Annotated in this window: 55 protein-coding genes (1 of these 55 only partly in view); 17 read left to right on the top strand and 38 right to left on the bottom strand. The window is 60.7% G+C overall.

Annotated features, from left to right (window positions below; genetic code table 11):
• Window positions 1-24 precede the first annotated feature (24 nt).
• From trbI to CO666_RS25700, 3 genes are all read left to right on the top strand, one after another.
• Window positions 25-1,320: an IncP-type conjugal transfer protein TrbI gene (gene trbI / locus CO666_RS25710; protein ID WP_097614862.1), complete on the top strand. Its 1,296-nt coding sequence runs from the start codon at window positions 25-27 to the stop codon at window positions 1,318-1,320.
• Between the two features lie 183 nt (window positions 1,321-1,503).
• Window positions 1,504-2,244, top strand: coding sequence for a helix-turn-helix transcriptional regulator (locus CO666_RS25705; RefSeq protein ID WP_097614861.1), 741 nt, complete (start codon window positions 1,504-1,506; stop codon window positions 2,242-2,244).
• Between the two features lie 136 nt (window positions 2,245-2,380).
• A complete protein-coding gene (locus tag CO666_RS25700) occupies window positions 2,381-3,055 on the top strand; it encodes an autoinducer binding domain-containing protein (RefSeq protein ID WP_425352434.1) in 675 nt (224 codons plus the stop codon).
• A gap of 3 nt (window positions 3,056-3,058) precedes the next feature.
• On the opposite strand, the gene CO666_RS25695 is transcribed toward CO666_RS25700, so the two are convergent.
• Complete coding sequence (locus tag CO666_RS25695) at window positions 3,059-3,382, bottom strand: transcriptional repressor TraM (RefSeq protein WP_097614866.1); 324 nt, start codon at window positions 3,380-3,382, stop codon at window positions 3,059-3,061.
• A 191-nt stretch (window positions 3,383-3,573) separates the two neighbouring features.
• Between CO666_RS25695 and CO666_RS25690 the strand changes: the two genes are divergently transcribed.
• Window positions 3,574-3,795 carry a helix-turn-helix domain-containing protein gene (locus CO666_RS25690; RefSeq protein ID WP_097542417.1) on the top strand — a complete coding sequence of 74 codons (222 nt, stop codon included), beginning with the start codon at window positions 3,574-3,576 and terminating at the stop codon, window positions 3,793-3,795.
• Window positions 3,796-3,884: 89 nt separating this feature from the next.
• Here the strand turns inward: CO666_RS25690 and gatC are convergent, their stop codons facing one another.
• From gatC to CO666_RS25655, 6 genes are all read right to left on the bottom strand, one after another.
• Window positions 3,885-4,172: an Asp-tRNA(Asn)/Glu-tRNA(Gln) amidotransferase subunit GatC gene (gene gatC / locus CO666_RS25685; RefSeq protein WP_097542418.1), complete on the bottom strand. Its 288-nt coding sequence runs from the start codon at window positions 4,170-4,172 to the stop codon at window positions 3,885-3,887.
• Between the two features lie 105 nt (window positions 4,173-4,277).
• On the bottom strand, window positions 4,278-5,663 hold the full coding sequence (locus tag CO666_RS25680; protein WP_097614859.1) for a DegQ family serine endoprotease: 1,386 nt from the start codon (window positions 5,661-5,663) through the stop codon (window positions 4,278-4,280).
• Between the two features lie 114 nt (window positions 5,664-5,777).
• On the bottom strand, window positions 5,778-6,143 hold the full coding sequence (locus CO666_RS25675) for an SPW repeat protein (protein ID WP_097542420.1): 366 nt from the start codon (window positions 6,141-6,143) through the stop codon (window positions 5,778-5,780).
• A gap of 318 nt (window positions 6,144-6,461) precedes the next feature.
• Entirely contained in the window at window positions 6,462-7,115 is a 654-nt protein-coding gene (locus tag CO666_RS25665) for an NADH dehydrogenase ubiquinone Fe-S protein 4 (protein WP_245436863.1), read from the bottom strand.
• 171 nt (window positions 7,116-7,286) lie between these two features.
• Window positions 7,287-7,796, bottom strand: a complete 510-nt coding sequence (locus CO666_RS25660; protein ID WP_097542422.1) for an Hsp20/alpha crystallin family protein — start codon at window positions 7,794-7,796, stop codon at window positions 7,287-7,289.
• A gap of 93 nt (window positions 7,797-7,889) precedes the next feature.
• Window positions 7,890-8,363, bottom strand: coding sequence for an Hsp20 family protein (locus tag CO666_RS25655; protein ID WP_028756366.1), 474 nt, complete (start codon window positions 8,361-8,363; stop codon window positions 7,890-7,892).
• Between the two features lie 217 nt (window positions 8,364-8,580).
• Between CO666_RS25655 and CO666_RS25650 the strand changes: the two genes are divergently transcribed.
• Window positions 8,581-8,805: a hypothetical protein gene (locus CO666_RS25650; protein ID WP_028756281.1), complete on the top strand. Its 225-nt coding sequence runs from the start codon at window positions 8,581-8,583 to the stop codon at window positions 8,803-8,805.
• Between the two features lie 40 nt (window positions 8,806-8,845).
• On the opposite strand, the gene CO666_RS25645 is transcribed toward CO666_RS25650, so the two are convergent.
• The 6 genes from CO666_RS25645 to groES form a co-directional block, all read right to left on the bottom strand.
• The gene (locus CO666_RS25645; RefSeq protein ID WP_097542423.1) at window positions 8,846-11,050 is read right to left on the bottom strand and encodes an amylo-alpha-1,6-glucosidase; all 2,205 of its coding nucleotides are present in this window, start codon (window positions 11,048-11,050) and stop codon (window positions 8,846-8,848) included.
• Between the two features lie 16 nt (window positions 11,051-11,066).
• Window positions 11,067-12,161, bottom strand: a complete 1,095-nt coding sequence (locus CO666_RS25640) for a glycosyltransferase family 4 protein (RefSeq protein ID WP_097614858.1) — start codon at window positions 12,159-12,161, stop codon at window positions 11,067-11,069.
• 87 nt (window positions 12,162-12,248) lie between these two features.
• A complete protein-coding gene (locus CO666_RS25635) occupies window positions 12,249-12,668 on the bottom strand; it encodes a hypothetical protein (protein ID WP_097542425.1) in 420 nt (139 codons plus the stop codon).
• A 51-nt stretch (window positions 12,669-12,719) separates the two neighbouring features.
• Window positions 12,720-12,965, bottom strand: a complete 246-nt coding sequence (locus CO666_RS25630; RefSeq protein WP_097614857.1) for a hypothetical protein — start codon at window positions 12,963-12,965, stop codon at window positions 12,720-12,722.
• 54 nt (window positions 12,966-13,019) lie between these two features.
• Window positions 13,020-14,648 (bottom strand): chaperonin GroEL, encoded by a 1,629-nt coding sequence (gene groL, locus CO666_RS25625; RefSeq protein WP_097614856.1) that lies wholly within the window; start codon window positions 14,646-14,648, stop codon window positions 13,020-13,022.
• A gap of 60 nt (window positions 14,649-14,708) precedes the next feature.
• Window positions 14,709-15,023, bottom strand: a complete 315-nt coding sequence (groES, locus tag CO666_RS25620; protein WP_097614855.1) for a co-chaperone GroES — start codon at window positions 15,021-15,023, stop codon at window positions 14,709-14,711.
• 279 nt (window positions 15,024-15,302) lie between these two features.
• On the opposite strand from groES, the gene CO666_RS25615 reads away from it, so the two are divergent.
• From CO666_RS25615 to CO666_RS25605, 3 genes are all read left to right on the top strand, one after another.
• On the top strand, window positions 15,303-15,575 hold the full coding sequence (locus CO666_RS25615) for an usg protein (RefSeq protein WP_097614854.1): 273 nt from the start codon (window positions 15,303-15,305) through the stop codon (window positions 15,573-15,575).
• A 544-nt stretch (window positions 15,576-16,119) separates the two neighbouring features.
• Complete coding sequence (locus tag CO666_RS25610) at window positions 16,120-16,596, top strand: Hsp20 family protein (protein ID WP_097614853.1); 477 nt, start codon at window positions 16,120-16,122, stop codon at window positions 16,594-16,596.
• Between the two features lie 69 nt (window positions 16,597-16,665).
• Entirely contained in the window at window positions 16,666-16,965 is a 300-nt protein-coding gene (locus CO666_RS25605; RefSeq protein ID WP_097614852.1) for a DUF982 domain-containing protein, read from the top strand.
• Between the two features lie 193 nt (window positions 16,966-17,158).
• On the opposite strand, the gene CO666_RS25600 is transcribed toward CO666_RS25605, so the two are convergent.
• From CO666_RS25600 to traA, 5 genes are all read right to left on the bottom strand, one after another.
• Window positions 17,159-18,724, bottom strand: coding sequence for a Fic family protein (locus CO666_RS25600; RefSeq protein ID WP_097614851.1), 1,566 nt, complete (start codon window positions 18,722-18,724; stop codon window positions 17,159-17,161).
• A gap of 232 nt (window positions 18,725-18,956) precedes the next feature.
• A complete protein-coding gene (locus CO666_RS25595) occupies window positions 18,957-19,571 on the bottom strand; it encodes a TraH family protein (protein WP_097614850.1) in 615 nt (204 codons plus the stop codon).
• Window positions 19,572-19,587: 16 nt separating this feature from the next.
• Window positions 19,588-20,754 (bottom strand): conjugal transfer protein TraB, encoded by a 1,167-nt coding sequence (locus CO666_RS25590; protein WP_097614849.1) that lies wholly within the window; start codon window positions 20,752-20,754, stop codon window positions 19,588-19,590.
• Complete coding sequence (gene traF, locus CO666_RS25585) at window positions 20,744-21,307, bottom strand: conjugative transfer signal peptidase TraF (protein ID WP_097614848.1); 564 nt, start codon at window positions 21,305-21,307, stop codon at window positions 20,744-20,746. Before traF ends, CO666_RS25590 begins: the two co-directional genes overlap by 11 nt.
• On the bottom strand, window positions 21,304-24,630 hold the full coding sequence (gene traA / locus CO666_RS25580) for a Ti-type conjugative transfer relaxase TraA (RefSeq protein ID WP_097614847.1): 3,327 nt from the start codon (window positions 24,628-24,630) through the stop codon (window positions 21,304-21,306). Before traA ends, traF begins: the two co-directional genes overlap by 4 nt.
• Window positions 24,631-24,882: 252 nt before the next feature.
• Here traA and traC point away from each other — a divergent pair, with 252 nt between their 5' ends.
• The 5 genes from traC to CO666_RS25555 all read left to right on the top strand — a co-directional run bounded on the left by traC (window position 24,883) and on the right by CO666_RS25555 (window position 28,596).
• Entirely contained in the window at window positions 24,883-25,170 is a 288-nt protein-coding gene (gene traC, locus CO666_RS25575) for a conjugal transfer protein TraC (RefSeq protein ID WP_097614846.1), read from the top strand.
• Between the two features lie 4 nt (window positions 25,171-25,174).
• Window positions 25,175-25,390 carry a type IV conjugative transfer system coupling protein TraD gene (gene traD, locus CO666_RS25570; RefSeq protein WP_097614845.1) on the top strand — a complete coding sequence of 72 codons (216 nt, stop codon included), beginning with the start codon at window positions 25,175-25,177 and terminating at the stop codon, window positions 25,388-25,390.
• Complete coding sequence (gene traG, locus CO666_RS25565; protein WP_245436862.1) at window positions 25,377-27,380, top strand: Ti-type conjugative transfer system protein TraG; 2,004 nt, start codon at window positions 25,377-25,379, stop codon at window positions 27,378-27,380. Before traD ends, traG begins: the two co-directional genes overlap by 14 nt.
• A gap of 145 nt (window positions 27,381-27,525) precedes the next feature.
• Window positions 27,526-27,975, top strand: coding sequence for a thermonuclease family protein (locus tag CO666_RS25560; protein WP_097614844.1), 450 nt, complete (start codon window positions 27,526-27,528; stop codon window positions 27,973-27,975).
• Between the two features lie 225 nt (window positions 27,976-28,200).
• Entirely contained in the window at window positions 28,201-28,596 is a 396-nt protein-coding gene (locus CO666_RS25555) for an NUDIX domain-containing protein (protein ID WP_245436861.1), read from the top strand.
• A gap of 56 nt (window positions 28,597-28,652) precedes the next feature.
• Here CO666_RS25555 and CO666_RS25550 read toward each other — a convergent pair whose 3' ends face one another.
• Complete coding sequence (locus CO666_RS25550; RefSeq protein WP_097614842.1) at window positions 28,653-28,967, bottom strand: hypothetical protein; 315 nt, start codon at window positions 28,965-28,967, stop codon at window positions 28,653-28,655.
• Between the two features lie 448 nt (window positions 28,968-29,415).
• Here CO666_RS25550 and CO666_RS25545 point away from each other — a divergent pair, with 448 nt between their 5' ends.
• A complete protein-coding gene (locus tag CO666_RS25545; protein ID WP_097614864.1) occupies window positions 29,416-29,718 on the top strand; it encodes a WGR domain-containing protein in 303 nt (100 codons plus the stop codon).
• 59 nt (window positions 29,719-29,777) lie between these two features.
• On the opposite strand, the gene CO666_RS34290 is transcribed toward CO666_RS25545, so the two are convergent.
• The 6 genes from CO666_RS34290 to panD form a co-directional block, all read right to left on the bottom strand.
• The gene (locus CO666_RS34290; protein ID WP_179869763.1) at window positions 29,778-29,951 is read right to left on the bottom strand and encodes a hypothetical protein; all 174 of its coding nucleotides are present in this window, start codon (window positions 29,949-29,951) and stop codon (window positions 29,778-29,780) included.
• A 322-nt stretch (window positions 29,952-30,273) separates the two neighbouring features.
• Complete coding sequence (locus CO666_RS34285; RefSeq protein WP_179869762.1) at window positions 30,274-30,438, bottom strand: hypothetical protein; 165 nt, start codon at window positions 30,436-30,438, stop codon at window positions 30,274-30,276.
• A 312-nt stretch (window positions 30,439-30,750) separates the two neighbouring features.
• Entirely contained in the window at window positions 30,751-31,059 is a 309-nt protein-coding gene (locus CO666_RS25540; RefSeq protein WP_097614841.1) for a DUF736 domain-containing protein, read from the bottom strand.
• Between the two features lie 346 nt (window positions 31,060-31,405).
• Window positions 31,406-32,461 (bottom strand): Fic family protein, encoded by a 1,056-nt coding sequence (locus CO666_RS25530; RefSeq protein ID WP_097614840.1) that lies wholly within the window; start codon window positions 32,459-32,461, stop codon window positions 31,406-31,408.
• 142 nt (window positions 32,462-32,603) lie between these two features.
• Window positions 32,604-32,912, bottom strand: a complete 309-nt coding sequence (locus CO666_RS25525; RefSeq protein WP_015084482.1) for a DUF736 domain-containing protein — start codon at window positions 32,910-32,912, stop codon at window positions 32,604-32,606.
• A gap of 377 nt (window positions 32,913-33,289) precedes the next feature.
• On the bottom strand, window positions 33,290-33,742 hold the full coding sequence (panD, locus tag CO666_RS25515; RefSeq protein ID WP_245436860.1) for an aspartate 1-decarboxylase: 453 nt from the start codon (window positions 33,740-33,742) through the stop codon (window positions 33,290-33,292).
• 231 nt (window positions 33,743-33,973) lie between these two features.
• On the opposite strand from panD, the gene CO666_RS34280 reads away from it, so the two are divergent.
• Window positions 33,974-34,147 (top strand): hypothetical protein, encoded by a 174-nt coding sequence (locus CO666_RS34280; protein WP_179869761.1) that lies wholly within the window; start codon window positions 33,974-33,976, stop codon window positions 34,145-34,147.
• Between the two features lie 12 nt (window positions 34,148-34,159).
• Here the strand turns inward: CO666_RS34280 and CO666_RS25510 are convergent, their stop codons facing one another.
• The 6 genes from CO666_RS25510 to CO666_RS25475 form a co-directional block, all read right to left on the bottom strand.
• The gene (locus CO666_RS25510; protein WP_097614838.1) at window positions 34,160-35,089 is read right to left on the bottom strand and encodes an ArdC family protein; all 930 of its coding nucleotides are present in this window, start codon (window positions 35,087-35,089) and stop codon (window positions 34,160-34,162) included.
• Window positions 35,090-35,400: 311 nt separating this feature from the next.
• A complete protein-coding gene (locus tag CO666_RS25500; RefSeq protein WP_097614836.1) occupies window positions 35,401-35,988 on the bottom strand; it encodes a hypothetical protein in 588 nt (195 codons plus the stop codon).
• 794 nt (window positions 35,989-36,782) lie between these two features.
• On the bottom strand, window positions 36,783-37,127 hold the full coding sequence (locus tag CO666_RS25490; protein WP_097614834.1) for a hypothetical protein: 345 nt from the start codon (window positions 37,125-37,127) through the stop codon (window positions 36,783-36,785).
• The gene (locus CO666_RS25485) at window positions 37,127-38,014 is read right to left on the bottom strand and encodes a DUF7007 domain-containing protein (protein WP_097614833.1); all 888 of its coding nucleotides are present in this window, start codon (window positions 38,012-38,014) and stop codon (window positions 37,127-37,129) included. Before CO666_RS25485 ends, CO666_RS25490 begins: the two co-directional genes overlap by 1 nt.
• Window positions 38,011-38,487: a hypothetical protein gene (locus CO666_RS25480; protein WP_097614832.1), complete on the bottom strand. Its 477-nt coding sequence runs from the start codon at window positions 38,485-38,487 to the stop codon at window positions 38,011-38,013. The genes CO666_RS25485 and CO666_RS25480 overlap by 4 nt, the downstream gene beginning before the upstream one ends.
• Window positions 38,488-38,583: 96 nt before the next feature.
• The gene (locus CO666_RS25475; RefSeq protein ID WP_097614831.1) at window positions 38,584-40,335 is read right to left on the bottom strand and encodes a ParB N-terminal domain-containing protein; all 1,752 of its coding nucleotides are present in this window, start codon (window positions 40,333-40,335) and stop codon (window positions 38,584-38,586) included.
• 432 nt (window positions 40,336-40,767) lie between these two features.
• Here CO666_RS25475 and CO666_RS25470 point away from each other — a divergent pair, with 432 nt between their 5' ends.
• Window positions 40,768-40,971, top strand: coding sequence for a hypothetical protein (locus CO666_RS25470; RefSeq protein WP_245436859.1), 204 nt, complete (start codon window positions 40,768-40,770; stop codon window positions 40,969-40,971).
• A gap of 266 nt (window positions 40,972-41,237) precedes the next feature.
• Here CO666_RS25470 and CO666_RS25460 read toward each other — a convergent pair whose 3' ends face one another.
• The 5 genes from CO666_RS25460 to CO666_RS34275 all read right to left on the bottom strand — a co-directional run bounded on the left by CO666_RS25460 (window position 41,238) and on the right by CO666_RS34275 (window position 48,797).
• Window positions 41,238-46,346 carry a DEAD/DEAH box helicase family protein gene (locus CO666_RS25460; protein WP_097614829.1) on the bottom strand — a complete coding sequence of 1,703 codons (5,109 nt, stop codon included), beginning with the start codon at window positions 46,344-46,346 and terminating at the stop codon, window positions 41,238-41,240.
• Between the two features lie 117 nt (window positions 46,347-46,463).
• Window positions 46,464-46,865, bottom strand: coding sequence for a DUF3085 domain-containing protein (locus CO666_RS25455; protein ID WP_097614828.1), 402 nt, complete (start codon window positions 46,863-46,865; stop codon window positions 46,464-46,466).
• Between the two features lie 13 nt (window positions 46,866-46,878).
• Window positions 46,879-47,484: a DUF1419 domain-containing protein gene (locus CO666_RS25450; RefSeq protein WP_097614827.1), complete on the bottom strand. Its 606-nt coding sequence runs from the start codon at window positions 47,482-47,484 to the stop codon at window positions 46,879-46,881.
• Between the two features lie 66 nt (window positions 47,485-47,550).
• Window positions 47,551-48,576: a DUF3991 and toprim domain-containing protein gene (locus tag CO666_RS25445; RefSeq protein ID WP_179869760.1), complete on the bottom strand. Its 1,026-nt coding sequence runs from the start codon at window positions 48,574-48,576 to the stop codon at window positions 47,551-47,553.
• Window positions 48,573-48,797: a hypothetical protein gene (locus tag CO666_RS34275; protein ID WP_179869757.1), complete on the bottom strand. Its 225-nt coding sequence runs from the start codon at window positions 48,795-48,797 to the stop codon at window positions 48,573-48,575. Before CO666_RS34275 ends, CO666_RS25445 begins: the two co-directional genes overlap by 4 nt.
• Here CO666_RS34275 and CO666_RS34270 point away from each other — a divergent pair.
• Complete coding sequence (locus CO666_RS34270; RefSeq protein WP_179869756.1) at window positions 48,796-49,074, top strand: hypothetical protein; 279 nt, start codon at window positions 48,796-48,798, stop codon at window positions 49,072-49,074. The genes CO666_RS34275 and CO666_RS34270 overlap by 2 nt on opposite strands.
• An 881-nt stretch (window positions 49,075-49,955) precedes the next feature.
• Here CO666_RS34270 and CO666_RS25435 read toward each other — a convergent pair.
• Window positions 49,956-50,885 carry an electron transfer flavoprotein subunit alpha/FixB family protein gene (locus CO666_RS25435; protein WP_097614825.1) on the bottom strand — a complete coding sequence of 310 codons (930 nt, stop codon included), beginning with the start codon at window positions 50,883-50,885 and terminating at the stop codon, window positions 49,956-49,958.
• Between the two features lie 26 nt (window positions 50,886-50,911).
• Window positions 50,912-51,152: the end of an electron transfer flavoprotein subunit beta/FixA family protein gene (locus CO666_RS25430; protein ID WP_097614824.1), read on the bottom strand. 509 nt of this gene lie beyond the right edge of the window; the window shows 241 of its 750 coding nt (coding positions 510-750); its start codon lies off the right edge, out of view; it ends in the stop codon at window positions 50,912-50,914.

Genomic DNA, 51,152 nt, shown 5'->3' with positions numbered 1-51,152 from the left:
GCAGCGCAACTGACGGAGAGCAATATGGTCCAGTCGCTCCAACTTGGCACGTCCAGTCAGGCCGACGATCAAAATGGCATGCGCCGGCTCAACCGCCTGCCGATCATCATCGCCATCATCGTCATCGTGCTGTTCGTCGGCGTCGTCGTGATCGGTCTGTCGCTGCGCGGGCTGTCCTTCCATCGCGGCGACATCGAGGGGGCTTCCAACACCCCTGCGACCAGCTTCGGCGACCAGCTCAAACGGGGCGTAAGCGACGGCATCATCGGCGATCCGGAGAAGCAGGAGGTGTTTCAGCCGACACCCGTCTTCGTGGAAAAAAAGGAAAAGCAGGAACCCGTCGTCGAGCGCCAACCAGTGGAACGACAAGACCGGCGACAACGGCTCGAGTCGGAAGAAGAGTGGAAGGCGAGGCTGAAGCGGGAGCAGGACGAGCAATACATTCGGGAAGCGCAACGCCAACGGATGGCGCGTCTGCAGGCCCGCGCTACCGCGCTCGATTCGCCGCTGAAGGTAGATATCGGAGATGTCGAGAAGGCCACAACCTCCAACAATGACAACGGCCGCCAGCCGACAAATGCAGCCGTGAACAGTGCCTCAGACCTTTATGCCGCCGCAATGAAATCCGGCCTGATGGGCCAGAACGTCGATCAGAACGGACAGACGTCAAAGGAGGATTTCTTCAATCAGGACATCAAGGATCTCGGCTACCTGCCAAACCAGGTCGTGCCGCAGATGTCGCCCTACGAATTGAAGCGCGGTTCGGTCATCCCGGCGACATTGATCACCGGCCTTAATTCGGACCTGCCGGGGCGCATTACCGCTCAGGTCAGCCAGAATGTCTACGACAGCGCGACCGGCTACCGCCTCCTTATTCCGCAGGGCGCCAAGCTGTTCGGTCGCTACGATTCCAAGGTGTCCTTCGGCCAGGAACGGGTTCTCGTCGTCTGGACGGACCTCATTTTCCCGAATGGGTCGACCCTACAGATCGGCGGCATGGCAGGCACGGACGCCGAAGGATATGGGGGCTTCAAGGATAAGGTCGACCGGCATCTATGGAGGACTTTCGGTTCGGCGGCGCTGGTGGCAATCATCGGGACCGGGATCGAGATGTCGATGCCCGAGAGTTCGACGCTCGCGACGCAGGATAGCGCCTCGGATGCAGCACGACGGAATTTTGCCGAATCATTCGGCCGGGTAGCGGAAGAGACGATCTCGAAGAACCTGAACGTTCAGCCGACGGTTCGCATCCGGCCCGGCTACAAATTCAATGTGCTGGTCGATCAGGACATAATTTTCCCGTCGACCTACCGGCAGTGACGGTCTTTGTCGGTCATTTTGGGGACTCGGCAGCAGCCGTCACTTGCGCGAAAAACACATCCATAGGTAGCGTGTATAGGAGATATGACTCCAAGTAGGCCTTCTTGGGTTGCAATTCAGGCCGGGCTAGACGATTTTATGTGAGCACCCTTCAACGAAAGTTATTGTTGCAGAGAAAGAAGCATGCAGGAAAATCAATATTCGCCGAGCTATCTTAAGGCCTCCACCGCAGTGAAAAATGCAACGACAGTAGCCGTCGCATTGGACGAGTTCCAACAGCACTATCCCGTGGATTTCGTCACGTTTCATCTCGCAAGGACCATTGTCGATAGCGTCGATGCCCCGTTCGTCAGAACCACGTACCCTGATAGCTGGGTTTCGCGATACCTTCTGAACGACTACATCAATGTCGACCCGATTGTTCGAGAGGGCTTTTCTCGTCAGCTGCCATTCGATTGGCGTGAGATTGACATCCCTGACAGTGCACATCAATTCATGGTGGATGCAGAGATGCACGGTATCGGAGGCAACGGCGTCTCGATACCGATCGTTGATAAATCCCGCCGGTCGCTTCTTTCGATCAATTCGCAGATAAGTGATGAAGAATGGACAGCGATAGAACGGCGGTTCCGACCTGAGTGGATCGAGCTGGGTTTTCTTCTGCACCGGAAAGCGGTGTTCGAACTGCACGGGGAAAACGATCCGGTGCCGGCGCTCGGAACCAGGGAGGTCGAGTGCCTTCACTGGGCCTCGCGCGGCAAAGACAGCAAGGACATTGCTGGAATCCTAGGACTGTCCGAGCACACGGCGCGTGGATATCTGAAATCAGCACGATACAAGCTGGGTTGCCCCACGCTATCGGCCGCAATTGCCCATGCGGTACACCTGAACCTTATCACTCCGCATGTGGGTAACCCAAACTAGGGTATCGGTTTGGGGGATTTATCTCCTCGCAATCCCGCTGCATTTTCCAACGACGCGACAAGGGAGCCTGTAGCTGCCTTGCGCGCCGGACATTTGGAGAGTGGCATTGAATGACGCACTAAGAAATTTGATTGATATGATAGAGGCTGCACGCGATGAGCGTATGATCAAGAGTGCCCTGAAAAGCTTCGCGAACGCTTATGGTTTCGAGCGATTCGCGTACCTGCAAACTGAAGGCGCTGAAGTCCGTGCATTCAATTCCTATCCCGAGGAATGGCAGGACATTTACCTCGGCAACCAATATTCCCGCATCGATCCGGTCGTCACGGAAGCCAAGCGTCGCATGGAAATTTTTTCCTGGACGGCCGACGATTGGCCGGCCCGTGGAACCTCTGAACTCAGGCGCTTTCGGGACCAGGCGATCGATCACGGCATTCGCAGTGGGGTGACGATACCCGTCGAAGGAAGTTTCGGGTCGACGATGATGCTGACGTTTGCGTCCTCTGCGCAGACGGCTGACGTTTCAAAACTGCAGGATGCGCAACAAGCGATCCGGGCGGTTCTGACGATCCATTACCGCCTGAAGATCATCGCAGCGACGACGATTGTCGCTCCGAAGCGGTTGCTTTCACCAAGAGAAGCAATGTGCCTCATGTGGGCGGCAAAGGGCAAAAGCGCCCCGGAAACCGCAATGTTGACGGGGATCAATCCAAGGACAGTGCAGCACTACCTCGATAAAGCGCGCGAAAAGCTCGAAGCGGCAACCGTTCCGCAACTCGTTGCGATCGCTAAAGACCACGGTCTGGTGTGAGCGTCAGTCTTCGCCACCTGGGGGAACTTCAGGGACGTAGCCGAGCGCATCGATGATTACCGACAGCACCTCCTGCTGGGCTTCCGATTTTTTCTGACGCGCGACATACTCATCCTGCAGGCTATTGAATACGGCGGCAGAAACCGACGGATCGGCGCTCGCGCGAGTCCATTCCTCATAGACAGCCTCATCTGCGGCAATAAGATGGCGGTGCTCGCGGATTGCAGCGACCGCCAGAGCCTCTAATTCTGACTTTTGCATTGAGCCGTAGCGAGATCCGCCGTCGTTTCTTTCGTCGTTCGCTTCGGATGAGTTCAGATCCTTCATCCGATCCTCCATGAGTTCATTTTTTCGCCAAGCCCTTCGTCCGCATTATAGAGTTTAGGCCATAAGTGCACGGCCCGTCTTCCACCAATGCCCCTCCTTCAACGGTGGATCGTGCGTCGGAAATCGGTGTAAGTTCCAATTACATACTATAGTTGATAAACTTAAAGTATGTAAACCGCGATCTTCCGCGCATGGACATGCGGAAACTGGTCGGTCGCAATTTTGCGCGCCTACGTCGGGAAAAAGGCCTGACGCAGGAGGACGTGGAATTGCGATCTGGCTACAGCCAGCAGTATCTTAGCGGCTTGGAGCGTGGGCGACGAAACCCGACAGTGATTACCCTCTATGAGTTGGCGCAAGCACTCGGTGTCAGTCACGTTGAACTTGTGGCTCCCGACGAGCATCACCAGTAATACGCTCCATGAATTCGAGAGCACGTCTACGCGCGGCGCGAGCTGACACCTGCCGTGGCCGCCAAATGCTCCGAGGCCCGAGTCCCTGCTTACTCGAGAATCTTTGGGACCAGGAAAAAGTTGCGTTCACTGAGCGGCGCATTTGCCACAATCTCTTCGGCGTGATTGCCTTCGGTCACGACGTCCTGGCGCATTTTCATCGTTGTTGGCATAACCGAGGTCATCGGAAGGATGCCTTGGACATCAACCTCCAAAAGTTGCTCGATGAAGGCCAGAATTTCGTCCAGTTCGCCGCACATTTTTTCAGCCTCGTCCGCGCTGAGTGCGAGACGGGCAAGGCGGGCAATACGCCTAACGGTCGCGATATCTATCGACATAGTGTGCGTCCTATTTGATGGCTTCCGTCGCTTGCGCAACGATTTGCCGATCTATGCCTTCTGCCGCTAACACTGACTGCAGGCTGTCGCGGTCCTGTGCCCGGATTACCTGATGACCAACAGAAAGCGAGCCCCGTCACGGAACAGCTCAAGGGTGGCTATAGCTGTCTTTTTGCTGATGGCACGGCGCAACTCGGCGACAGAAGTGACCGGGATTCTGTTGACCGCAACGACCACATCCCCGGCGCGAAGGCCGGCGCGGTCAGCGACGCTGCCAGCGTCCACGCTCTCGATGACGACGCCGGAAACACCAGCTACCCCAGATTCAGCAGCTGAGGCATTCCGCAGTTTGGCGCCGTCGAGCGGTGTGGCGGAGAAGTCCCCGGAGGCGCGATCCTCGCTTTCTATGGGTACCTCAATTTCCCGCTGGTCATCACCGCGCTTGACGGTCAGCCTGATCTTGCTGCCTGCGGGCGTCAGACCGATGCGGTTCCTGAGGTCAGTGGCGCCGCGCACGGGGCGTCCATCAAAGGCAGTCACCACGTCGCCTGTCTTCACTCCAGTCCGATCGGCCGCCGAACCGGGTTCAACATTGGCGACGAGCGCGCCGCGAAGGCCGCCGAGATTGAGGGCTTCTGCCAGATCCGGCGTAAGATCCTGGATACCGATGCCCAGCCTGCCACGCTGCACCTCGCCGTGAGCGGTCAACTGGTTCATTACGGACGCCGCGATGCTGCTCGGTACCGCAAAGCCGATACCCACATTCGCACCGGCCGGGCTGAGGATTGCGGTATTGACCCCGATCAGCTTGCCGTCGAGCGTCACCAGCGCTCCACCTGAATTGCCGGGATTGATCGAGGCATCGGTTTGGATGAAGTCTTCATAGCCTTCGATATTGAGCCCGCTGCGTCCGAGCGCACTGACAATGCCTGAGGTGACCGTCTGGCCGAGCCCGAACGGGTTGCCGATGGCGACGACATAATCACCGACCTTGAGAGCATCGGAGTCTCCGATCTGGATCGCCGTGAGGTTCTTCGCGTCGATCTGCAGCAGGGCAATGTCGGTCTCCTTGTCGCTGCCGATCAGTTTAGCACGCAGCTGCCGACCATCTTTCAACGTGACGGAGATCTCCGAGCCACCATTGACGACGTGGTGATTCGTCAGCACATAGCCATTGGCAGCATCGACGATGACGCCAGAGCCGGCGCTCATCCGAGCCTGCGGTTGTTGCTCAGGCAGATTGAAGTACCGTCGGAAATAGGGGTCGTTGTAAAGCGGATTGTTATTGGTCGGCGACCGCGAAACCACCGCAATATTGACGACGGCCGGCGTGACTCGCTCAAGCATCGGCGCAAGTGTCGGCAGGTTCACGGACGAAGCAGCTGGTGCGAGCGTCTGCGCAAAGACCGGTGCGACGGTGAACAGAATGGCGCAGGCGGCAATCGCTGCGGACGCGGCTATCGTGCGAAACCTCGGGGCGGGATCGGACATCGGTTGCTCCTTGAGTCTGATGATTTTCTTCTCTTCAGGCGTAACGCAGGAAGGGAGCAGAGGAACGGGCCCGGGGGCCCGGGGGCCCGGGGGCCCGGACCCGTTCTCACTCGGTTACACGGTTGACAACGGATGGTTATGGCTGAACCAGATGTTGCCTGCGGCGAGGACCGCGACGACAAGGCCGGCAATCACGTGCGCCCACATGGCTGGTGTCACGGCAGAGAAGCCGAGGATCCATGGAGCGACCACGGCCCATATACCAAGCACCAAGTTGATCCACTCCTCTGCCTCATAAAAGGCATAGAGAGCCGCGACGGCGACCACGGCGATAGCCGCACCGACAATCCACGCATTCCAGGCGGCATAGGTCTCAGCGGCGAAACCGAAGAGCCAGGGCGTGATCAAAAGACCGAGACCGGCAACGATATTGACGATATCGAAAGCCGTCCGGTTGTTCGAAGATAGGGACTTCATCATCTTTCATTTACTCCTTCTCGGTTGGTTGCATCATCATAGGTCCGTCTCCTGCAAGCAGGAGACGGGGGCGGCGGCAGCATTTGGATCGCCGTCGCCGCGAAACCCGGTTATCGTGGAACTGGAATCCGGTAGGCACTGGTGCCGGTCCGGGCACTCCTGGAGGGCAAGTTTGCTCCCATTTGTGTCCCGCAGATCAAGCCTTGGCTTCCCACCACGGTTGAGGGCGGGGCAGCGCGCGGCTGCCGCAACAGCCAGGGCGAACTTGTTGGGCAGGATATTCTGGCAATCGAAGACGACATGTGGGTCCATAGGCGCACCTCACGCGACATTTCGATCGACCATTCCATGGTCCCGCCTGCTCTCGACCTCTCGCTCGAGCGAGAGCAGCGCCCGCTCAACCTCATGAAGACGCGAGCGCTGGTTGTTCTCCGAGATGCCTCCGATGGGCGCCTGATCGACCTGATATTCGGTCCAGGCCCAGTTCATCAGGATCGAACGCTTCGCTTCAATCGACAGTGTCGGGTCAAGTGCGACACCCATCGGAGATGGCCATGTCGCCGGGCCGGAAGCATCGTCTCGGTTCAACGCCCCATCCAGCGCTCGCCTGTAGTTTTGCTGAAGCGCGGCAAGGCCAAGCCGCTCCAGTGTCGCATCCGCGAAGGCATCAGACGGTTGGTGCGACCGCTGGCCGACGCCTTGCTTTGCCTGTGCAGCCGCTTTGCGTGGCCGGCGTTGCGCCACGTAGCTAAGCCCCTGACGCTCGGCATAGCGGATGGCGGATTCGAGCGTGGGGAATTTCAATTCCACCTGGGTGAGCGCGTCGGCACTTCCCGTGTAGCCCATCAAGGGTTCGATGAATGGCGCGCTACGGCGGTTGAAAACAAGACGCCAGCCCTTCGTCCGCGCGGTCCCTGATGTTGTCACCGAGCGCGACGGTTTAAAAATTTGGGCAACGGCATTCTCGGGAAACAATGAGTGCCCGAAACAAGGATGGCTCCACCGGTTGTCGTTTAAGACGCGCAAACCGGGAGCCGTTACTATTCTCTCGTTATCTGAGTGTCTGCCAGTCTCCATCATTTGTCCTCCCCATGTTGGAGAAGGATGCGCGGCGGCCGCCACTTGGCCGCCGCGCGTTCGTCTCGATCAACTCTTGATGGCGATGCGCTTGACCTGCGACTGCGCCTCCTCGGTCTTCGGCAAGGTGATCGTCAGTATTCCGTTCTTGAAGGTGGCGTCGACCTGGTCTTCCTTGACCTTGACACCGAACGGGATGCGGCGCTCGAAGCGGCCGTAGTAGCGCTCGGAAAACCGGCGATCCTTATCCTCGCTCTCGGAGTGCTTTTCGCCCTTCAGCGTCAGCACGCCATCATTGAGCAGGACCTCGATGTCCTTCTCCTCAAGACCGGGGACTTCGGCCGTCACCTTGATCTCCTTGTCGGTGTCGGAGATCTCGACGCTTGGCCATCCACCCCCGAGGGAGGAGGCGTTGCCGAAGGACGGCAGGCCGGAGCCAAAGCCGCGGAAGACATCATCGAACAGACGGTTCACCTCACGATGAAGCGACAGGAAGGGATCACGGTCGTCATCGCGCAAGAGACTTGAAACCTGGTTGCCATTGTTGCGGCCCCAGGGAATCAGATCACGAACACTCATGTTTCTTCTCCTTTCTGTTAGTTCGCTTGGCGAAACTTTGCTGCCGGCGCCGGACCATGCCCGGCGCCTTGCTTGCGGTCTGCTGGGGAAGGCTTAAGCCGCCTGCTGCTTGCCCTCGATCTGCTTGGTCTCGGCCTTCGGCATCTGGCCGGTTCGGATCTCGATCTGGCGCGGCTTCATCTCTTCAGGGATTTCGCGCTTGAGATCGACGGTCAGCAGACCGTTGACGAAACCCGCACTCACGACCCTGACATGGTCGGCTAGTTCGAAGCGACGCTGGAACGAGCCGCTGGCGATGCCGCGGTGCAGATATTGGAGGTCATCGTCGCTCGCCTTCTGTCCCGAGACGATGAGCATGTTCTGCTCTTGAGTCATCGCCAGCTCGTCCTGTGAGAAGCCCGCCAGTGCCATGACAATGCGGTAATCATTCTCGCCAGCTTTGACGATATCGTAAGGCGGCCAACTGTCGCTCGTCTCGGCGCGGCTTGCAGCCTCGAGCGCGTTGAACATCCGGTCGAAGCCTATGCTCGATCGGAACAGGGGTGAGAAATCGAGGTTTGTCCTCATAGCCATATCCTCCTTATAAGCAACATGGATACAAGGAGACGCCAAGAGCAACGGCGTCTCCTGGACCTGTGTCAATCCCCATTGGGCAATCGACTAATATCGATATAATTCAGTGTCTTAGAATTTCAAGGGGAGTGGAACTTCTCGGTGGAAAAAATTGAAAATTTTCCGAGGCGCCACCATATCTGGGCCGAGCGGGAGAGAGGAGAAAGTTGCTATGATAATGACCGCAGACGACGTCATCGCCGTGCTTGGGCCTGCCGACGAAACGCTGGTGGCTGAGGTCATCGCGACAGGTGCGACCAAGACTGAACTTGCCGAGGCATTTGCGTGGGCCAACAACGACGAAGCCTTGATGGGCGAAGGTCGCCGTCTGCCGACAGGCAGGGTTGCCGCGCTCGTTGATCTGCTTTCCGCCGAGGAGGAAGAGCAGGATAGATGACATCACTGGCCGCTGCTCCGGGCGCGATCGACGCAACCGGTCATGCCGTCGCGAGCACGCGGATGTTGCCCTTGCGATCGATCACGTCCACAACGACATTGAGTCCGGAACGTCGAATGGCGATGTCTGCCGAACCATTGCCGATTAACAGGTGTCGCAACGTGACCTCATCGAGGAAGCTCGGAAGGCGCGGCTCGTTCAAGCTGATCTGCAAGGCGTTCGGATCGAACTCAAGACCGAGACACGACTGCAATAACGACAAAGGCGTTGCCGCCGCCCATGCCTGCGGCGAGCAGGCGACCGGATAGAAGGTCGGTCCCTGCGCGCGCCTGCGCGGCAGGCCGCAGAAAAGTTCGGGAAGCCGCCGCAATTCGATATAGGTCGAAGCGGCAAAGAGTCCCTCAAAGATCCGCGCGGCTTCCGCGCGATAGCCATAGCGAGCAAGCCCCCTGGCGATCAGGGCGTTGTCGTGCGGCCAGATCGAGCCGTTGTGATAGCTCATGGGATTGTAGAGCGCCTCTGTGGAGGCAATGGTGCGGATGCCCCAGCCACAGAAGGACGAGGCACTCATCAAAGTGAGGGTGAGCTGTCTGGCCCGTTCGGGATAGGCGATGCCGGTGAACAGGGCATGGCCGGCATTGGAGGAGCGGACCCTGCAGGGTCGCTTGTCGCCATCGAGCGCCAGCACGTAGGTGCCAAGTTCCTCGTCGAAGAAGCTCGTATCAAAGGTGCGACGCAGCCCCTCCGCACGCGCTAAGAAGCCGGCGGCCCGTTCCGGCCGGCCGAGGCGCTGAAAGATCTCGGCCGCCGCCTGCCACGCGCCATAGACGTAGGCCTGAACTTCGGCGATCGCGATCGGACCCTTGGCGAGCGTCCCGTCCGCGTGGAAAATGGAGTCGTGGCTGTCCTTCCATGCCTGGTTGACCAACCCTTCTTCCGTCTGTCGCCCATATTCGACGAAGCCGTCGCCGTCGCGATCGCCATGGTCATCAATCCATGTCAGTGCGGCTTCGATATGCGGCAGGAGACGGTCGATGGTCGCAAAATCACCGGTTCGCCCGAGATATTCACCGGCCAACATCACGAACAACGGCGTCGAATCGATGCTGCCGTAATAGCGGCGAAAAGGAACCTCGCCGAGCTCGGCCATTTCGCCACAGCGCACCTCGTGCAGGATCTTGCCGGGTTCCGCATCTGCGACTGGATCGATCTCCGTTGCCTGGTTGGTTGCCAAGTGGCCAAGAACTCCGCGTGCGATCTCCGGATCGAGCCAGAGCGTCTCCAGCGCCGTAATCAGAGCATCGCGCCCGAAGACTGTGCTGAACCAGGGAATCCCGGCGTAGGGATAGGGGCCTTCTGGCTTGTCGGTCATCAGCATGTAGAGATCGGAGATGCTGCGTTGGGCGACTTCGTTGAAGATTTCGTTCGACGTTGTGATCGAGGCGGCGCGCGACGAAGAGGCGCGCAGGGCTCTGCGCGAATCCCGCAGCGCAAGGAAGAACGAACGATGGCCGGGTTTTCGAGTCTCCTTCTGGTCACAGCCGATTTCTATGAACAGAGACCGGCTCTCGTGCGGCGCCAGCTGGAGATCATAAGTGACATGGCCGGTGGTGAGTTCGGTCGGCTTCGGATCGAAGGAAAGTTGCGTTGATCGATTTTGGTTGTCGAGGCCGATATAGGAGAGAAAGACACAATCCTGCTCAACGACAGGAGAAAGATGGCGCCCTCTTTTTGCCCTTACGGTTCCGCGAACTTCGAAGAGATCGGCGAAATCCGCTCCGAAAGTGATCTCGATACGAATGGGCCGCGGGCGGTCATCAAAATTCCTTATCGACAGTCGCTCGTAGCACTGAGCATTCCAGAGGAAGCGAGACCTGCGCAGGTGGATGACGTCGTGGCCGAGGACAAGCCGACCCTTGTCGTCGAAGAGGTCGGGATTGGTGAGGTCGCAGGTGAGCGTCGCGTTGTCATCGCGCAGTATCGACGACAGCAGCATTGGGGGCTTGCCGTTGATCGTCAGGCTGAGATGCGAGAGATATCGGGTATCGCGATGAAACAGGCCTTCCGGGCTGTCTGGTCCCGAAACTGCATCGCCATTGTGATCAAAGACGGCGAAAGTATCGCCGTGCTTTAGAGTGAGCGGCCGGCGCTCCTGCAGTGATGAGGTAGCCGGAATGAAAAATTTCTCGACCGTTGCCATCGGGCCGGACGATGCTGGCACTGGGCTGCTGTCTATAGAAGACATTGCTCCTCCTGAAATCTCAGACGACGAGCTGCAAGTCGAGCGGCTGCCCGTTCGACCGGCGAACTGGAGCGACTTTGGAACGGACGCCGGGTAGGCTACGGTAGAGGTCGAGGTAGTCGTACGCCATCCTTTCCGCGGTAAAGCGCTTCTCGAACGTGGCCCGCACCTTGTGGCGATCCATCCGAAGCGCCCATTCGACGTTCTCGGCCGCGTCGGTGACGCTGTCGACCAGAATTCCGGACACGCCGTTGTCGATCACCTCCGGCACCGAGCCGCAGCCGAAGGCGACGACCGGAGTGCCGCAGGCCATTGCCTCGATCATCACCAGTCCGAACGGCTCCGGCCAATCGATCGGGAAAAGCAAGGCTCCTGCATTTCCAAGGAAGGTTGCTTTCTGATGCTCATCGATCTCGCCGATGAACTCTACATTGGAATGACGTTTCATCATCGGCTCGATGACCGTTTCCCAGTAGGCCATGTCGGCATTGTCGATCTTGGCGGCGATCTTCAGCTGCATGCCGACTTTTGCCGCGATCTCTATTGCACGATCGGGTCGCTTTTCCGGCGAAATGCGGCCGAGAAACGCAAGGTAATCGCCCTTTGGCTTTTCCGTGAAAGGCAGCAGACCGGTGGGCAGACCGTGGTAAACCGTTCCCGCCCAATGGACCGGTGGCATAGGCCTACGTTGGTCATTGGAGATCGAAACGACCGGAACATCTGCGAAGGTCTGGTAGAAGGGCTTGAGATCCGGCAGATCCAGACGGCCGTGCAAGGTTGTCAGCGTGCGGTCGGCAAAATTTCGGATCAGCGGGAAATGCAACAGATCGATATGGAAATGCAGGACATCAAACTCATGCGCGCGGCACCGAATTTCCTCCAGCATCACAATCTGATGCGGCAGTTGGTCCTTGACCGCCGGGTTAAGCCGCAGCGCAACGTCCGCGCAGGATACGAGCCGGGCGTCGGTGACGGAGTCGCCGCTGGCAAAAAGCGTGACGTCGTGGCCCTGCGAGACAAGTTCTTCGGTGAGATAGGATACAATCCGCTCCGTTCCCCCATAGAGCTTCGGCGGAACGCTTTCGGCGAGCGGCGCGATCTGAGCGATCTTCATCGGCAAAACCTCCTCAGTTGAGCAAAGAGTCGTCGGTAAAAATCTTCTCCGCGTCCGAAACAGGCACGCGGCGGTCAGGGGGAGCGGTTAGATCTCGAATGGTTGTCTGAGTCCTCGTTTCCAGTAGCTGCACAGACCGAAGCCGCCGGATCGGTGCGACAGCGATCTACGGCGGCGGCTTTGGCTGTCATTGACGGAAGCCGTCTGCTTTTGCGCTGACGTGTTTTGATCGTCACCATCGAGAGCCTTCAAGGTCGCAAGAACCTCATCATAGGAGACAATCCGTTCTGTCCCGGGATAGCGTCGCCAGGCTGGCATGGATTCGATTGCACATACGTCGGACGCCCATGAGGCCAGAATGGCCCGCTTCTCGTCCTTGCTGATATTGTCCGCCATCAGCACGTCGCGGGGATGATCGAAATGCATGGCCGGGTGCAACAGATGCGCGGCGCTGATTGTTGCTGCGGCATGCTTGGCTGCAGAATTGCTATCAGTTTCCTTTCTCATGTTCTGACTCCACGGATATAGGACCAATGGACTTTGTCGACTCTCCCATGGTCACACGGCCTGGGTAGGTTGCTTTTCGAACAGTCCGCGCGCGGCCCGAACCATGGTCTTCAGGTGTTCGGGATTGCGAACGCCCTGCCGATAAAGCTCCACGACGATTGCCGCGATGCGTTCAGCTTCTTCAGAATTGCGAGGCAAGTCCGCCACAGTTCTGAGGTCATCGAAGACGTGTCGGCAGACTTCGAGGTCACGGGAATCAAGCGGCGCTTGCGACTTCTTGATGATCGTTTGAACCATTTGTTCCTCCATTGCTGGAGGCCCGCCCTTCAAGAGCAGGGCGGGCCGGCGGCCTTAGAAATCCATGCCGGCACCGGCGGGGATCGCCGGAGCGGCTTCCTTCTTGGGCTTTTCAGCGATCATAGCCTCCGTCGTCACCAGCAGGCCGGCAACCGAAGCAGCATCCTGGAGCGCGGTGCGCACGACCTTGGCCGGATCGATGACGCCTTGCGAATAAAGGTCGCCATATTCGCCGGTCTGGGCGTTCCAACCGTAGGAGAAGTCGGTTTTCTCGCGCAGCTTGCCGACGATGATCGAACCTTCGGCGCCGGCGTTCTCGGCGATCTGACGGACCGGAGCCTCGATCGCCCGGCGAACGATCTCGATGCCGACCTTCTGGTCCTGGTTGGCGGCATCAAGATTGTCGAGGGCCTTGACGGCACGCAACAGCGCAACGCCACCGCCCGGCAGGATGCCTTCCTCGACGGCCGCACGGGTTGCATGCAGTGCATCGTCGACGCGGTCCTTCTTCTCCTTCACTTCGACTTCGGTCGATCCGCCGACGCGGATGACGGCAACGCCGCCGGCGAGCTTTGCCAGGCGCTCCTGCAGCTTCTCGCGGTCGTAATCGGAGGTCGTCTCCTCGATCTGGGCCTTGATCTGCGCGACGCGGCCATCGATTTCCGCTTTGGAGCCGACGCCATCGATAATGGTGGTGTTCTCCTTCTCGATCGCCACCTTCTTGGCCCGGCCGAGCATGTTGAGGGTGACATTCTCGAGCTTGATGCCGAGGTCTTCGGAGATGACAGTGCCGCCCGTCAGGATGGCGATGTCTTCCAGCATGGCCTTGCGGCGGTCGCCGAAGCCCGGAGCCTTGACGGCTGCAATCTTCAGGCCGCCACGCAGCTTGTTGACCACGAGGGTCGCAAGTGCTTCGCCTTCGACGTCTTCAGCGATGATGACCAGCGGCTTGCCGGACTGGACGACGGCTTCGAGAACCGGAAGCATGGATTGCAGGTTCGAGAGCTTCTTCTCGTGAATGAGGATATAGGGATCCTCGAACTCCACGCGCATCTTGTCGGCGTTGGTCACGAAGTAAGGCGACAGGTAGCCACGATCGAACTGCATGCCTTCGACGACTTCGAGTTCGGTTTCGGCGGTCTTGGCTTCCTCGACGGTGATGACCCCTTCATTGCCGACCTTCTCCATCGCTTCGGCGAGATAGCGGCCGATCTCGGAATCGCCATTCGCGGAGATGGTGCCGACCTGGGCGATCTCGGAATTGCTGGTGATCTTGCGAGCGTTGGTCTTCAGTTCCTTGACGACGGCGTCGACGGCGATGTCGATACCGCGCTTCAGGTCCATTGGATTCATGCCGGACGCAACGGCTTTCGCACCTTCCTTGACGATTGCCTGAGCAAGCACGGTTGCGGTCGTGGTTCCGTCGCCGGCTAGATCGTTGGTCTTCGATGCCACTTCACGCAGCATCTGGGCACCCATGTTCTCGAACTTGTCTTCCAGTTCGATTTCCTTGGCGACCGAAACGCCGTCCTTGGTGATGCGCGGCGCGCCGAACGACTTGTCGATCACGACGTTGCGACCCTTGGGGCCGAGCGTCACCTTCACCGCGTTGGCGAGTACGTCGACCCCACGCAGCATGCGTTCACGGGCATCGGTGTGAAACTTGACTTCTTTCGCAGCCATTTCGTTAACTCCTCAATAGGCAGCTATCTGACTGATGGGTTGGATTGGCGGGTTATCGTCTCAGGCAGCTTTCTTCTGCTGGACCTGGGCTTCGATGATGCCCATGACATCGCTTTCCTTCATGATCAGCAGGTCCTCGCCATTGATCTTGATCTCGGTGCCGGACCATTTGCCGAAGAGGATGCGATCGCCGGCCTTGACGTCGAGCGCCTGGATCTGGCCGGCCTCGTTGCGCGCGCCAGGCCCGACGGCGATGACCTCGCCTTCCTGCGGCTTTTCCTTGGCGGTGTCGGGAATGATGATTCCACCCTTGGTCTTTTCTTCGGATTCGACCCGGCGGACGAGAATGCGATCATGAAGCGGTCGGAACGACATGTTTTCCTCCGTTGAGCAAAAATGATGACGTTAATCCCCTGGCCGGACCGGATGACCAGTCCGGGCGGGTGCAAAATCTCGATCGAGCCTTTTGCGCGAAATGATCTGGTTTTGCGATTTTTCGATTTCAAGAGGGCGAAACGAAAAAATTAGCACTCCTCGGAGAGGGCTGCTAACACACTGGAAAGGAACAACAACCTGGCCTTGAGCGTTCAAAAATTCGTTGATGGCGGAAAAAATTTGCGCCACCTTCAGACTGTTACGAAACGGAGACGAAGCATGCGATTTTCATCGGATCTGGAGCGTCAGCTCAACGGTTATGGCCTTACTACCGCGCACATCCTCTACCGCATTCCCGATTTCGAATCCGTCCTGCAGACTTATGTCTGGCAGGATTACGATCTGGCTCCTGATTTCCCTGAAATGCTGAAGTTCCTCGACTTCTGGCAGACCAACCTTGACGGGCCGCTGCATTCCGTCCGCTATACGCATCAGCGCCTGATCGGACCGAACGAATGGCGCCGCGTTGAAGGCGAGTTCAATTTGCACTGAGACTTGAGTCCGGATTTTTCGTTGCCTGGCTCTTTTTTCGACCGAGGCTTGATGAGCTCGGCCCACGGCGCACGTCATCGCGGTCTCCGTGTGACGATGTCAAAGGCGAGTCGGGATCGCGCAAGCCAATTGCTCCCAAGCTGCAAAATGGAATTGAGTGGCAAAGCCTCGACGAGCGATGGAGGATTTCAAGCGCCACTGCATCGGAGCACCAGAGATGGCCCGAAGACCAGATCGCTGAATAGTGCCGTTGAAGGGCAAGCGTTGTTTTCCTGCGCAGCCCACGTTTGATTGCCGGCTCTGAATTCCGCGGTTCGGCCGTCGGTGGCAATCTGCGTGCGCCTCTTGTGAGGGCGTACGGGATATAGCTGCAAGTTATGAGCTCGATCGACTGGTTCGATTAATTTTCTCAGGCGCTGGTCTTGCATCCGAAATTCTCAAAAACCAAATCGATAGCTGCCAGCCGCTGAGGATAGGGCTGGCCTTGCTGGAAGCGCCATCTTTCGGCGCTCCGTACCCATGTTGCTTCAAGGAGGATATGGCTATGGCAACATCCTACGACTATGCACCGCTGTTCCGATCCAGCGTCGGTTTCGATCGGGTCTTCAATCTTCTCGAAAATGCTCAGCGCGCCCGCTCGATTAACGACTGGCCGCCCTATGACATTGTCAAGACTGGCGATGACAGCTATCGGATCTCGATAGCGGTGGCAGGTTTCGCCCAGGACGATCTCGACATAACATTCCAGTCCAACCTTCTGACCGTGACCGGCAAAGAGCAAGAGGCGGCTACCGAAGCCTACCTTCATCGCGGCATAGCCGGCCGGCCGTTCGAACACCGGTTCGAGCTCGCCGACCATGTCAGGGTGAACGGAGCGGATCTAAAGAACGGTCTGCTTTCCGTGGATCTCGTTCGTGAGGTTCCGGAGGAAATGAAGCCGCGAAAAATCGCCATCGAGACTGCGGCGACTCTTGAGCCGTCGGCTCCTCCCGCGCAGATCGAAGCGCAGAAGGCCGCTTAAGCAGAACCCATCAAGAGGGCGTCGCTGCGGCGGCGCCCGTCAACATCGCGGGTTAGGAAGGAGAGCGCAATGAAACCCGATATGTTCAAAGAGCCTGTTTCTATTCTTGTCGGACTCGGCTTTCCGGCGGAGGTTCGCAGCGCGATGGATGCGTACCGGCATCTCGTCGAGTGGCCGGCGGCGCTCAGAGATCACGCGCACTCCGTTGCGCTTAAGGCGTGTGGTGCCGCGCTACGCGGCGAAATCGAAGCGGAGACCGCCCGCGGCCTGTTTGCCGCCTTTGCTGAAAAGCACGATCTGTTGGCGCCGGAAACTAACGCCATCGTCGCGTCTCGCCTGCGCCGGGACAGGGATCCGCACGTACGCTGAGGTAATTCGATGATGGACAACATCTTGGAGCAGGCTGCAAGCAATGCCATGACGATCGGGCCAACGCTACTGGCAGAAATCCGTCTTCATGCTTGGAATGCCGCGAGTTCCGCCACACGCCGCGACCGGTGACTGATATCTAAGCGCCGCATCCATTCAGGCGCCACGCATATGGCCGACTTAAGCGGGTACTCTAGTTGTCTTTCCACGCGGCTTTGGCTTCCGTGGATGGTGGTGGCGCGTTCACCAGCTCCGAGACGAAGTTCGTGAGAGGCACGATGTTTTCGTGCTGGCTCGCCTCTTCCAGGGCGTTCATGTACTCGTCACGGCGCGCGACAGGTATGACGGTCCACGGCGCTCCGCTCTCGGCAAGAAGCGCATTCATAATAAAGCGCGCCGTGCGTCCGTTCCCGTCCGGAAACGGGTGGATATAGGTGAATAGGAATGGGGCGAGGATTGCCTTCACGCGCGCATCAGATTCCTCCGATATGCTCTCGAACAGTGCGTCCATGGCGTCGGCGATTGCATGCGGCGGTAAGGGGACATGCGAGGATCCCCGCAGATAGACATTGTGCGATCGGTAACCCGCGAGTTGGTGCGCCTTGATGATACCCGCGGTTACCGAAGGGCTGAACATGGCTCGGAACCAATCCTGGTGCCGTGCCTCGAGCAGTTCGCCGGTAGGTGCTCCATCAAGGATCTTCCTGATGTCATCGCGCACCTCCTCAAAAGCCAGTCTGTATCCCTTGGCAGCTAGCGCGTTCTTGGTCTCGTAGTCCTGCGCGTCCTCGTCCGGTTTCCATTGACCGTCCTGTACCCTCCGGATCAGCTCTTCCGACACCTCGTAACCCTCGATCGAAAGCGAGTTCAGGGCGTCTGCCACATAACGCTCATCAATGTCCGCGATATATCCGTCCCGGTCGTTGATCCGCACTTGCTCGAATCCGATGTGATTGAGGGCGTCTTTCCCCATTTTCGCCCAGAGGTTCTTGATCCGGGTAGCGGACGGCGCCTGAGTTCGTCGCGCATCCAGCGTGACCAGATCGACTGTCGGGTCGAAAGGGTTGTCCTCGTGCGGGTTGTAGCCCGCCGATTCCAGGGTCTTGATGATCGTGTCCGCGTCCCTTGTCCTGCCGAGATGGCGCAGGGCTCCCGCGATGCGACCGCCAACGTGGCTCCGGCCGCCGTCCAGGAGGTATTGAAGCAGCGTGCTTGTTCCGCGGATTGAGCCAATGACTGCGATGACATCGGTCGCTGACGTTCTCCACGACTCCGGCGACAGATTGCAGATCGCCTCTTCCATCGGCATCAATCTCAATCGTTCTCTCGTCTCGGCGGGCTCGTTTTCCTTTGAGCGCAGCAGATAGAGCGACGTATTGCTCGGTAGCTTCACAAGCTGATTGTTCGCTTTCGAGCTTCTGACGATGACCTGCCCCGGGATGGAGTGGTTTTCGGACCATAGAGCCACGGAGGCCTCTGCGGAGAGTCGCCATTCACCCGCGAAACGGTCGTCCAGGTATCTGGCAACGAACTCCCAGTAGACGGTGCTCCAGGCCGCATCGATCCTGTTGTTGGCCGACGGTCGCGAGTTCACCGCCAGCCAGCCCTTCATGATTTCTTCGAGGAACCCATTGTCCTGTAGTCGTTCCCGGTGGACACGGCTGAGCTCTTCGGATTTCACCACCGATCGGGTGCCGTTCTGCGTCACTCCCCTCAGTTCAGCCAGGGATGCCGCGAGCAGTTCATTGGGTTTCGCCACGTTGGCCTCCGGCGACGGTGTGTGAGTAGCGGACCACTACTTCCGTGCTTTGTTGTTGCACTAATTTGACGCCTTTGACAAACACTAATATCCTGCATTTGAGTCACACTAGTTTCGCGTCTTTGAGTCGCACTAGTTTTATGAGTTTGACTCACACTAATTTTCTGCCTTGGACTCAAACTAAAATTCCACCTCGCCGAGAACCGTTTCGCAAGGCGAGACGAACTCAATGCTATTGCTGACCACCAATGCGCGACAGATCGATCCGTATCCCCGCGCGCCCAGCATCCTGCTCCGCCTCTGGCTGTTCCTCTCTTGATTCCGCGTCAGCGTCCTCCTCCTCGGCGGGGATCTTCTCTCTACTTTGCTGCGAAACACCAACCGGTGTTCCCGGATCCTCCGCCTGAAACACGCTCACGCCCTCGAACTCACCGGTCTTCCATGCGTAAATCGCATCCTCGAAAATCTGCGGGAAGACGTCTTTGCTCGTGGGGTTGCCATACCATCTCGCAACGATCCTGAGGACCTTGGCGAACATCGCCGTGCCTTTGCGAAGGTTCTGGCAGGGGTCGACTAGATCGGGCTTCAAATCGGTCGCTTCCTTGACTCCAACGCCTGCGGGAAACTGCGTCAGGCCGACGCGGACGACGGCCTGACCAGCGTATTGGCGCACGATCGCCATCGCCTCCTCAGTCGAAGCCGCTTTCGGAACGAGTATCAATCGGCCGCCCGATTTAACGGTAACAGCGAGGGGATCATCCGAGCCCGCTGCCATCACGAACTGCTCTATTATCGCGGGCTTGAGGGAGGGGTCTGCGCATTCTTTTATCAGGGCGGCGTCGAGCATGATGTCTCCTGGGCAGTCAGGTGTTGAAGGCAATAACAAGCGGTTTTGCGAAGAGCTTTGCCCATGCGGTGGCAGCGGCGCGCTGAATGGCGACGATCGACGTCCCTTCGGTCCACCATCCGTTTCCGACGGCAACGACGAGATCGGGATGGTGGAGCATGGACTGGAGGATCGGCCAAACGATCAGTTGTTCGTAGCAGATCAGCGGGGCCGCCCGGCTGGCACCAACGGAAACGACCGGGTTTGCGAAGAAATCTGCCCTGGCGCCACCACTTTCTCCGAACCAGGATCGCCACGGCTGCCACATCGAGCCGGGGACCGGCATGCGTTCGCGATAGAGGATGCTGCTTTCGCCCTTCCTATCGATCGCGACGAGGACATTGTCGTAGCCGGCGGCATCGAGCACCGTGGCACCGGCGATGACCGTCCCATCGGTATCGCCGGACGCGCTCATCCAAAGCCGCGCCACGGTCGGTGTCCAGAAACCGAGCGCAGTTTCCGGCAGCACCACAAAGCGTGCGCCATCGCTGGCCGCATTCCGCACCGTTGCGATCAGGTCACGCTGGCGGTGAAGACCGGCGTCCCGACCGAGCGAAGCGCCCAATTCGAGGTCGACACCGAGCCAGCCATTGGGTAGACCCGGCTCGGTCCACGATGCGGCGGACCACAGCCAAAGGCCTGCGAAGGTGATGGCGACAGCTGGCCAAATGCGGGTTACGAGGCCCGCAAGGCCAGCTGTCATGAAGCCAAGGCCCCACCATCCCAATCCCGGGAACAGAGCACCCGCAGCAGTAGCTGGATGAGCCCAGCCCGTGATACCGAATGGCGGGATCGACATGATGATGGCCGCCAGAAGATAGCGAAACGGACGATCTCCGCTGTTCTTCGTCCAGAGGACCGTATGCACGGCAACGAAGCTCAAAGACGCACACAGCCAGAGCAGAAGGCCCGGCCAGATGTCCGACGAATAGAACGCCGCTACGCCTTGCGGCAAACCACGTGATGCGGCCAGGAAATATCCGGCGGAGACAAGTGCCGCCACTAATCTCGTTCGCGAGATCGACCACAGAAGCGGAAACCCCAGCGCGACGGGTAGAAGCAACACGTGGCCGCTCCAGCCCACCACGCCGATTGCGATCGAAACGAATATCAGCAGCGCCGGCCGAAGGTAATCACGGCACATAGGTGAACACCTCCTGCGCCAGCCCGAGAATGCCGGAGATCGGTACCGGGCCAAAATATCGGGAGTCATAGGAGCCGGGGAATGCGGAATGCAGGAAGACATATCCTGGCGGTACGATGCCGCTCGGAAAGGGCGTCAACGGCCGGCCTTTTCCATCTCGTAGTGCGAGACTGGAAGAGGAAACTCCCCACCCATCCACGCTCACGCTGACGCCGATTTCGATATGCTGTCCTGCAACGGCGATCACTGTCTTGATCAACGGTGCGACCCCGCCAGGGCAGGAACCAGAACGGAGATAGCCTCGTGCCCTCGCTGCCCGCATCGCCGCCGTTTCCGGCGGGCAGATGAACACGAGGTCGTCGACTGCTGCCGGTCGATGAAGCGGGATAATGCGCCACAGGCCGAGTGGCTCGCTCGGTGTCAGATTGATGCGGTAGCCGCCGGCGACGGCAGTCACCACCAGCAGGATGGCGGCCACCGCCGCCATCGACAGAACCACAATGGCTCGTCGTTGCTGCGTGATCATCGACCGGCGGGTTGCAGCCCCGGTCATTTCAGCGAGAGCCCTTGGCTCTTGGTTTGCCGCAGAGTCTCGGCCTGCTTGAGCGCTTCCGTCGTTCGTTCATAAGCGGCAAGTTGCTGGACCGTACGCATGGAATTCCAGGCGGACTGGACCTCCGCCTTCTGGCCGGCCGTCATGCCCGATGTGACGGTCTCGAAAGTCTTGCCATCAGTGTCTTTCGCAGCCAAAGGCAGGAAGGTCCGTTCCCCGAAACGTTCGGAAACCGCCTTGGCGAAACCTTCGAGTTCGACCTTCACCATTTTGTCGGCCAGCGCGTATTCGAGGCCAGCCGGAAGATCGTTTCGATCGATCGCATCGCGCACGCGTTCGAGCGTTTGCTTGGCGGCTGGAGAGAGCGCCGGGATGTCGACCGAAACCTTGAGCCGGACCGCGCGCTCCTCCGTCTCATGTTTCAATTCGGCCTCGGCCCGCTCACGAAGGTAACGTTCAAGATTTCGGGCGAGCGCCGGCACGTTGGCGATGGCTTTTTCCCGGTCCTGCCTGTCGGCACGGCTGGCGAGAACACCGGTCTTGCCCTTCAGCGCACCGAAGCTTTCGGGGGCGCCGGCGACCTTCGCGAGGGTGGACTGCGCGACCGACTGGTCCTTCAACATGGTATCGACATTGATCGCCTTGAAGGCAGCTTCCGGCTTTGCGTAGACGAGATGGAAGCGGGTCGAGACGTCCTCCCATTGCGTCTTGAGGCCGGGATCGGCGGCGAGCTTATCCTCGACAGCCTGGTCGAGTGATTTCGGGAAGGTGGTGATGCCTGATACCATGGGCTTGGCCTCCTTGATTGTGTCCGGGATGGAGTGTTTGTTGCTGCCGCGGACCAGTCCGAGTGCCGCACCGATGGCGGCTAGACGGGCGCCGAGGTCGGCGAGTTTCTGTTTTTGCCGAACGGCCCATTGGAGGCGATCGTGTGCGATCGTGCGGGCGACGTTGACAAGATGAAGGCCCCGCGCTTCCGCGAAGCGCAGCGCCTGGCGATAGAACGACGCCTTCTCGTAATCGAGGGTCGTCTCCTTGGCGTTCCGGCGCGACAGGATCGGGATGAGGCCGCCGGACTTCGCGAAGGAGCGACTGCCGTAGTAGACGGCTAGATCCTCACGATGGCGCGTCAAAGCCACATAGGTCAGATGCCGGTCCAAAGATAGGGAAGCAAGCACCTTCACCCGGTCGACAGTCGCGCCCTGGCTCTTGTGGATCGTTGTCGCATAGCCGTGGTCCAGATTGTTGTAGAAGCACTGCTCGACCGTGACCTGCCGGCGGTGCTCGCCTTCACCAACCTCGGCAACAATCCGGCCAGGGGCGGCTTCAAGCACCTTTGCGAGCATGCCGTTCTTGACGCCAAGGCTGCCCTCGTTCTTGAGGAACACGATCTGGTCGCCGGTCGCGAACATGCGCGTTCCGTACTCTGTCTTGAATGCAAATCCGTCTGCGACGACGCCGCGTTCGACCAGCTTGGCGCGCGCCATATCGTTGAGCATTCGGACGTCGCGGCGGAGGTGTGCGAGGATCAGGCTGGTCTTCGAAGGGTCGTAGTCGCGGTCCCACGCTGTGATCAGGCTCTCGACCGCGTCGTCCTTCAGTCTCAAACCAATCATTCGACCATGAGCGGTGTAGGCATCGACAGCCCTGCGGATATTACCACGAGCGAGATCGAGCGAGGCATCGCGCATCCATTGCTGGCGCTGACGATAGATTGTCTCAAGTTCTGCATAGCCGATGCGATCGGCAATGGCGCGGAAGGCGGCACCCGCTTCGATCGGTTGAAGCTGTTCCGGATCGCCGACAGGTACGAGTTTGGCGCCGGCCTTGGTGACTGCTTCGACCAACAGCGCCATCTGCCGTGACGACACCATGCCGGCCTCGTCCAGCACGAACACCGTCTTGTGGTCGAGCTGGTTGCGACCCTGGTTCCAGCGAAGCTCCCACGACGACAGTGTGCGGGAGCCGATGCCCGCTTCCTTCTCCAATCCCTCGGCCGCTTTGCCCGCCAGGGCGCCGCCGACGACACGATAGCCTGCCGCTTCCCATGCCTCGCGCGCAGCCTTCATCATCGTGGTCTTGCCGGCGCCCGCGCGGCCGATGACGGCGGCGATCCGCGTGGCCCCAGCGATATGCTCGATTGCCGTTCGTTGCTCATCCGACAGACGGGAATGGCGCGCAAAGGTCGCCTGCAGCACCGCCTCACGGACGCCATGGGAGGCGCGACCGGAGAGCCAGATCGCGCGATTGGCCATCTCGGCTTCGAGCCGGATCATCTCGCGCGTGGTGTGCTTCGCGGGGGTCCGAATACCTGTCGCAAAGTTGATCCGCTCGCGTTCGAGCCGGAGCGCTTCCGGACTTTGCAGAATGCGGACCATCAGACTTTGGAACAGAGCGACATCGTCGATATAGCGATACAACACCTTCGCAACATCGCGTTCGTCGAACACGCTCTTCTCCCGCGTGATCAGGTCGAGCACGATCTCCGGACGGCGCTGGATGCGGCGGGCGTTCTCGCTGCGGCGCTCCTCCTGAAGCTCGATGCGTTCGAGTTTGGGAGTCGAGGTCTCCGACTTGTGGTCGGATTGCTCGGCCTTGCGCTCGATGGCTTTGGCGCCAACGCCGAGGTGAATGGTTGGCTCGAGGTCGATACCCTGCTTTTCGAAGGAACGGCCATCGATGCGAATATCGAGGCCGGCGAGCGCCAGATGTTTGTTCTGGCAGGCAAACCAGCCGTCGCGGAAAGCGTTGAAATCCTCAGTGCTACCGGCCCACAGCTGATAAACGATTTTGCCGGCATCACTTCGGATTGGCTTACCATCCGGGCCGAGCACCGCGACCTTCTTCGAACCGAAACCGTCTTCGGTCAGCGGGCGCAATGTGGTCATGAGGTGGACGTGAGGATTGCCGGGTGCGTCGTGATAGACCCAGTCCGCGACCATGCCCTGCGCGGTGATGTGCCGCTCCACAAAGTCGCGCATGAGCGCGATGTTCTGCTCGGCCGTCAGCTCGAGCGGCAGGGCAATGGTGACGTCCTTGGCGAGCTGCGCGTCGGATCGCTTCTCGAAGCCCTCCACTTTGTTCCAGAAGGCCTCGGATGCGCCGGCGACCGAGCGATCGGCAATCATGCTGCGCACCCATTCCGGCGCATCGGCAGGGATCACGAACTCCTCATGCAGGAGCCCCTGCTTTCGCGTGTAGTCGATCGTCCGGGCTTCCCGCTCAAACTCCATCTTAGCGCAGTGCCGGTAGGCCGCCGACAGGACGGCGCTGCGGCCGGAGCCACGGGCGACGACGCTGACGGAGAAGTGAGGGACGGCCACGGCGGAGTTCTCTCCCGGTTGCAAACGAAACCAAAGGGTTCGTGGGGAGCGGCGGCCACCAGGCTCTCTCAGTAACACGTCGCGCCAGCGACGTATAATTGCGCCCTTGGAAGCCGCTCCTTCGGAACGGCCGGGATCATTCACCAAAGTATCGCCCTTGGCGATTGTAGGATTCACAGTAGTGCGTTCCGCACTGCCGTCCGGGAAACTGGGTTCGAAAGACAAGCTTTCTCACCCAAGGAGACGATCGGAATGAAGAAGCCATCCTCGAGAATCCGCGACGAAATCGCCAGGCTGCAGGAACAGCTCAAGGTCGCCGAGACAAGGGAAGCCGAACGCATCGGCAGGATCGCACTCAAGGCAGGCCTTGGCGAGATCGAGATCGAAGAGGCGGAGCTTCAGGCAGCGTTTGAGCAGCTGAGCAAGCGATTTCGCGGAGGGCAGGGCGCTACGACCGGAGGGAAGAAGGGCGCTGGCGACAGCAGCGGACAGGCATCGGACGCGTCTGGCGCGGGCGCGGGCAGCGCTGGCGAGGCTTGAGCGCATGGCAAGGACCATGACATCCGATGCCCGCAAGAAGGACACGCGCGAAAAGATCGAGCTCGGCGGCCTGATCGTCAAAGCCGGGCTGCGCTACGAGAAGCGCGCGCTGTTGCTGGGCGCGCTCCTCGATGCCGCCCGCCGGATCAAAAGCGACGAGGGCGAGCGGTCCAGGCTCACGGCGATCGGCGTGGAGGCCTTCGGCAATGACGATCAATAGGATTGCGCTCGTCGTCGTGCCAGGGACGTTGATGATCCTGGTCGTCATCGGAATGACCGGGATCGAGCAGTGGCTTTCAGGCTTCGGAAAGACCGAGGCCGCACGACTGGCATGGGGGCGCACGGGGATCGCCTTGCCCTATGTAACAAGTGCGGCGATTGGAATTCTGTTCCTGTTCGCGAGCGCCGGCTCGATCAACATCAAGCAGGCAGGTTGGGGTGTCCTTGCCGGATGCAGCGAGACGATCCTGATCGCGGCTACCCGCGAAACGATGCGCCTTGCCGATTTCACGGAGACGCTTAACGCCGACAAGTCGGTCTTGGCCTATCTCGATCCAGCAACGGCGATCGGAGCGGGCGTAGCACTCATGTGTGCCTGCTTCGCACTCCGCGTTGTGCTCATCGGCAATGCGGCGTTCGCACGAGCCGAGCCGAAACGCATTCAGGGCAAGCGGGCGCTCCATGGCGAAGCGGATTGGATGAAGCTGACGGAATCGGCGAAGCTGTTTCCCGATACTGGCGGTATCGTCATCGGCGAGCGTTATCGGGTCGACAAGGACAGTGTCGGGAGCCAAGCGTTTCGAGCCGATAGCGCTGAGACGTGGGGCACCGGTGGCAAGTCGCCGTTGCTGTGCTTTGATGGCTCCTTCGGCTCGTCGCACGGGATCGTTTTTGCCGGTTCCGGCGGTTTCAAGACAACGTCGGTAACGATCCCAACGGCGCTCAAATGGGGCGGCACGCTGATCGTGCTCGATCCATCGAACGAGGTCGCACCGATGGTCTCCGCGCATCGCGCCGGAGCGGGGAGGGACGTGTTCGTTCTCGATCCAAGGAAGCCGGACGTCGGCTTCAACGTCCTGGACTGGGTCGGCCGTTTTGGAGGTACGAAGGAGGAGGATATCGCCTCCGTCGCGTCATGGATCATGAGCGACAGCGGCGGCGCGCGCGGAGTCCGAGACGACTTCTTCCGGGCGTCAGCTCTTCAGCTCCTCACGGCGCTCGTCGCCGATGTCTGCCTATCCGGCCACACGGATGAGAAGGAACAGACGCTTCGGCAGGTGCGCATGAATCTCTCGGAGCCGGAACCGACATTGCGCAAGCGGCTGCAAGACATCTACGACAATTCCGGCTCGGATTTCGTTAAGGAGAACGTCGCAGCCTTCGTCAACATGACGCCGGAAACCTTCTCCGGCGTCTATGCCAATGCGGTCAAGGAAACACACTGGCTTTCCTATCCGAACTACGCCGCGCTGGTGTCTGGAAAAAAATTCGCGACCAGCGACATCGCGACGGGAAACACCGACGTCTTCATCAATATCGACCTCAAGACGTTGGAGACCCATTCGGGTCTTGCCCGCGTCGTCATCGGCTCGCTTCTCAACGCGATTTACAATCGCGACGGACAGCTCAATGGGCGCGCGCTGTTTCTCCTCGATGAGGTCGCGCGCCTCGGCTACATGCGGATTCTCGAAACGGCACGCGACGCCGGACGCAAATACGGCATCACACTGACAATGATCTACCAGTCGATCGGCCAGATGCGTGAAACCTATGGCGGTCGCGACGCGGCAAGCAAGTGGTTCGAGAGTGCCAGCTGGATTTCGTTCGCCGCGATCAACGATCCCGAGACCGCGGACTACATCTCGCGCCGCTGTGGCATGACGACGGTCGAGATCGACCAGGTCAGTCGCAGTTTCCAGGCGAAGGGATCATCGCGAACGCGCTCGAAGCAGCTCGCGGCCCGACCGCTGATCCAGCCGCACGAAGTCCTGCGCATGCGCGCGGACGAGCAGATCGTGTTCACAGCCGGCAACGCGCCGCTTAGATGCGGCCGCGCCATCTGGTTTCGGCGCGATGATATGAAAGCCTGCGTCGGCACAAACCGGTTTCATTCGATGGGCGGAGGCGAGAAGAAAGCTTCGAATTCGACGGCTGCGGTAAACCCCGATGAAACCACATCGACTATAACGTCTGCCGGCGAAGAGGGATGAAAAGCTTGGCGCAAAAAACGTCATACCGTTCAGGAAAAGTCGGAAAGTCGCGAACGATCGTCCCGGCTTCAATGCGTCGCGTTCGACGTCACGTCATCACCGTCCCGATCGCGGCAGAGGCTTTCCGACTGCGATTGTCTGGGTCGTGGTGATCGCCGCCGCCGGCTGGCTGTATCTTGATCGCAATGGTTATCTCGGGAGCGCTGTGGCGTTCGTCAAAGCGCCTGCACAAGATGCGCTGTCTGCGTCGTTCGTCCTCTGCGGCGACAGCCATCGGACGAACTGTGTCGTCGATGGCGACACCTTCTGGTTCGAGGGTGAGAAAATCCGCATCGCCGATATCGATACGCCTGAACTGAGCCCGCCCCGCTGCGAGGCTGAACGGCTCAAAGGTGAAGCGGCAAAATCCCGCCTGCTGGTGCTGCTCAACGCCGGAAAATTCTCCCTGGCGGCCGGGTTGCGCGACGAAGACAAGTATGGACGGAAACTTCGAACCGTGTCCCGAGCGGGCAGTTCACTGGGCACAGTTTTGATCGAGGAAGGGCTCGCCCGGTCATGGGATGGTGCGCGCCACGGATGGTGCGGGAGCCTTTGACAGCTATTATATTTTCTCGTGCAGGGAAGAGAGATTGAGGAAAGGCGGGGCTCGACAGTGGATGCCACCAGCCGAGGGGGAATTCACAGCCGCTTCGCGCCGGTTGCGGTCATTGAATCGGGAAACCGAACGGCTATTGTCAGCCCATCAGGAAATGCATATGGGCTGTAAATGTCGTCAGATTACATAGGGTCGCTTCGCGCTAAAATCGGTTCTCAGCTCATCATGCTGCCGGCGGTAGCGGCGGTGATTTCGGATACGGAAGGCAGGCTCCTCCTGCAGCAGAAGGGGGCCGGCCAGGGGTGGAGCCTGCCGGCCGGAGCCATAGAACCGAGTGAAACGCCGGAGCAGGCGATCGCGCGTGAAGTTTTCGAAGAAACCGGGCTCGCCGTTGTCCACACCGAGGTTCTGGCGGTGTTCGGGGGCAGCGAGTTTCGATACACCTATCCGAATGGAGATCAGGTCGAATATCTGGTCGTGCTGTTCAAATGCTTGACGAGCGGAGAACCTGGCGGTTGGACGGACACCGAGACGATAAGCCTGAAATACACGTCCTTCGATGAAATGCCAGAGCTCGCTCTTCCCTATCCGATGGAGCTTCTGTTTCCAGGCTCCCGGTAGTCCGCTCGGAAACAGGCGGAAGGACCAGAGGCGGAAGGCTGCCTCTGGTCTCGACCTCAATCGCCCGGGTCGAAAGGCTCCTTGTCCTCTATGCCGATATGCCATCGTTTGTCGGACCACCGCGAAGGGAGGTAGATCTCATCACCGCCGAAGTGCGCGATGATGATCTTGTCGCCCTCATTGAACAAACCGAAATCGAGCTTGTTGTCGATTGCCCAAAGCAGGGCCGCAGACAGAAACTCGCGCGAGATATCGGCGGGAAGATGCACCTCCGCATCGAAACTGCTGCGCAAGTCTTCAAGCCAGTCCGGCTGTTGATCCGGCAGCTTCTGGTTTTCGCTAACCGGCTGTGTGATGTGATGCTTTGTCATCAGGGTCTCCTTTTCGTTTCTGACGAAAAGTGTCCGCACCGCAGCCCGTGAGGGGTCAGGGACCGCGGAACGCGGCCGCTGTGCGGCGAGCGGAGGAGCCGATTTTCTTTGCACCGCTTGCGGTGCAGGGAAAATTGGAGGGGCCGCGATGTCCTTGACGCCGGAACGGCGGGTGCAAAATGGGTGTCAGAAAGAGATAGAACCGCGTCCTGAAGGGACGCGTCCGCTTGCCATCTCCGATGGCCATGAGACCTTCCGGCTGTCTCCGGAGAACGATTTTTGACAGGGGGCATGCTTCTTGCTGCGAGAGGATCGTGACCCGACTGGGCGGAGACCGCGCGCGGGCTCCGGTCGCAGCGCGACTAGAGCCGCGCGCCCTTGGCGCCTCGCCCGAATCCCACTCTTCACGGAAATGAATCGGTCGCAATTGTTCGATTCACATATGTCGTTGGACGCTCTGGCGGCGATCGGCGACTCTATGGGCATGGTCACGCAACCCTACCAACTCTACATCGAGCGAACTGACGCCGAAAAGAACATGGCTCGCTTCTACGCCATGCAGATTTCCATGTCGCTGTTCGGGGAAACCTGCCTGACGCGACGCTGGGGGAGGATCGGAACCTCGGGGCAGATGAGGGTCCACCATTTCGGGCGGGAGGAAGAGGCCGTCAGACTGTTCCTCGACCTGACACGGCAGAAGAAGGCGCGCGGCTATCGACCGAGAACTATTGCCCAGCGGCCATTCAGCTGACCAACGATCACGCCTCAGCCTGAACGAAGAAAAGGGCCGCCGAGGGCGGCCATGGCGCGTCATTCGCGCCGGTTCCAGTCGGTCTCGAACGAAACCTCGATCTCGACAAAGAACGGGATCTTGATTGCGACCTTCAGCCCGAGCTTTCCCTTGCGGAAGAAGTGACAGATCACCTTGCCGAGATTGCCGAGCCGGCGGCCCGTGGCTGCGAGGAATTTGGCGAGTTGTTGCATGGTATGTTCTCCGTTCGAATTGCTGGTATCGCGGGGATCGACTGCAGACCTGGAAGGAGGGCCGCACCGGAACGGTCGAAGCGAAAGCGGAGAACCTGGAGCCGCCTGAATTTTGATTGGGCGAGGAGCCGCATGCGGCGGGGAAAATTCTGGCGGCGCAAGGTTGTGGCATGACGCAAGGGCTGCAACATCCCCTGATAGAGATGACAGCTGTGTCGAAAGGAGAGATGCGACGACGCGCTGCTCCTCGGGCGGGAGCGCTGGAATCGGGGAAGGTGATTGGCGAACGAAGCTCGACCTTGAAACGAGGAGAGAAGCCGCCTCAGAAGGGCGGTTCGGCCTCGGCGGCGCCGACCTGCTCGGCCAGTTGCACGGCGAGCTCGGCCCGTGCAAGTTCGAGCTCTCCCTCGATCTGGCGGCGCTCGGCCGCGTCGCATGCGTTGTTCAACTCAGCGCGCAGTTCTTCGATGTGCTGTTCGATCGTCATGGTCTCATCTCCTTGAGTTCGTGAAAGACGAGCTCGCGGGGCGGGACGGGATGGCGGGGTCAGGGATCGCGAATGCGACCGCCGGAGGTGGCGGGTGGGGGAGCCGATTTCGTGTTGGCGCCACAGGCGGCGGCGCGAAATTGGGGGAACCCCCGTCCTTGATGCCGCCGGCCCGGCCCGGCACTATCGGGAAATCTGAGCGGCTATCTCCGTTTCCGTATGGCACCGAAAAAGCCGGAACTTGGCTCGATGCCTGGTTCCGGCTTCTCACTTTGGCGGGAGAGGCTCCGCCCGGTGGGCGGAGCCTCGAACTCAGTCGCGATTAGGCCGTGACCAGATGAGTTGGAGGCCGTCTTCGCCCTCGACTTCGGCCAGCGTCGCGTAGATCGGAGCGGGGAAGCTCGGGTCGTCGAGCTTGACCGAGAGGTAGTCGCGGCCCTGCTCGGAGGTCTTCTGCCAGGCAGCACCCAGCTCGACATTGCCGGCGTAGATGCGGAAGTGGGGGCCTTTGTCGGAGGGGTTTTCGACGCGGGCGATCCGGGCCTTGACGTTGAGGGCGAGAGTGCGGATCGAGCCGGAGAAGCCGTTTTCGGTGGAGGTGAAGACGCCGATGGTAGCCATTGTCCAAGTTCCTTTTGCTGTTTCGGGCCGCTCCATTGCGGCCTCGATGGCTGTCGGAAGGACCGGGGACGATCGGACCGCACCCAAGGGGCCGGAATGAAATGGAGGGCGGCCGGGAGGAACTTTGTTGCTGCGCGAGGAATGGCGGCACAGCCGCCAGGGGAAGAAAGTTCTGGACAACCGTTGCGGGAGGACGATCGAGGCGAAGCCGCTCTCCGGTCAGACATGCCTCATCGAGCCCGCGAATGGAGCGCCGCTATTAACCGGCAAAGGACGTGACAATGGCAGTCGCGCAGCTGGGCCATAGCTCCGATCCCGGCGCATCGGCGGACCATTTACTCCGGCTTCAGCTCAAGCCGTACCAGGTCCCACGACCCGCTCCATGAAGGGTCAGATGCCCCTCATCGGTCAACGCCCGAAGATGATCCTTAACGGTGTTGCGGCTTGCGCCTGTGGCCTTGGCCGCATCCATCACCGTAACGCGCCCGCGCTCACGCGCCAGTTCGAGGATCGCAACCGACAGCTCCGGCAGATCGCCCAGGAGGATGCGTTCACGCTCGATCTTGCGCTCGAGCCGCTGCTTCTGGCGCTGCAGGCTCCGGAGGAAAAACTCGACCCATGGATTCCAGTCCTGCTGGTCTGTCCGGATCGTGCCCTGCGTTCGACGAAGGGCGAGGTAATAGGCTTCCTTGTTCTGCTCGACAACGCTTTCCAGAGAGCTGTAGGGCACGTAGGTATAGCCGGCCCGAAGGAGCAGCAAAGTGGTCAAGGCTCGCGACAGGCGGCCATTGCCGTCCTGGAAAGGATGGATTTCCAGAAAGACCACAACGAAAACAGCGACGATGAGCAGCGGGTGGAAGGTGCCATCCTTCTCCTGGGCCCGTTGCCAGGACACCAGCTCCGACATCCGGCCCGGCGTATCGAAGGGGGATGCCGTCGCGAAGACGACGCCCAGGCTTCGCCCATCCTCGTCGAAGGCTTCGACGTTGTTGGCAAGGGTTTTCCAGTTTCCCCTGTGTCGCTCGTCCTTCGTCGAGTGAGCGAGCAGATCCCGATGGAGCTGGCGGATGTGATTTTCGTCAAGCGGGATGGCGTCGAAGGCGGAGAAGATCGTTTCCATCACCTCGGCATAGCCTCCGACCTCCTGTTCGTCTCGGCTGGTGAACGAGCCGATACGGAGGTTCGAGAGCAGCCTCTCGACTTCGCGGTCGCTTAGTTTTGCGCCCTCGATACGGGTCGACGATCCGATGCTTTCGATCGTCGCGACACGCCGCAGGCTGGAGAGCCGGTCTGGCGCGATACGACCGAGCGCTCGCCACGCACCTTTGAATTCGTCGATCTCGGCGATCAACGACAGGATCTCAGGCGTGATACGCAATGTCGCGAGATCAAGGGCCGTCATCCATTATCCCATCCGTTTCCATCCGAATGGGATATGGCACAACGGGCTCCATTTTTCCATCCATTTTCATCCAATAAGGAAGAATGGACGGAAAAAGTTGGAGCGGGAGAGGCCCCGCCCGGTGGGCGGAGCCTCGAGGATCTCAGTCGCGGTTGGGGCGCGACCAGATCAGCTGCAGGCCGTCTTCACCCTCGACTTCGGCCAGCGTCGCGTAGATCGGAGCGGGGAAGCTCGGGTCGTCGAGCTTGACCGAGAGGTAGTCGCGGCCCTGCTCGGAGGTCTTCTGCCAGGCGGCGCCGAGCTCGACATTGCCGGCGTAGATGCGGAAGTGCGGACCCTTGTCGGAGGGGTTTTCGACGCGGGCGATGCGGGCCTTGACGTTGAGGGCGAGGGTGCGGATCGAGCCGGAGAAGCCGTTTTCGGTGGAGGTGAAGGTGCCGATGGTAGCCATTGTCCAAGTTCCTTTTGCTGTTTCGGGCCGCGCCATTGCGGCCTCGATGGCTGTCGCAAGGACCGGGGACGATCGGACCGCACCCAAGGGGCCGGAATGAAATGGAGGGCGGCCGGAGGAACTTTGTTGCCGCGCAAGGAATGGCGGCGGAGCCGACAGGGGAAGAAAGTTTCCGATGGCCGTTGCGGGAGGACGATCGAGGCGAAGCCGTTCTCCGGTCAGACATGCCTCATCGAGCCCGCAAATGGAGCGCCGCTAACGTCAGGCGAAGGCACGTGGCAATGGTTCCCGTCGAGGGCCAGCGGCAATTGTCGAAAACGGTGCGGCGGCAATCCATATCGGCAAACGTCCAGGGACCCCCGCCGACTGCATCAATGCTATCCGGAAATGGAAGCCGGAAATCCGTAGCTATTGTCGGAAAGCTCGGAGCTCACGGCCATATCGAGAGAATTGTCTGCACGGCGAAAGACCTCGTAAGTGATCCTGTCGATGACTTCGTTGCCTTCTCCGAAGACCAGAACGCGTGGCCTGAGCTTGATGATGTCATCGACTTCGCAAAAGACGCTGGATGCGATGATAATCTCGTCACCTTGCTGGCAGGTGCGGGCGGCGGCGCCATTGAGAATGCAGCATTTGGAACCGGGATCGCCGTAAAGCACGTAGGTGCTGATCCGCGCGCCGGACATCTTGTTCCAGATCTCTACATACTCGAGCGGTTTCAGCCCGACCTCCCGGCAGAAGTCGGCATCAATCGTGATCGAGCCATGGTAGTTCAGCTTTGCGTCGGTCACCCGAATGCCATGCAGCTTCGCACCCACATACTTTTCCACGGCCTGCCCTCTCCAGTAGATATATTGCATCCCCACCTATATTTGTGCGACGCAGCATTCCGCAAGAACCTATGTGGCGAACTGCTCTTCCAACAAACAACCTGCACAGGGCTATGTCGCCAACAGCGCCGGACGTCATGCTTCCGAAACCATTGGTATAAGACTACAGCGAGTTGCGTTCGATCGTGCGCACGATATCGTTCAGGCACGATTCGTCGTTCAGGAGAATTCATGCGCCAGCAGGCTAAGCCGTTCATCGTCGAAAAGAAGATTTCCCGCAAACCCAAGTCCGATGTCAAAAAGCCATCGATCTGGGGCAAGTTGGACCTCGGACAGAATGAGGATCGGCAAACCGAACGAGAGTTAATGAAGCAGACGGCCGTCAACGTTGACGACCGCCCCTGATTCAAAACTGCCCTATGCCGCCACCTTATCGCTACCGTCCTCAGATGGCTGCAGCCCGTGAAGATAGCTGACGGCGCGCTGCGCATGCGCCGCCGCCTGGAAGATGGCCCGTCTGTCATTCGAAAGGACGGTGAGCCAGGACTGAAGGTACGAGGCGTGATCGGGCCTTGGCTCCAGTTCGGGGACGATGCCGAGGTCAGCGCAAAGGAAGCAGCTGCCAAGTTCGGCAATCAACTCTTCGCGGGCGCGCGCGCTCTTATCCTTCGAATATCGGCTGAGATCGCGGCCGACTCGTCGAGGATTTGCCGTCCAGTGGGTTACCTCATGACTCTTCGTCGCCACGTAGGAAGCCGCGTCGCGGAAGATCTCCAAATGCGGCATCTGGATGTGGTCGGTCACCGGGGAGTAATAGGCCTGCGATCCGCCGTGCCGGACGACTGCCCCGGTGTTACGGAAGAAGCGATCGGCAATCTCGATCCGCTCAAGCGGATCGAGGTCCGGTGCCGGGCGATGATGGTAATGGTCCGGCAGACCGTCGATCTGGTCAACGTTGAAAACGGAATACGCCTTCAGGAAGGGAATCTCTCGGTCGACATCGTTGCCGTTGCGGTCGGTCTCCGACTTGGTGAAGCGGCTGGCGAACACGACGGTCGAGCCGGTTTCGCCCTTGCGAACCGCAGCGCCGAGTTCCAGCGCCTGCTTGAAGGTCATCCACATTGGTGAGGTAAAACCTCTCGCCATCCCCTCGGACCACAGGAGGAGAACGTTCATGCCCGAATAGGGCTGGCCGTTGTGGCGCAGCGGCCGCGTTATCCGACCCTCGGTGTGTGCGGCGTTCCACGGCTGCATCCACGGGCGAACTCCTTTCTCCAGATCCTCGATAATCTTGTCGGTGATCCGCGTGTAGATGTCGGCGCGTGGGCCTTCGTCCTTCCTGCTCATTTCAAACCTCCATTTCAAGGAGGTCGCGCCGATCGCGACCCCGTCACGGCGGTCCAAAGGCGGAGCGGAAAGGCGTGAGGGCACCGGAAGGCCGGAACGGACGTGGAGGACGGCGAAGCCGTTGCCCGAGCGCCTCGCTCCACCAGGGCCAAAGCCGGACGGGGTTGCGACGTGCCGCTCGGCGTCATCCTTCGTCAGATTCAAGAGGTAGTGTCGAGGTCGCTCAAGCTGAACTCGTCCGCGGTGGCGAGGATCGGCACGCTTGCCCTCGCCATGGAAAAGGCGGAGCCGAAGCCCCGCCGGAGAAGCACTTAGTCGAAGGCCGATATCTGTGCTTCGGCCGCCTTGCGATCGAGAGAGTGACCTGGGTTTTCGACGGGCCGATCGAAGGGCTTCCAGGTCTCGCCAACGATGTGCTTGTATGCTGCAACGGCGCCCTCGGCCGCCATCCGAAGGGCATGCGCCTGCACGCCCATGTCGGCGGCGAACTCGCGTCTGCGCTGGGCTGCACTGTCGTAGCCGACTGGGCCGTCGAGGTCCTCGTCACGGGCATCGTTGGCGGCCTTGGCCGTCGCATCCCGCGCCTCGGTGACGGCGCGGCTGTAGAACTGGCCCGCGCCGTGGGCGGAGCCGACGAAAGCGCCGACGATCCGCTGCAGATGGATCTGCATGGCCTTTTCGCCGAGGCCATCGCTCAGAGCATCGGCCGTCTCGGAGATGAGGCGCTCATGGAGATCGCGGATTCCGTCGCTGTCGACGATCGCGGTTCCGAAGCTCTCGGCGATCTTCAGCGCCTGGGCACTGTCGGGGCACGTGAGTCGGACCATTTCGAGGGTTGCGCCCTTGCGCAGCGCGACGACGCGGGCGGACTGACGAGGGGAGGTAGGGGGCTTTGCCATGATTTCTTCCTTTCCAACCTCGAAGCGGCTCCGGCCCCGTGCCGGCTTGCCCTTCGGTGCGGTCGCCCCGAACCGGCGGAAGACGGGAATTTCAAGGTCCGGAGGCGACAGGCAGAGCGGAGCCGGGTTGCGGGCTAGCGGGGCATCCTGCCCTGCGACGCCCGCGAGCCTGCTCCGTGAAGGACGGCGGTTTCCGGCCGCCCCGCGGCGCGGAACGCGGCCTTGAAACGACCGGCCGCTGGTTCAGACCGCAGCAAAACCGAAGGGCAAACCGGCACGGGTCCGGTCCAACCAGGTGTTGAAAGGAGGATGGCTGGCGGGGACGCTACATGTCCTCACCTCCCGAACTCGCCTTAGGCTCAACTGGCGCAATGACGGTCTCGGCCGAAGGTTTCGACTTAGCCAGCCGATAAGATTGCAGCCATGTCGGACCGTGCGTGTTTCGAAGACCGCGGAGTGTCCCGCCATCGTCATAGGGCGCGCCACCCATCCAGACGTTGTTCAGGATGCTTTTCCAGCGACGCCCGTGTCTCGCGGCATAGGCCTGGAGCGCTGTCTCCTGTTCAGCGGTCGAGGGAGGAAGGCGCTCGCGTTTCGGAACACCGCGCCGCTTACTCGGGGCAGTTTCAGTTAGGCCCTCCTTCGCGGCGATCCTGCGCCTGAGCTCCGCCACGCCCGCATCGAGGCACGCCTGTCCGTCGAGGTGGTGAAACTGCTGCCAAAACGCGGTGCGCTCCGCGGGCGATGGCCCAATGCCGGCTCTCAGTTCGAGGTCTCCGATCGTTCCCATAGGGCTAGACCTCCTCTCGTGGCTGAGCCACGTCGCCAACGGGTTCGAACCGTGTTCGAAAGGCAGCTATCGCAGCATCCTGCCGGGCCAACTTTCGTGTCAGCGCATCAACTTCCGGCTGACGCTCCGCCGTCAGGGCGGCGAGATTATTGCGATAGCGTTCGAGGAACGAACCGGTATCCGGTGACTTCCCGCGCCGATATCCTGTTTGCCGGCGTGCGAGCTGCGGCAGGAACGATGTGATCCGGCGCAAGACCTGGCGATCGATCAGTTTCAACTGGCGCTGCGTCTGCCGTCGCGCTTCTTCCATACGCGACAGTTGTACATGATGGATTGGCTTTGAAGTCATCACGCAACCCTCCCTTGCCAACCCACAAAACTGGAAGGGCCGTCATAGGGATCGTGACGGTCGGGATCGATGACGAAACCGAAACGGTCACGCGCGGCATATTCGGCGCGGGGCACGAGAAAGCGGATCTCTTCCGCCCGCCCATCGCGCCGCCCGCCCCGTGTGGCGACAACCTCTGTCATGTCGGCGTGCTGGTTGGAAAAGATCGCGGAGATCGCGATCCAGTCGCCGGCATGCTTGCGCTCGAAGGCTTCCCGGTCCTTTGTCCAGGATTGGCCGGGCGCGAGTTCGCGGCCGTGGATCTCCTCCCAGGCGGACGGCCAGCTGTTGCGGATCGTCTCGTCCGCACATTTGCGCTCGTAGGCCGTGAACAGGTCCGGGAAGGTATGAGCGACGATGGCCCATTCGGCATCCTCCTCGTACCAGGGCGAGGATTTTCGCAATAGGGAAGACACCCGCAGATTCCGCTCGGCCGACAGATGAAACCCACCATGACCGGCCGTCATATGGGAGACGATCCCCTCGGCATAGATCGTCGCGAGTTGCGACGGACCCCATGGCGTAGTCGCCACCATGCGGATCTGGATCCGCCCGAGCGCGGATAGTTCATGGCTGTGCCGCGCGGTCTCGAACACACGCGCGCGAAACTCTGCCTCATCATCGAGGCGGCCGTGGTGACCGTGGAAATCGCCACGCATCAGCTCTGACAGTGGGCGAGTAAGGCGCCAGCCGCTCGCGAGGAAGCTGGCGCCATCGCGCGCCGGCACCATTGCCAGGAGGGTATCGGCGATCCTGGCGACCGGAAAGCCGTCGGCGCTGACGCCGAATTCCACGCCCAGATCCCCTGAAAGCGAGGCCAGTTCGTGCTGGAGATCAGAGGTCCTCATGCGGCAACCCTCCCTTCAACGTGAGCGGCAGCAACCTCGTCGGCGGTCACCTCTTCCAGGACAGCGTTCGGGTATCCATGCTCTTTGAGCCAGGCCGTTGCCGCCTCGCGCTTGTCGGCGAGATGGACAAGCTCCGCGTTCGCACCGGCGCGATCGAAGATGCGGATCGAGCCGAGTGTGGGGCGTTCGAGAACCTTGAAGCTGAGATCGGAATCGAGACCGAAGGTTCGGTGAATGCGGATGACGACGGTATTCTTGCCGCCGAAATCCGCTTCATGCAGCGTGAAATAGCCCGGCGAGGCGTAGTTTCCGGATTGGCGCGGACCCTCCTTGCGGATCAGGCAGCCCTTGCTGTTGCGGGTCTGCCAGGCCGCGAGCTTCTTCTTGAAACGCTCGGGCGGGCGCGGTGTGCCGTCGGACCAGGCGACGATGGAGCCGATCGGGGCGAGGTCGTAGATCAGGGACGCAGACATCAGACATCTCCTTGAAATTCTGCGGTTGATGGAAACAAAACTGCCGCCGGTGATGGCCGGCGGCGTGGTGTCGATCGGACAGGAAGGGGAGGGCGGCTATTCGGCCGCAATGCCGTAAGCGGTTTCGTCCTCGTCAGCAGCGTCGTCACCGGCCTCCGGATCGGGGGCGTCGAGATTGGCGGCCTCGCCGGCGGCGCTGTCGTCCGCGAGTTCACCAAGACCATCCGTCGCATCTCCAGTGGTGACGGTGTCCTCCTCTTCGACGATCTCGCCTTTCTTGATCAGGTCGGCAAGCTCCCTTGGATCAGGCGTGAACAGGGCTGCCGGGTGGACGAAGTGCCCCTTCCTGAAGTGCTCGACGAGTGCTGAGCGGGTCTCGCGGACCTTCGGGCGCGGCAGAACCGCGGCATCCTTGCACGACGCCTCGAGCGCCTGCCGCGACAGGCAAAGCAGGAAGTCCTCCGTGCCCATATTCGGAAGATATCCATCGGCACCGATGGCCTCGCCGGCGATGCGCGAGACGATACCGCTGTTCGACATGCCGCGGCGGCAAGAGAGCACATCGATCAGCATGGAGCGCGCGGCAACCCGCAATGTGTCGATGTCGAAGGAGAGCTTGCCGTCGCCGGCGAGCAGCCGAACCGCATGGCGTGCGAACCGCTTCGCACCGAAGACGGTGTCGTTTGCCCCGGAGTCGACCCGGACGTTCAAGCCGGCGAAGGCAATCACGAGGAGCGCCATCAACGTATCGTCCTCGATCGGTGCCCGGGCGAGCGCCTCGTGCAGCGCGTCGGTCCTGAGGTCGCCGATCATGTCGTGGCCCTTTTGCGTGACATCCGGACGTTGTTTCGGCGCGTCGATCACATCGTTGCCAGCGGTGGCACCACCTCCAACGACGGCTCCCTTGCCCGCGGTCTTCATCTCCTCCGGCATGCGGTAGTGGACGGTTTGAACCTTGCCGTTCCGATCCAGATACATGGCGGTGTGGTCGCCCTTGCTCGGCTTGCCATAGACGCGGCTTGCCTTCTGCGGCAGTTTCGCCTCGCCCCATTGCGTGACCTCGGCGATCACGCCCTTCTTGGGCAGATTGTTCGTCATCCACTCCTGCTGGGCGCCGAGATAGGCTTCGACATTGGTGGTGTAGCGGCTGTCCTCGTCTGCAGGAGCAAACAGATCCTCGATCCATTCGATGCCGTAGGCTTCCCTGAGATCGTCGCCGAAGCTTGCATCCTTGGCATACATGCGGGTTTTGCTCAGCGCGTTGGCGATCTGGAACCACGTGGCAGGTTGGCCCTTCTTCGGCTTCTGCGCCTTCCAGACTTCCTTTTGTTCGTCGAGGTGTGCTGCTGCGATCGTTCGAAGCTGCTGCTCGTTCGGCATATCGCCGAGCGCCATCTGATCGAGCATTGCGGGCAAGACGTTGGCAAGCAGACGCAACTTGCGAATCTGCCGGACGGGCAGGGCGAGCGCGACTGCAATTGCTTCCTCGGTCCAATCGAGTGCGATCAGGCGTTCAATCCCGCGCCACTGATCGACGGGGTTCAGCGGCTCCCTGGCGATGTTCTCGACCATCGACCGCATGGCGCCATTGTCGTTGGCGGCTTCGACGACAAGAACCTCGATTTCCTCAAGGCCTGCGGCGATCGCCATGCGGGTGCGCCTATGGCCAGCTTCGATGACGTAGCCGTTCCCACCACCGACCTCGGCAAAGATGACGGGCGGCTGGATGATGCCGACGGCTTTGATGGTGGCAAGCAACAGGGCATCGGCCTGCGGTGTGGATTTCGACTGGCGGGTGTTGTCCGGGTTGTCCTTCAACGAGCGCGGATCGACCTTCATGATGTGCATGGGATTTTCCTCTTCCGGGATGCGGGACGCGGCTCTCTTGCCGGTCCTTCCTGTCTTCATTTCTTCGAAGACACCTCCGGGACCGCAGGGCGGGCGGACCGGCGCAACTGCGGCCGAGCGTCCCTGCTGCGAAGGACAAGCGGGCTGACAGCCCTGCGCGGGACGAGTGGCCGGGATGCGGAGGCGGCGATTGAGCGCAAGCGGCGACGGTCGGACCGATCTGCGACCGGTTTCGTTTCCCTCCTCCTTCTTTTTGTCCTCCCTCCTTCGGGACGCGGCCGCTCACACTTTTGCTAGTTCACAGCAACGGGAAAGGCGTCATAGGCTGAGCACTGCTCCAGGAGGTCCCGATGCACGATCCCAAATGAGATATTTGCCTTTCAGGTCGTTCCGGGAACAGACGAGATTCTGGCCTTCACCGAGACCTTGGGAATGGCCCAGCAAGAGGCGTCCGAGCACTTCGACGGGTTGAGACAGATCAGTGCGAATGTGGATGCCGGAATTGCGATCTACAAAGTCGGCTTGAGGGATCCGACCCTTTCCGACTTCGTGACCGTCCTGAACGACCCGGAGGATATGAGCGCGCGGCTGATCGAAACGATGGAGCGCGTCGCGTTGATTTCCCGAGCGCGGTGAAGCCGACGCCGACGCGATCGTCATGGTCGTCAGATCGAAAAACGGAAATCAGGACAAAAAAAGAGGGCCACGAGAAAACTCGGGCCCTATAGATGTGAAGGTAATTTAAACCTCCAGAGGGGAACAGCTGCTGCGGCGGCACTGGGAGGAAATCCGCCATGTGCATCAGCTGTGAGCACTATGCTCAAAATTCGGGCGGAAGGAAAACAAATATTGTGCGATGCAGCTATGCAATTGCTGCGTTGCATCAAAACCGATGCCTCAGATCAAGCAGCCTCCGCCGGGGCATCGTCGTTCTGAACTGACGCGGCTGCAAGAGCCTCCTCGACGTCACGAAGCTGTCGGCGCTTTTCGGCAAGTTCGTCGGCGAAGGCGAAAGTGCCGCCTTCGCGCGAGCGATAGGAGACGAGCCGCCGGTGCGCATCATCGAGGCGATGGCGATAACGCTCGCGTTCCTCCTCGAACCCGTCGAGCGCATGCTCGAGGCGAGAGATGGCGCCGAGCGGCGTCACGGTAACCGCAAGATCGATCTCGTAGTCCGCGTATGTACGCTGGAGCGTGGTTGTGTAGCGATACCCATCGCCCTTTCCGACGCGCTCGCCCTCGTAGACCAGATCGAAGCCGCCGATGGATGCGAGGTGAACCTCGCCCTCTTGCTGGAGCTGGAGGAGCGTGAGAATTTCCTTCATCAGCGCGCGACCAGCCTCCTTGCGCTCATGGTGGACCTTGCCCAGCACGGTCATCGCGAAGGCATCGCCGGCGGTCGGAACGAGCCGACCGATATCCTGGCCGATCTCGCCGATGCGTCGAGTCGACGCCTCGATGTCACGTTCCGCATCACGTATCTGCCGGCGCACTGCATACTGGTCATCGTCATGGGCGGCGCGCAACCGTTCCAGTCGCGCTATATCGGCTTCGAGACCCGCTTTCTGCATCAGCCGCTCGTCGCCGGAGGCAATGGCCTTGGCCATGGCGAACTGGTTGGCCTGCCCTTCACCGAAGTCTTCGAGCCGGCGGATCGAAGTGTCGCCGCTGAGCGCCGCCGCAATGAAGCGCGCCTTGCGCTCGTTGTTCTGCCACATGGAAGCGTCGAGGCTACCCTCCGTGGCATAGGCGAAAATGTCCACCACATCGTGCTGGTTGCCCTGCCTGACAATGCGGCCTTCGCGCTGCTCGATGTGCGACGGCAGCCACGGTACGTCGAGGTGATGAAGCGCCTTGAGCCGGAGCTGGGTGTTGACGCCCGTTCCCATCGTCTCCGACGAGCCGATCAGGAACCGAACCCGGCCGGCGCGCACGTCGGCGAACAGCCGCTGCTTGGCCTCGGTCTTCTTGTAGTCCTGCATGAAGGCGATTTCGGACGGGGGAACGCCGAGCCGAACGAGCTCGTCACGGATCCAGCGGTAAGCGGAAAAGCCGCGGGTTTTCTCGACATTGATCGTGCCGAGATCGCTGAAGATCATCTGCGCGGCGCCGGGCAGCTCGAAGGGTTTGCCGTCCGGCCGGAGATAGGTGCTGTCGGCGCTCTCCTGCCAGATCCGAAAGGCATTGCGGACGAGGAGGTTGAGCTTGTTATCCTCCTCATTGTCGTTCGCCGGCATCACAAGGCGCAGATCGATCGCCGCATGGCGGCCGTCGGTGATGACCGAGAGCAGGATATCGTCGCCGGGCTGCGCCGGTCCCTCGCGCATCTCGATCGCCTTGATGCGGGCATCGAGGATCTGCTGATAGGCCTTGAACGCCGGCGTCGGCTTGGCGGTGAGGATCTGCCGCCGGCCGGTGGAGATATCCGGCACCTTGACGTATTCGCGGAGATCCGCCGGCATGACGACATCGGCAAAGGCCCGGAACATGGCGATCAGTTCCGGGACATTGACGAAGCTCGCGAAGCGGCTGACAGGCTTGTATTTGCCCGACGGCTGAATCTCCAGCTCGGTCGTCGTATCGCCGAAGCAGGACGCCCAGGCATCGAATTCGTGCAGGCCGCGCTCGGCGAGGGCCTCGTGGCCGAGCAGGCGCTGGATCGAGAACATCTCGCCGAGAGTGTTGGTGATCGGCGTTCCGGAAGCGAGCACCAGGGCGCGGCCCGGATTCTTCGTTTCGAGGAACCGGGACTTCACATAGAGATCCCAGGCGCGCTGCGAGCCGTTCGGATCGATGCCCTTCAACGTCGACATGTTGGTCGCGAAGGAAAGCTTGCGGAACTCCTGGGCTTCATCGACGATGATCTGGTCGACGCCGATCTCGGAGATGGTCAGCAGATCGTCCTTTCGGGTCGCAAGCCCTTCCAGACGTTCCTGCAAGCCTTCCTTCAGCCGCTCGAGGCGCTTGCGCGAGACGCGGTCCTCGCTGTCGACCTTGGTCAGGAGATCCTCGTAGAGCTCCAGCTCATCGTGGATCATCTGTTGTTCGAAGGCAGACGGCACAGCGATGAACCTGAAGGCGGAGTGCGTGATGATGATCGCGTCCCAGGTCGCGGTCGCGGCGCGACTCAGAAAGCGCGCCCGCTTATCCTTGGTGAAATTCGTCTCATCGGCAACGAGAATGCGGGCATTCGGGTAGAGCGCCAGGAACTCGCGCGCCGCTTGTGCCAGGCAATGGCCGGGGACCACGAGCATCGCCTTGGCGATCAGCCCCAGGCGGCGCTGCTCCATGACGCTTGCTGCCATCGTCATCGTCTTGCCGGCACCGACGGCATGGGCAAGATAGGTCGAGCCGGAGGAGATGATCCGCCAGATGCCGCGTTTCTGGTGCCCATAAAGAACAAAGGCGCCTGAGGCGCCGGGAAGTTTGAGATGCGAGCCGTCGAAACGTCTTGGCGCGAGGTTGTTGAACCGGTCGTTATAGACCCGCGCCAGCCGGTCGGTGCGATCGGGATCGGTCCAGACCCAGTTCTGGAAGGCTTCCTTGATTTTCTGCAGCTTGTCGCGCGCGGCTTCGGTATCCACGACGTTCAGGACACGCCGCTCGCCATTGAGGTCCTTGAAGACGTCGAAGATCTGCGGCACGCGGCTGTTCAGCGCATCGGCCAGCAGTTCGCCAGCGTCGCGGCGGCTGGTGCCCCATTCGGATGTGCCGGCGGCGCTAAATCCGAGCTGCCGTGCCTCCACGGTCCAGCTCCCAAGCTCAGGCATATGATGGATCCTGATCTCGGCGCCCATCATTTCCTTGACGAAAGCCACGACGTCGCTCGCCGGGATCCACGGCGCCCCGAGGCGCGCGGTGATGTCGGAGGGGCGAAGGTCGGCCGGCTGAACCGCCTGAAGCGCGCGGACGTTGCGCTCGTAGGCTGGATCGAGCGCCGCGGCGGCTTCGGCGACCGCGAGCTTGGTGCGGACCGCGCCAGCGAGATAGGCGTTCGCCGTCTGCCAGGAGCCATCGGCGGGATCCCGGAAGATCGCATCGCCGAGTTCGTCGGCGACCGCATCGGCGTGTCTGTGCAGCAGTTCGGCGATATGCTCGACGTCGACGCGACCACGTTCGTTGAGCACCACGGCCAGCGCGTCCGCGGCACTGGTGATGACTGGCGGGGCAGGCGGCGCGATGACCCGTTCGGAGAAGATCGGGCCTGGTTTCGCCGTATCGGTGTCGAGGTCGTAATCCTCGATCGAGGCGACCAGCCAGCAATCGGGATCGTCGAGGAAGGGTTGCAGGTTGGGGCGGCGGTGGGTTTCGCGCACCTCGCCGGTTTCTTCATCCTCGCTGATAGAGACCGTGGTGTGGTTGATCGGGCCGAAGTCGCGTACGAAGCTCGACCAGGCGATGCGCAGCCGAACCTGCAGATCCCGCCACGGACGATCCCGCTCCTGGGCCTTCAGTACCTCGCGCACGGCATCGCGGATCGGGATCAGCTTCTTGATGATGCCGACGTGTTTTTCCAGGATGCCGTCACCGGTGCGCCCCTTGCGGACTTTGACTTCGATGGGTGCGCCGTCGACCATCTGCATGAGACCGCGCCTGATGTCGATGAAGAAGCTACCCTCACGGACCTTGGCGTCGCCTGGGCGAAGATCGACGATCTCGCCAAGCTCATCCTCGAGGTCGATGTCGATTGCGGTCGGCTCGCCGTCATAGCAGCCTTCGGGGAGGCGCCGGATGGCCCCCTCCAGAAACGCCTGCAGGTCCTCGCCGGCGCGGGGCAGGCAGGTGTAGGTTTCGCCAAAGGGTCCGGAGGTGAGAGCATGATCGCCGAGCACGAATTCGGGATGCCGCGCGAACCAACGGTTCACGCGAATTGCACCCTCGCCTTGGCTTTCGGGGCGCACCTCCTCGAGATCGAGCCATGACAGATCGTTCTCGGCTTCGCCGGCCTTACGCTTGCGGAAGAAGAGAAGATCGACCACGACATCCGTGCCGGCGTCGGCGCGGAAGCTGCCTTCCGGCAATCGAATCGCGGCGATCAGGTCGGCGGTCTTGGCAATGTGCTCGCGCGCTGTCGCATCCGCCTTGTCCATCGTTCCGGAGCTGGTGACGAAGGCGGCAAAGGCGCCAGGCTTCAGGTGGTCGATCGATCGGGCGATGAAGTAGTCGTGCAGCCGTAGACCGAGCGAGCGATAGGTTCGGTCAGACCGGACGGTCCGGTCGGAGAAGGGTGGATTGCCGATCGCGAGATCATAGATCGGCGCCAGATCGGTGCGGGCAAAGTCGCCGTTGATGATGCGGGCCTTCGGATGCAGCAGCTTGACGATCCGGGCAGTGACAGGATCGAGTTCGACGCCGGTGACGAAGGTCCTGTCCCGGAACGCCGCCGGCATCAGAGCTGGAAATAGGCCCGTGCCGATACCGGGCTCGAGCACGCGGCCGCCACGCCAGCCCATGCGCTGCAAGCCCGTCCAGATTGCCCGGATGATGAACTCCGGCGTAAAATGGGCATATTGCGTGCAGCGGGCGAGCGACGTGTAATCGGCGTCCGAAACAGCGCTTTCGAGCGAGCCGCCGAGCTCGCTCCACCCGGTCCGGAAATCGACTTCCCCGGGGCGGCGGAACATCCCGTTTGCCAGTTCGCTCGCGCCGAAGCCGGTGAAACGGACGAGTTGCGCCTGCTCCTTCGGCGTGGCTGGTCGATCCTGCTTCTCGATGTTGTTCGCGATCAGGATTGCCGCAACATTGGCGCGGGCGCGATCCTTCCAGGATACGGCCAAGCCTCGATCTGCATCATCGAGGTAGAAGTTGCACCGGTTGCCTTGCCGCCGGGGCGCCGGACGTTCAATCGCCGCGGCCGGCAAAGCGGGGGCAGGAGAGGGCGGCGGCGGTTCGGGGTCGTCGTCATTGGCAGCGACCGGCTCGAAGCCGCCGAACGCTGTGACACCCAGGCCAAGGCCTGATGACAGCGCGCTGCTGCCGAACATGTCGTGAGTGAAGGGATCGTTGCTCATGAAATTTTCCTCGCAGATAGGCGAGCGTCATCACCCCGCGGGAAGCACTTGCGGGACTGAAGGACGCTCAGGGTTTTGGGTTTTGTGGCCAAACGGGCCGGGCTGGTCGCGAAATGTCTAGGATTTCGCGACCAGATAGAGCTGCATCGAGTCTTGAAGGAATGCGACACGAAGGTGCGTCGCCTCCGGAGCCGCCGCCATCATGGCTTCGAGCTGTTCCGCATCGATGAAATCGACACCGTCATCGCCGCCGAAGGTCCGGCGTTTGACAGCGAACCAGTCGTCATTGGTGCGGGGATCGCATTCCTCGGCATAGACGACCAAAGGCTTGGCGCCATCCGGCAATTTGCCGTTGGACATCAGATAGACGCCCTGGTCGCCGACGAGCCAGAGACCCGGTTTTTGGTCCTTGCCAGAGCGTAGGCCGTAATGGGGGTCACGAAAGCCGCCATGGGCTTCCGCATCGGCACGCCCGCGGGCGAGCACCTCGCGGACGGATGTGAGCGGGAAGGAAAGCATCGTGAAGCCTCCTTCATGCGGCGATCGGTGAGGGGAGGTGGCGCAGCTGCACCGGCAGCTTGGCTGCGATTTCGTCGTCGGTCAGTTCGTCCAGCAGTTTCAGAGTGCTGCCCACCGCGCCGCCGTAGAGCATGATCGTGCGCTTGCCGCGCACGGCTTCATCCCAGCGATCTCCGGCATAGCCACGATAGTCGTCCGCCGTGATGCTCCAGATATGCTCCAGGCGTTCCTCGCGCGTCATGGCGCGCACCGGCCGGCTCTCACGCTCGATGATTGCCACGCGCATGCGCTCGACCGCTTGCCCATCGGAGAGATCGCAATAGCCATGGAAGTGTCGGATGTCGCCATCGATCCGCAAGGCGAAGAACACTGATGTCACCGAGCCGGTCAGAAACTCGCGCATGGCGAACATCGCGCCGCGGATCCAGAGCGGTGGGAGGATTTCGAACATGTAGTCGTGTTCGGCCTCGCCGATCTCGAACCATTCGCCGGCATAGAGTGGCGAGGCGTCGCCCTCCCAACGGTTCGAACGCTGGGCGTGCCGGTCGAACATGCGGAACATTTGCTGGCGTGACGCGACGCCCTGGAAGACCTTGCGGATTGCTGGAGAGAGATTCATCTGCGGCTCCTTCGAGATGGTTCGGGACCGAAGCGCAGCGCTGTCCTATCGACCTTGCCATCCTCTTCAGTCCTTCATGACATCTCCCGGGCCGCCGGCATTGCGGGCGGCCGGGTCAAGGGCCGGCTCCGCCGGGCGAAGCTTCCCTTGACGCGGGCGGTGCGAATGCGGCACGCCGTCTTCCTTTCTTTCCCTCTTTTCTTTCTCCTTGATCTTCAGGGTCTCGTTCCAGTCCTCCTCAGGCGGGCGGAGCCTCGACCAATCGCGGCCGACGGTATCCGCGAGCGCCCGCAACCGCGCGGCAAACATCTCCCCTTGGGGATTGGCGTCTGTAGCGGCGACGAGGAGAGCATCGGGCCGCGAGGCCAACTGCCGCAGCGCCGCCTCCGTTGACGGCGACCATCCGCCCCCGGTGCTGAGATAGAGCGTGCCGTCGCGCAGCCCCTCGATGGCGGCAAGGCTCATGGCGTCGATCGCAGCTTCGGTGACGACCAGGCGCAACGCTGTGTCCGGCCCCAGACGGAAGAGAACCTTCGTTCCTCCGGAGGCAAAGCCCCGATACTCAGGCCCTCGCGCCTCCCAGCCGGTGACAATTCCGGCATTGTCCGTATGCGCTGCCCACATGCTGCCATAGGGACCCTCCCGAAGGCGGTCTTGCCGGATTGTCGCGCGGAGCAAATTGGCTGGCAGGAAACGCTCGCTGTGGAGATAGGCCCATGTCGAGGAGCCGGGCCACGGCTGCCGACGTGCCTGCCAGCGCTCGGGAAGGGAGTCATATCGCTGATCGGGCTTCGGAGACCGCCATTCCGGATCCGTAATCGCTAAACCAACGAGGTCGGCGACCCTCCCAGCGCCTTCGAGAAAACCGACATGATCAAGATGTTCGACAAGTCCGAACACATCGCCTTTCGCATCGCTGAGCGGATCGAACCATCCGCGCCCCTCATGGGTGACAATAATGATTTCGCTCGACCGGCGAAACTTGACCGCCCGCCGGGTACTTTCCTTCATGTCGATGGCGAAGCTCGCCTGCTCGAGAACGGCCGCGCAACTCACCCGTTCGCGTAGCGCCTCTATTTCCTTCCTGTTCATGCCTCTTCCTCTCTGCTTTCCTTGCCCGTCGTTTCGCGGGCAACCTTCCCCCAGCCGCGAAGAGCAAAGGCGGCAAGGGCGCGGCTGACAATTGTCGAATCATGCAATGTCTTGGCTGCGGCGAAGTCTCCCTTGCGGCTTGCCGCTCGCAAGCGGCACGCCGGAACGGCCCAAAGACCGAAAGAGGGCGGCTCAATGAGCCGCCCAAGGGAAAAACTCATGGACGATCTCAAGATCGTCGTCGGCGTCGATCTCGTCAGAGGGAAGGACGCCGTATTCGCCGTCGACTTCGAAAAGGGTGACCGGGACCATCAGGTCGCGGGAGAGCTGGTAGGCATGGGACTGTGCGAGAGAAAGATTGTGCGACATCTGAGAGGCTCCTTCGGGAGCGGGCCAATCCCGCTCGATGGCTCCTCAAAAGGCACGGCGGCGGGCGCGATCACCGCGGCGACGAAGTCAGAGCGGCCGCAGCTTGCTAGCGGACCCTTTACGGGTTGATCGTGGAAGATCCGCCGTTGGGCCAGGACGCCATCACAAGAGAGCGGGATTTGGGCTGCTCCCGCTGGCCGTCAATGTTTGCACGGTCGTCCCGCGCATGTGTTGCACGGGACGCCGCTTCAGCACGAATGATTGCTGATCGAGGCATTCGTCTTCTGAATCGCCTCCGCTATGGAGTCGGCTTCCAGTGAGGCAAGCACCCGCTCCAGACAATGCTCGACTTCAGTCACGCTCTTGCCCTGAAGCAAGGCGACTTCTTCAAGAGTCCTTCCCCGCGAAAGCCATCGTAGGCACGATCTTTCAGAGGGCGGCAGCAAACGCGGATTCCTGCATAACGCCTTCTGTTATGTTATAACATATCGCATAAGTTCTATTATGGAACTTCTCATCAAATAAATAGGGGTACTGGCACCGACAGCAACACTCTTATCGTTTCGACACCCATTGATGATCCATAGTCTTCAGAATGCTGTCAGCGACTGAAGGGATCCTCCGCGGCGGTAAATTGCCGTGTCGATGACGTATTGCATGCTGTCGGATTAAAAACCGGCCTGCCTGGATATCGGTGTGGGCGGCTATAATGATCATTCGATGATCCAGAATTCTTTTCATGGTGGCTCGCTACATCGAACGTGGCGTCAAGCGATTTGAAAAGGCAACGACGTTATTCATCCGGCACACCAATGGTTGTGCTCCCTCGTTGCCGTAGTTTGCGGCGCGTTGGTCGCAAACTACGGAACAAGAGCGCGCGATACCCTCGTTTACCGTGGAGCATTTTTAGTTAGAGTGAGACGGGTCCGACAGGGGGCTAGACCTAGATGGAGGGGCCATAGGACCAGCCGAGCAGTTCATGCTGGCGGACAAGCTGTTGCTCTCCCTCGTCAGAGCGCCTTCTGCAATTCCGGCAGGGCTTCGAAGAGATCGGCGACCAGACCGTAGTCGGCGACCTGGAAGATCGGCGCCTCCTCGTCCTTGTTGATGGCAACGATCACCTTCGAATCCTTCATCCCGGCCAGATGCTGGATGGCGCCTGAGATGCCGGCGGCGATATAAAGATCGGGCGCCACCACCTTGCCGGTCTGGCCTACCTGCCAGTCGTTCGGCGCATAACCGGCATCGACGGCCGCACGGCTGGCGCCGACGGCAGCCCCGAGCTTGTCGGCAAGCGGCAGGATGACTTCCTTGAACTTCTCAGCCGAACCCAGCGCCCGGCCGCCGGAGAGGATGATCTTCGCCGAGGTCAGCTCCGGACGGTCGGAGGCCGACAGCGCATCCTTGACGAACGTCGACAGGCCGGGATCGGAAACGGTGGGGATGACCTCGACCGCGGCGGAGCCGCCTTCGGATGCGGAAGCAAACGAGGCGGTGCGCACGGTGATCACCTTCTTGGCGTCGCTTGCCTGCACCGTCTGGATGGCATTGCCGGCATAGATCGGACGCTTGAAGGTATCGGACGAGACCACCTCGATGATCTCCGAGACCTGGGCGACATCGAGCAGGGCAGCGACGCGCGGCAGCACGTTTTTGCCGACCGAGGTGGCGGCCGAGATGATCGTGTCATAAGAGCCTGCCAGCGAGACGATCAGGTCGGCCAGCGGCTCGGCCAGATTGTTGGCGAGTGCGTCGCTTTCGGCCAGCAGCACCTTCGAGACGCCGGAGAGCTTGGCCGCCTGTTCGGCCGCAGCCTTGGCGCCCTTGCCGGCGACGAGAACATGAATATCGGAGCCGATCTGGGAAGCGGCCGTCAGCGCCTTGGCGGTCTGGTCGGAAAGGCTTTGATTGTCGTGATCGGCCAGAAGAAGAATGGTCATGATATTTTGCTCCTGTTCCTGCCCGATTACAGCACGCCGGCTTCGTTCTTCAGCTTGTCGACCAGCTCGGTGACCGACTTGACCTTGACGCCGGCCTTGCGGCCAGACGGCTCCTCGGTCTTCAGCACCTTCAGCCGCGGCGTCGTGGAGACGGAAAAATCGGCCGGGCCCTTCTTGTCGAGCGGCTTCTTCTTCGCCTTCATGATGTTCGGCAGCGAGGCATAACGCGGCTCGTTCAGCCGCAGATCCGATGTGACCACCGCCGGC

The organism is Rhizobium chutanense (assembly GCF_002531935.1).
Taxonomy (GTDB): Bacteria; Pseudomonadota; Alphaproteobacteria; order Rhizobiales; family Rhizobiaceae; genus Rhizobium; species Rhizobium chutanense.
This window is presented reverse-complemented; position numbering and strand designations above follow the sequence as displayed.

Coding starts and splice junctions, on each gene's coding strand:
- trbI (WP_097614862.1), top strand. CDS start 25: ATGGTCCAGTCGCTCCAACTTGGCACGTCCAGTCAGGCCGACGATCAA.
- CO666_RS25705 (WP_097614861.1), top strand. CDS start 1,504: ATGCAGGAAAATCAATATTCGCCGAGCTATCTTAAGGCCTCCACCGCA.
- CO666_RS25700 (WP_425352434.1), top strand. CDS start 2,381: ATGATAGAGGCTGCACGCGATGAGCGTATGATCAAGAGTGCCCTGAAA.
- CO666_RS25695 (WP_097614866.1), bottom strand. CDS start 3,382: ATGAAGGATCTGAACTCATCCGAAGCGAACGACGAAAGAAACGACGGC.
- CO666_RS25690 (WP_097542417.1), top strand. CDS start 3,574: ATGGACATGCGGAAACTGGTCGGTCGCAATTTTGCGCGCCTACGTCGG.
- gatC (WP_097542418.1), bottom strand. CDS start 4,172: ATGTCGATAGATATCGCGACCGTTAGGCGTATTGCCCGCCTTGCCCGT.
- CO666_RS25680 (WP_097614859.1), bottom strand. CDS start 5,663: ATGTCCGATCCCGCCCCGAGGTTTCGCACGATAGCCGCGTCCGCAGCG.
- CO666_RS25675 (WP_097542420.1), bottom strand. CDS start 6,143: ATGATGAAGTCCCTATCTTCGAACAACCGGACGGCTTTCGATATCGTC.
- CO666_RS25660 (WP_097542422.1), bottom strand. CDS start 7,796: ATGAGTGTTCGTGATCTGATTCCCTGGGGCCGCAACAATGGCAACCAG.
- CO666_RS25655 (WP_028756366.1), bottom strand. CDS start 8,363: ATGAGGACAAACCTCGATTTCTCACCCCTGTTCCGATCGAGCATAGGC.
- CO666_RS25650 (WP_028756281.1), top strand. CDS start 8,581: ATGATAATGACCGCAGACGACGTCATCGCCGTGCTTGGGCCTGCCGAC.
- CO666_RS25645 (WP_097542423.1), bottom strand. CDS start 11,050: ATGTCTTCTATAGACAGCAGCCCAGTGCCAGCATCGTCCGGCCCGATG.
- CO666_RS25640 (WP_097614858.1), bottom strand. CDS start 12,161: ATGAAGATCGCTCAGATCGCGCCGCTCGCCGAAAGCGTTCCGCCGAAG.
- CO666_RS25635 (WP_097542425.1), bottom strand. CDS start 12,668: ATGAGAAAGGAAACTGATAGCAATTCTGCAGCCAAGCATGCCGCAGCA.
- CO666_RS25630 (WP_097614857.1), bottom strand. CDS start 12,965: ATGGTTCAAACGATCATCAAGAAGTCGCAAGCGCCGCTTGATTCCCGT.
- groL (WP_097614856.1), bottom strand. CDS start 14,648: ATGGCTGCGAAAGAAGTCAAGTTTCACACCGATGCCCGTGAACGCATG.
- groES (WP_097614855.1), bottom strand. CDS start 15,023: ATGTCGTTCCGACCGCTTCATGATCGCATTCTCGTCCGCCGGGTCGAA.
- CO666_RS25615 (WP_097614854.1), top strand. CDS start 15,303: ATGCGATTTTCATCGGATCTGGAGCGTCAGCTCAACGGTTATGGCCTT.
- CO666_RS25610 (WP_097614853.1), top strand. CDS start 16,120: ATGGCAACATCCTACGACTATGCACCGCTGTTCCGATCCAGCGTCGGT.
- CO666_RS25605 (WP_097614852.1), top strand. CDS start 16,666: ATGAAACCCGATATGTTCAAAGAGCCTGTTTCTATTCTTGTCGGACTC.
- CO666_RS25595 (WP_097614850.1), bottom strand. CDS start 19,571: ATGCTCGACGCCGCCCTGATAAAAGAATGCGCAGACCCCTCCCTCAAG.
- CO666_RS25590 (WP_097614849.1), bottom strand. CDS start 20,754: ATGTGCCGTGATTACCTTCGGCCGGCGCTGCTGATATTCGTTTCGATC.
- traF (WP_097614848.1), bottom strand. CDS start 21,307: ATGACCGGGGCTGCAACCCGCCGGTCGATGATCACGCAGCAACGACGA.
- traC (WP_097614846.1), top strand. CDS start 24,883: ATGAAGAAGCCATCCTCGAGAATCCGCGACGAAATCGCCAGGCTGCAG.
- traD (WP_097614845.1), top strand. CDS start 25,175: ATGGCAAGGACCATGACATCCGATGCCCGCAAGAAGGACACGCGCGAA.
- traG (WP_245436862.1), top strand. CDS start 25,377: ATGACGATCAATAGGATTGCGCTCGTCGTCGTGCCAGGGACGTTGATG.
- CO666_RS25555 (WP_245436861.1), top strand. CDS start 28,201: ATGCTGCCGGCGGTAGCGGCGGTGATTTCGGATACGGAAGGCAGGCTC.
- CO666_RS25550 (WP_097614842.1), bottom strand. CDS start 28,967: ATGACAAAGCATCACATCACACAGCCGGTTAGCGAAAACCAGAAGCTG.
- CO666_RS34290 (WP_179869763.1), bottom strand. CDS start 29,951: ATGCAACAACTCGCCAAATTCCTCGCAGCCACGGGCCGCCGGCTCGGC.
- CO666_RS34285 (WP_179869762.1), bottom strand. CDS start 30,438: ATGACGATCGAACAGCACATCGAAGAACTGCGCGCTGAGTTGAACAAC.
- CO666_RS25540 (WP_097614841.1), bottom strand. CDS start 31,059: ATGGCTACCATCGGCGTCTTCACCTCCACCGAAAACGGCTTCTCCGGC.
- CO666_RS25530 (WP_097614840.1), bottom strand. CDS start 32,461: ATGACGGCCCTTGATCTCGCGACATTGCGTATCACGCCTGAGATCCTG.
- CO666_RS25525 (WP_015084482.1), bottom strand. CDS start 32,912: ATGGCTACCATCGGCACCTTCACCTCCACCGAAAACGGCTTCTCCGGC.
- CO666_RS34280 (WP_179869761.1), top strand. CDS start 33,974: ATGCGCCAGCAGGCTAAGCCGTTCATCGTCGAAAAGAAGATTTCCCGC.
- CO666_RS25510 (WP_097614838.1), bottom strand. CDS start 35,089: ATGAGCAGGAAGGACGAAGGCCCACGCGCCGACATCTACACGCGGATC.
- CO666_RS25500 (WP_097614836.1), bottom strand. CDS start 35,988: ATGGCAAAGCCCCCTACCTCCCCTCGTCAGTCCGCCCGCGTCGTCGCG.
- CO666_RS25490 (WP_097614834.1), bottom strand. CDS start 37,127: ATGACTTCAAAGCCAATCCATCATGTACAACTGTCGCGTATGGAAGAA.
- CO666_RS25485 (WP_097614833.1), bottom strand. CDS start 38,014: ATGAGGACCTCTGATCTCCAGCACGAACTGGCCTCGCTTTCAGGGGAT.
- CO666_RS25480 (WP_097614832.1), bottom strand. CDS start 38,487: ATGTCTGCGTCCCTGATCTACGACCTCGCCCCGATCGGCTCCATCGTC.
- CO666_RS25475 (WP_097614831.1), bottom strand. CDS start 40,335: ATGCACATCATGAAGGTCGATCCGCGCTCGTTGAAGGACAACCCGGAC.
- CO666_RS25470 (WP_245436859.1), top strand. CDS start 40,768: ATGGCCCAGCAAGAGGCGTCCGAGCACTTCGACGGGTTGAGACAGATC.
- CO666_RS25460 (WP_097614829.1), bottom strand. CDS start 46,346: ATGAGCAACGATCCCTTCACTCACGACATGTTCGGCAGCAGCGCGCTG.
- CO666_RS25455 (WP_097614828.1), bottom strand. CDS start 46,865: ATGCTTTCCTTCCCGCTCACATCCGTCCGCGAGGTGCTCGCCCGCGGG.
- CO666_RS25450 (WP_097614827.1), bottom strand. CDS start 47,484: ATGAATCTCTCTCCAGCAATCCGCAAGGTCTTCCAGGGCGTCGCGTCA.
- CO666_RS25445 (WP_179869760.1), bottom strand. CDS start 48,576: ATGAACAGGAAGGAAATAGAGGCGCTACGCGAACGGGTGAGTTGCGCG.
- CO666_RS34270 (WP_179869756.1), top strand. CDS start 48,796: ATGGACGATCTCAAGATCGTCGTCGGCGTCGATCTCGTCAGAGGGAAG.
- CO666_RS34275 (WP_179869757.1), bottom strand. CDS start 48,797: ATGAGTTTTTCCCTTGGGCGGCTCATTGAGCCGCCCTCTTTCGGTCTT.
- CO666_RS25435 (WP_097614825.1), bottom strand. CDS start 50,885: ATGACCATTCTTCTTCTGGCCGATCACGACAATCAAAGCCTTTCCGAC.